Source organism: Mycobacterium sp. (assembly GCF_044342925.1).
Lineage (GTDB): Bacteria > Actinomycetota > Actinomycetes > Mycobacteriales > Mycobacteriaceae > Mycobacterium.
Genome location: NZ_JBIIOV010000003.1, coordinates 1 through 55,240, shown reverse-complemented (window position 1 = coordinate 55,240; position 55,240 = coordinate 1). Strand labels below are relative to the sequence as shown.

The 55,240-nt window shown below is 68.7% G+C and carries 54 protein-coding genes and 2 pseudogenes; 27 read left to right on the top strand and 29 right to left on the bottom strand.

What is annotated here, in order from left to right:
* Positions 1–46: 46 nt before the first annotated feature.
* Complete coding sequence (locus ADBZ6I_RS01075; RefSeq protein WP_526379990.1) at positions 47–445, bottom strand: SCO2097 family morphological protein; 399 nt, start codon at positions 443–445, stop codon at positions 47–49.
* Positions 446–722: 277 nt separating this feature from the next.
* Between ADBZ6I_RS01075 and ADBZ6I_RS01070 the strand changes: the two genes are divergently transcribed.
* Genes ADBZ6I_RS01070 through ADBZ6I_RS01055 form a run of 4 tightly spaced genes read left to right on the top strand, consistent with a single transcriptional unit; the run spans position 723 to position 4,734 of the window.
* Positions 723–1,352, top strand: a complete 630-nt coding sequence (locus ADBZ6I_RS01070) for a GNAT family N-acetyltransferase (protein ID WP_526379998.1) — start codon at positions 723–725, stop codon at positions 1,350–1,352.
* Between the two features lie 42 nt (positions 1,353–1,394).
* The gene (locus ADBZ6I_RS01065) at positions 1,395–2,096 is read left to right on the top strand and encodes an LppM family (lipo)protein (RefSeq protein WP_526379988.1); all 702 of its coding nucleotides are present in this window, start codon (positions 1,395–1,397) and stop codon (positions 2,094–2,096) included.
* A gap of 19 nt (positions 2,097–2,115) precedes the next feature.
* Complete coding sequence (gene idsA2 / locus ADBZ6I_RS01060; RefSeq protein ID WP_526379986.1) at positions 2,116–3,204, top strand: bifunctional (2E,6E)-farnesyl/geranyl diphosphate synthase; 1,089 nt, start codon at positions 2,116–2,118, stop codon at positions 3,202–3,204.
* 6 nt (positions 3,205–3,210) lie between these two features.
* Complete coding sequence (locus ADBZ6I_RS01055) at positions 3,211–4,734, top strand: alpha-(1->6)-mannopyranosyltransferase A (protein ID WP_526379984.1); 1,524 nt, start codon at positions 3,211–3,213, stop codon at positions 4,732–4,734.
* A gap of 12 nt (positions 4,735–4,746) precedes the next feature.
* On the opposite strand, the gene ADBZ6I_RS01050 is transcribed toward ADBZ6I_RS01055, so the two are convergent.
* On the bottom strand, positions 4,747–5,163 hold the full coding sequence (locus ADBZ6I_RS01050) for an Rv2175c family DNA-binding protein (protein WP_526379982.1): 417 nt from the start codon (positions 5,161–5,163) through the stop codon (positions 4,747–4,749).
* A gap of 107 nt (positions 5,164–5,270) precedes the next feature.
* On the opposite strand from ADBZ6I_RS01050, the gene ADBZ6I_RS01045 reads away from it, so the two are divergent.
* Positions 5,271–6,557 carry a protein kinase domain-containing protein gene (locus ADBZ6I_RS01045; protein ID WP_526379996.1) on the top strand — a complete coding sequence of 429 codons (1,287 nt, stop codon included), beginning with the start codon at positions 5,271–5,273 and terminating at the stop codon, positions 6,555–6,557.
* 120 nt (positions 6,558–6,677) lie between these two features.
* On the opposite strand, the gene ADBZ6I_RS01040 is transcribed toward ADBZ6I_RS01045, so the two are convergent.
* From ADBZ6I_RS01040 to ADBZ6I_RS01030, 3 genes and pseudogenes are all read right to left on the bottom strand, one after another.
* Entirely contained in the window at positions 6,678–8,075 is a 1,398-nt protein-coding gene (locus ADBZ6I_RS01040; RefSeq protein WP_526379980.1) for a class II 3-deoxy-7-phosphoheptulonate synthase, read from the bottom strand.
* A 103-nt stretch (positions 8,076–8,178) separates the two neighbouring features.
* Positions 8,179–8,661: pseudogene (locus ADBZ6I_RS01035) on the bottom strand (polyadenylate-specific 3'-exoribonuclease AS); the annotation flags it as partial.
* Between the two features lie 7 nt (positions 8,662–8,668).
* The gene (locus ADBZ6I_RS01030; protein ID WP_526379978.1) at positions 8,669–9,574 is read right to left on the bottom strand and encodes a hypothetical protein; all 906 of its coding nucleotides are present in this window, start codon (positions 9,572–9,574) and stop codon (positions 8,669–8,671) included.
* Between the two features lie 60 nt (positions 9,575–9,634).
* On the opposite strand from ADBZ6I_RS01030, the gene ADBZ6I_RS01025 reads away from it, so the two are divergent.
* On the top strand, positions 9,635–10,966 hold the full coding sequence (locus ADBZ6I_RS01025; RefSeq protein ID WP_526379976.1) for a glycosyltransferase 87 family protein: 1,332 nt from the start codon (positions 9,635–9,637) through the stop codon (positions 10,964–10,966).
* Here the strand turns inward: ADBZ6I_RS01025 and ADBZ6I_RS01020 are convergent.
* The 9 genes from ADBZ6I_RS01020 to ADBZ6I_RS00980 all read right to left on the bottom strand — a co-directional run bounded on the left by ADBZ6I_RS01020 (position 10,908) and on the right by ADBZ6I_RS00980 (position 17,912).
* Complete coding sequence (locus tag ADBZ6I_RS01020; RefSeq protein ID WP_526379974.1) at positions 10,908–11,645, bottom strand: lysophospholipid acyltransferase family protein; 738 nt, start codon at positions 11,643–11,645, stop codon at positions 10,908–10,910. The two genes, ADBZ6I_RS01025 and ADBZ6I_RS01020, sit on opposite strands and share 59 nt — an antisense overlap.
* Before the next feature lie 99 nt (positions 11,646–11,744).
* Entirely contained in the window at positions 11,745–12,164 is a 420-nt protein-coding gene (locus tag ADBZ6I_RS01015) for a hypothetical protein (protein WP_526379972.1), read from the bottom strand.
* The gene (locus ADBZ6I_RS01010; RefSeq protein WP_526379970.1) at positions 12,161–13,480 is read right to left on the bottom strand and encodes an ArsA family ATPase; all 1,320 of its coding nucleotides are present in this window, start codon (positions 13,478–13,480) and stop codon (positions 12,161–12,163) included. The genes ADBZ6I_RS01015 and ADBZ6I_RS01010 overlap by 4 nt, the downstream gene beginning before the upstream one ends.
* Entirely contained in the window at positions 13,481–13,915 is a 435-nt protein-coding gene (locus ADBZ6I_RS01005; RefSeq protein ID WP_526379968.1) for an SRPBCC family protein, read from the bottom strand.
* A 37-nt stretch (positions 13,916–13,952) separates the two neighbouring features.
* A complete protein-coding gene (locus ADBZ6I_RS01000) occupies positions 13,953–14,342 on the bottom strand; it encodes a polyketide cyclase / dehydrase and lipid transport (protein WP_526379966.1) in 390 nt (129 codons plus the stop codon).
* 46 nt (positions 14,343–14,388) lie between these two features.
* The gene (locus tag ADBZ6I_RS00995; protein ID WP_526379964.1) at positions 14,389–15,546 is read right to left on the bottom strand and encodes a glycosyltransferase family 4 protein; all 1,158 of its coding nucleotides are present in this window, start codon (positions 15,544–15,546) and stop codon (positions 14,389–14,391) included.
* A 10-nt stretch (positions 15,547–15,556) separates the two neighbouring features.
* Positions 15,557–16,321, bottom strand: coding sequence for a hypothetical protein (locus ADBZ6I_RS00990; RefSeq protein WP_526379962.1), 765 nt, complete (start codon positions 16,319–16,321; stop codon positions 15,557–15,559).
* Between the two features lie 73 nt (positions 16,322–16,394).
* Positions 16,395–17,504 (bottom strand): peptidoglycan hydrolase RipC, encoded by a 1,110-nt coding sequence (ripC, locus tag ADBZ6I_RS00985; RefSeq protein ID WP_526379960.1) that lies wholly within the window; start codon positions 17,502–17,504, stop codon positions 16,395–16,397.
* Between the two features lie 177 nt (positions 17,505–17,681).
* Positions 17,682–17,912: a hypothetical protein gene (locus tag ADBZ6I_RS00980; protein WP_526379958.1), complete on the bottom strand. Its 231-nt coding sequence runs from the start codon at positions 17,910–17,912 to the stop codon at positions 17,682–17,684.
* A 134-nt stretch (positions 17,913–18,046) separates the two neighbouring features.
* Between ADBZ6I_RS00980 and ADBZ6I_RS00975 the strand changes: the two are divergent.
* Positions 18,047–19,876: pseudogene (locus tag ADBZ6I_RS00975) on the top strand (DEDD exonuclease domain-containing protein); the annotation flags it as partial.
* On the opposite strand, the gene trpD reads toward ADBZ6I_RS00975, so the two are convergent.
* The gene (gene trpD / locus ADBZ6I_RS00970; RefSeq protein WP_526379956.1) at positions 19,814–20,896 is read right to left on the bottom strand and encodes an anthranilate phosphoribosyltransferase; all 1,083 of its coding nucleotides are present in this window, start codon (positions 20,894–20,896) and stop codon (positions 19,814–19,816) included. The pseudogene ADBZ6I_RS00975 and the gene trpD sit on opposite strands and share 63 nt — an antisense overlap.
* A 122-nt stretch (positions 20,897–21,018) precedes the next feature.
* Here trpD and ctaE point away from each other — a divergent pair, with 122 nt between their 5' ends.
* The 5 genes from ctaE (at position 21,019) to ADBZ6I_RS00945 (ending at position 25,850) form a co-directional block, all read left to right on the top strand.
* Positions 21,019–21,630: an aa3-type cytochrome oxidase subunit III gene (gene ctaE, locus ADBZ6I_RS00965; RefSeq protein ID WP_526379954.1), complete on the top strand. Its 612-nt coding sequence runs from the start codon at positions 21,019–21,021 to the stop codon at positions 21,628–21,630.
* A gap of 74 nt (positions 21,631–21,704) precedes the next feature.
* On the top strand, positions 21,705–22,508 hold the full coding sequence (qcrC, locus tag ADBZ6I_RS00960) for a cytochrome bc1 complex diheme cytochrome c subunit (RefSeq protein ID WP_526379994.1): 804 nt from the start codon (positions 21,705–21,707) through the stop codon (positions 22,506–22,508).
* A complete protein-coding gene (qcrA, locus tag ADBZ6I_RS00955; RefSeq protein ID WP_526379952.1) occupies positions 22,505–23,665 on the top strand; it encodes a cytochrome bc1 complex Rieske iron-sulfur subunit in 1,161 nt (386 codons plus the stop codon). Before qcrC ends, qcrA begins: the two co-directional genes overlap by 4 nt.
* Positions 23,662–25,338 (top strand): cytochrome bc1 complex cytochrome b subunit, encoded by a 1,677-nt coding sequence (gene qcrB / locus ADBZ6I_RS00950; protein WP_526379950.1) that lies wholly within the window; start codon positions 23,662–23,664, stop codon positions 25,336–25,338. Before qcrA ends, qcrB begins: the two co-directional genes overlap by 4 nt.
* Positions 25,339–25,607: 269 nt before the next feature.
* Positions 25,608–25,850: a hypothetical protein gene (locus ADBZ6I_RS00945; protein WP_526379948.1), complete on the top strand. Its 243-nt coding sequence runs from the start codon at positions 25,608–25,610 to the stop codon at positions 25,848–25,850.
* A gap of 66 nt (positions 25,851–25,916) precedes the next feature.
* On the opposite strand, the gene ADBZ6I_RS00940 is transcribed toward ADBZ6I_RS00945, so the two are convergent.
* The 4 genes from ADBZ6I_RS00940 to ctaC form a co-directional block, all read right to left on the bottom strand.
* Positions 25,917–26,582 carry a DUF2561 family protein gene (locus tag ADBZ6I_RS00940; RefSeq protein ID WP_526379946.1) on the bottom strand — a complete coding sequence of 222 codons (666 nt, stop codon included), beginning with the start codon at positions 26,580–26,582 and terminating at the stop codon, positions 25,917–25,919.
* Positions 26,582–27,454: an MmpS family transport accessory protein gene (locus ADBZ6I_RS00935; RefSeq protein WP_526379944.1), complete on the bottom strand. Its 873-nt coding sequence runs from the start codon at positions 27,452–27,454 to the stop codon at positions 26,582–26,584. The genes ADBZ6I_RS00940 and ADBZ6I_RS00935 overlap by 1 nt, the downstream gene beginning before the upstream one ends.
* A 141-nt stretch (positions 27,455–27,595) precedes the next feature.
* A complete protein-coding gene (ctaF, locus tag ADBZ6I_RS00930; RefSeq protein ID WP_526379942.1) occupies positions 27,596–28,021 on the bottom strand; it encodes an aa3-type cytochrome oxidase subunit IV in 426 nt (141 codons plus the stop codon).
* Between the two features lie 13 nt (positions 28,022–28,034).
* Complete coding sequence (gene ctaC / locus ADBZ6I_RS00925; RefSeq protein WP_526379940.1) at positions 28,035–29,126, bottom strand: aa3-type cytochrome oxidase subunit II; 1,092 nt, start codon at positions 29,124–29,126, stop codon at positions 28,035–28,037.
* A 188-nt stretch (positions 29,127–29,314) separates the two neighbouring features.
* On the opposite strand from ctaC, the gene asnB reads away from it, so the two are divergent.
* Positions 29,315–31,276, top strand: coding sequence for an asparagine synthase (glutamine-hydrolyzing) (asnB, locus tag ADBZ6I_RS00920; RefSeq protein WP_526379938.1), 1,962 nt, complete (start codon positions 29,315–29,317; stop codon positions 31,274–31,276).
* A gap of 402 nt (positions 31,277–31,678) precedes the next feature.
* Here asnB and ADBZ6I_RS00915 read toward each other — a convergent pair whose 3' ends face one another.
* Entirely contained in the window at positions 31,679–32,656 is a 978-nt protein-coding gene (locus ADBZ6I_RS00915; protein WP_526379936.1) for a carbohydrate kinase family protein, read from the bottom strand.
* A gap of 154 nt (positions 32,657–32,810) precedes the next feature.
* Here ADBZ6I_RS00915 and ADBZ6I_RS00910 point away from each other — a divergent pair, with 154 nt between their 5' ends.
* A complete protein-coding gene (locus tag ADBZ6I_RS00910; RefSeq protein WP_526379934.1) occupies positions 32,811–33,440 on the top strand; it encodes an Rv0361 family membrane protein in 630 nt (209 codons plus the stop codon).
* Positions 33,441–33,514: 74 nt separating this feature from the next.
* Here ADBZ6I_RS00910 and ADBZ6I_RS00905 read toward each other — a convergent pair whose 3' ends face one another.
* Positions 33,515–33,877 carry a HesB/IscA family protein gene (locus ADBZ6I_RS00905; RefSeq protein ID WP_526379932.1) on the bottom strand — a complete coding sequence of 121 codons (363 nt, stop codon included), beginning with the start codon at positions 33,875–33,877 and terminating at the stop codon, positions 33,515–33,517.
* Between the two features lie 100 nt (positions 33,878–33,977).
* Positions 33,978–35,063, bottom strand: a complete 1,086-nt coding sequence (locus tag ADBZ6I_RS00900; RefSeq protein WP_526379930.1) for a glycerate kinase — start codon at positions 35,061–35,063, stop codon at positions 33,978–33,980.
* Between the two features lie 74 nt (positions 35,064–35,137).
* Here ADBZ6I_RS00900 and ADBZ6I_RS00895 point away from each other — a divergent pair, with 74 nt between their 5' ends.
* The 6 genes from ADBZ6I_RS00895 to ADBZ6I_RS00870 are packed head-to-tail and all read left to right on the top strand — an operon-like array spanning position 35,138 to position 39,882.
* Positions 35,138–35,812 (top strand): DUF3043 domain-containing protein, encoded by a 675-nt coding sequence (locus tag ADBZ6I_RS00895; RefSeq protein WP_526379928.1) that lies wholly within the window; start codon positions 35,138–35,140, stop codon positions 35,810–35,812.
* 7 nt (positions 35,813–35,819) lie between these two features.
* A complete protein-coding gene (locus ADBZ6I_RS00890) occupies positions 35,820–36,338 on the top strand; it encodes a bifunctional adenosylcobinamide kinase/adenosylcobinamide-phosphate guanylyltransferase (protein WP_526379926.1) in 519 nt (172 codons plus the stop codon).
* Entirely contained in the window at positions 36,335–37,384 is a 1,050-nt protein-coding gene (gene cobT, locus ADBZ6I_RS00885; RefSeq protein WP_526379924.1) for a nicotinate-nucleotide--dimethylbenzimidazole phosphoribosyltransferase, read from the top strand. Before ADBZ6I_RS00890 ends, cobT begins: the two co-directional genes overlap by 4 nt.
* On the top strand, positions 37,381–38,130 hold the full coding sequence (locus ADBZ6I_RS00880) for an adenosylcobinamide-GDP ribazoletransferase (protein WP_526379922.1): 750 nt from the start codon (positions 37,381–37,383) through the stop codon (positions 38,128–38,130). Before cobT ends, ADBZ6I_RS00880 begins: the two co-directional genes overlap by 4 nt.
* A gap of 26 nt (positions 38,131–38,156) precedes the next feature.
* On the top strand, positions 38,157–38,594 hold the full coding sequence (locus tag ADBZ6I_RS00875) for a pyridoxamine 5'-phosphate oxidase family protein (protein ID WP_526379920.1): 438 nt from the start codon (positions 38,157–38,159) through the stop codon (positions 38,592–38,594).
* Positions 38,587–39,882, top strand: a complete 1,296-nt coding sequence (locus tag ADBZ6I_RS00870; RefSeq protein WP_526379918.1) for a sensor domain-containing diguanylate cyclase — start codon at positions 38,587–38,589, stop codon at positions 39,880–39,882. Before ADBZ6I_RS00875 ends, ADBZ6I_RS00870 begins: the two co-directional genes overlap by 8 nt.
* Here the strand turns inward: ADBZ6I_RS00870 and ADBZ6I_RS00865 are convergent.
* Together ADBZ6I_RS00865 and gcvT are read right to left on the bottom strand one after the other, a co-directional pair.
* Positions 39,879–40,985, bottom strand: coding sequence for a branched-chain amino acid aminotransferase (locus ADBZ6I_RS00865; protein ID WP_526379916.1), 1,107 nt, complete (start codon positions 40,983–40,985; stop codon positions 39,879–39,881). The genes ADBZ6I_RS00870 and ADBZ6I_RS00865 overlap by 4 nt on opposite strands.
* Before the next feature lie 42 nt (positions 40,986–41,027).
* Positions 41,028–42,140: a glycine cleavage system aminomethyltransferase GcvT gene (gene gcvT, locus ADBZ6I_RS00860; protein ID WP_526379914.1), complete on the bottom strand. Its 1,113-nt coding sequence runs from the start codon at positions 42,138–42,140 to the stop codon at positions 41,028–41,030.
* Positions 42,141–42,179: 39 nt separating this feature from the next.
* Here gcvT and ADBZ6I_RS00855 point away from each other — a divergent pair, with 39 nt between their 5' ends.
* Entirely contained in the window at positions 42,180–43,697 is a 1,518-nt protein-coding gene (locus tag ADBZ6I_RS00855) for a leucyl aminopeptidase (RefSeq protein WP_526379912.1), read from the top strand.
* Between the two features lie 43 nt (positions 43,698–43,740).
* On the opposite strand, the gene ADBZ6I_RS00850 is transcribed toward ADBZ6I_RS00855, so the two are convergent.
* The 3 genes from ADBZ6I_RS00850 to ADBZ6I_RS00840 are packed head-to-tail and all read right to left on the bottom strand — an operon-like array spanning position 43,741 to position 46,566.
* On the bottom strand, positions 43,741–44,421 hold the full coding sequence (locus ADBZ6I_RS00850) for an aspartate-alanine antiporter-like transporter (protein ID WP_526379910.1): 681 nt from the start codon (positions 44,419–44,421) through the stop codon (positions 43,741–43,743).
* A 26-nt stretch (positions 44,422–44,447) separates the two neighbouring features.
* The gene (locus ADBZ6I_RS00845) at positions 44,448–46,214 is read right to left on the bottom strand and encodes an SDR family oxidoreductase (protein ID WP_526379908.1); all 1,767 of its coding nucleotides are present in this window, start codon (positions 46,212–46,214) and stop codon (positions 44,448–44,450) included.
* Between the two features lie 7 nt (positions 46,215–46,221).
* Entirely contained in the window at positions 46,222–46,566 is a 345-nt protein-coding gene (locus ADBZ6I_RS00840; protein ID WP_526379992.1) for an oxidoreductase, read from the bottom strand.
* 156 nt (positions 46,567–46,722) lie between these two features.
* Between ADBZ6I_RS00840 and sucB the strand changes: the two genes are divergently transcribed.
* From sucB to ADBZ6I_RS00815, 5 genes are read left to right on the top strand one after another with little or no spacing between them, the layout of a single operon-like run.
* Positions 46,723–48,495 (top strand): 2-oxoglutarate dehydrogenase, E2 component, dihydrolipoamide succinyltransferase, encoded by a 1,773-nt coding sequence (gene sucB, locus ADBZ6I_RS00835; protein WP_526379906.1) that lies wholly within the window; start codon positions 46,723–46,725, stop codon positions 48,493–48,495.
* Complete coding sequence (locus tag ADBZ6I_RS00830; protein WP_526379904.1) at positions 48,492–49,400, top strand: TIGR01777 family oxidoreductase; 909 nt, start codon at positions 48,492–48,494, stop codon at positions 49,398–49,400. The genes sucB and ADBZ6I_RS00830 overlap by 4 nt, the downstream gene beginning before the upstream one ends.
* Before the next feature lie 13 nt (positions 49,401–49,413).
* A complete protein-coding gene (lipB, locus tag ADBZ6I_RS00825) occupies positions 49,414–50,088 on the top strand; it encodes a lipoyl(octanoyl) transferase LipB (protein ID WP_526379902.1) in 675 nt (224 codons plus the stop codon).
* Positions 50,085–51,113 (top strand): lipoyl synthase, encoded by a 1,029-nt coding sequence (gene lipA / locus ADBZ6I_RS00820; protein WP_526379900.1) that lies wholly within the window; start codon positions 50,085–50,087, stop codon positions 51,111–51,113. The genes lipB and lipA overlap by 4 nt, the downstream gene beginning before the upstream one ends.
* 5 nt (positions 51,114–51,118) lie before the next feature.
* Positions 51,119–51,871 (top strand): DUF4191 family protein, encoded by a 753-nt coding sequence (locus ADBZ6I_RS00815; protein WP_526379898.1) that lies wholly within the window; start codon positions 51,119–51,121, stop codon positions 51,869–51,871.
* Positions 51,872–51,919: 48 nt separating this feature from the next.
* Here the strand turns inward: ADBZ6I_RS00815 and ADBZ6I_RS00810 are convergent, their stop codons facing one another.
* Entirely contained in the window at positions 51,920–52,378 is a 459-nt protein-coding gene (locus tag ADBZ6I_RS00810) for an RDD family protein (protein WP_526379896.1), read from the bottom strand.
* Between the two features lie 134 nt (positions 52,379–52,512).
* On the opposite strand from ADBZ6I_RS00810, the gene glnA reads away from it, so the two are divergent.
* Entirely contained in the window at positions 52,513–53,952 is a 1,440-nt protein-coding gene (gene glnA, locus ADBZ6I_RS00805; protein WP_526379894.1) for a type I glutamate--ammonia ligase, read from the top strand.
* Positions 53,953–54,038: 86 nt separating this feature from the next.
* Here glnA and ADBZ6I_RS00800 read toward each other — a convergent pair.
* A partial coding sequence (locus tag ADBZ6I_RS00800) for a CocE/NonD family hydrolase (RefSeq protein WP_526379892.1) occupies positions 54,039–55,240 on the bottom strand: 1,202 nt, incomplete at its 5' end.

Genomic DNA, 55,240 nt, shown 5'->3' with positions numbered 1-55,240 from the left:
CGAACAGGGGCAGCCGAGTCGGCTGCCCCTATTGCCAGAGCTGGGCTTATTCGTCGAAACGGCGGCGGAAGCGGTCTTCCATCCGGTTGGTGAACGACCCACCCGACTTGCCGCGCCGCGGCTGGCGCACCGGGCCGGACCCGCCGCTTTCCCGCATGCCGTTAACCGGCGGCCCGGTGATCGCGAAGACCACCGCGGCGAACATCACCATAAAGCCGAGGACGGAGAGGACGGGAAATCCCCCCACCATGGTGGCCTTGACCGCCACCCCGGTGACCAGCATCGCCAGACCCAGCAGGAACAGTCCCGCACCCTGCAGGCGCCTGCGCGTCGATGGCGTGCGCATGTTTCCGCCCCGCACGCTGGACGCGAATTTGGGGTCCTCGGCGTAGAGAGCGCTCTCGATCTGGTCGAGCATCCTCTGCTCATGCTCGGAGAGTGGCATTCGTCCCTCCTTAGCCGACGCGGCCGGTTAGCGGGGTGTCCGCCGCGGCGAGGACCGGGCGACCTACCCAATGATACGAGGTGGGGATGCCCCATACCACCCGGTTTCAACACCGGAAATTTGGCTTGTACTTTTTGGAGTCTAACTCGCCCCCGGCGAAGCACCAGATTCGCTCGCAGCACGTAACGCGGCCGTAAGGACTGCTCCGGGCGTTCGGGGGGAACCAGCCCATAATGGCGTTGTACGGCGGTCGACGGTGACGAGGAGGCAGCAGACGTTGGCGACGTTCCTCCTCGACCTGTCGCCCAACGACATGCAGGCCCGGCTCGGCGACGCCCTGGCGGTGTACGTCGACGCGATGGGATACCCCCGCGGCACCGAGAGCCAGCGTGCGCCGATGTGGCTTGATCACACCCGCAGGGCCGGGTGGCACGCGGTGGCGGCCGTCGAGGTGGACTCCCAGCCGGACAACCAGGTGGGCTTTGACGGGGACGCCGACGCCGCTCCCGCTCCCGAGCAACTGGCCACCGCCCAGATCCGGGGCATCGCATACGGCTACCGGGGCGCGCCGGACCAGTGGTGGCAGCAGCAGGTGCAGCGCGGGCTTCGGCACTGCGGCCTGCCCTACACCGAGATCGACCGCCTGATGAGTGACTACTTCGAGCTCACCGAGCTGCACATCCATCCGGCAGCCCAGGGCCGCGGGCTAGGCGAGGCACTGGCGCGCAGGTTGCTCAACGACCGCGCTGAGTCCCGGGTGCTGCTGTCGACACCGGAGATGGCCGACCAACCCAACCGGGCCTGGCGGCTTTACCGGCGGCTCGGCTTCGCCGACATCATCCGCGACTACCGCTTCTCCGGCGACCCGCGGGCGTTCGCCATTCTCGGTCGGGCGCTGCCGTTGTAGACCCGTGCCGCTGTAGACCGGCGGTCTGGCACGATACCCATCGTGTTGTCCCTTCTCCGTGGTCGCTCCGGGCGTAGCCTGCGCGCGCTGGTGTTGCTGCTGCTGTTCGTGACACCCGTGCTGACCGGATGTCTGCGCGTACATGCCTCGATCACCGTCTCGCGTGACGACACGGTGTCGGGGCAGATCGTCGCCGCCGTCAAGCCGCGCGATGACAAGGACAAGGGCCCCCAGTTCAACGAGAACCTGGGCTTCAGCCAGAAGGTCTCGGTGTCGTCTTACCGGGCCGACGGCTACGTCGGCTCGCAGGCCCGTTTCACCGACCTCACCCTGGCTGAGTTGCCCCAACTGTCCAACCTGAGCCGAGATGCCACCGGAGTCGACATCTCGTTGCGTCGGGCCGGTGAGCTGGTGGTCCTGGAGGGTCGGGTGGACCTGACCAATGTCACCGACCCGGAGTCCGACGTGAAGTTCAGCGCCCAGTTCCCGGGCGAGGTGACGTCGACCAACGGCGACCGCATCGACACCAGCCTGGTCGAGTGGAAGCTGGAGCCCGGGGTGGTCAACACGATGAGCGCGCAGTCCCGCTTCACCGATCCCAGCACCCGCTCGTTCACCGCGGCGGCTCTCTGGCTTGGCCTGGCAGCCTGCCTGGTGGCCGGCATCATCGCCGCGCTGGCCTGGCGTGATCACGACCGCACCTCACCCCGGTACGCCGCGGCGGCGCACGACGAGGACCGGTAGAGACATCTAGTCTGTGACCGTGGATACAACAGCGCCGTCGGCCCTTGAGCTTGCCGGCGCCGTCACCGAACAGCTCCGTGGTTACCTGGCCGGCCGTCGCGCCGACGCCGCGTACATCGGTACCGACTACGACGGTCTGATCGCCGCGCTGGAGGAGTTCGTGCTGCGCGGCGGCAAACGGCTGCGGCCGGCCTTCGCCTACTGGGGCTACCGCGCTGTCACCAACGGCCCTCATGATCCGGTCGACGACGACGTGCTCACGCTGTTCGCCGCGCTGGAACTGCTGCACGCCTGCGCCCTGGTGCACGACGACGTCATCGACGGTTCGGCCACCCGTCGCGGAATGCCCACGGCGCACGTGCACTTCGCCGAACTGCACCGCGGCCGGGGGTGGCGCGGGTCCTCTGATCAGTTCGGCCAGTCGGCGGCGATCCTGCTGGGCGACCTCTCCCTGGTATGGGCCGACGACATCGTCGCGGCGGCCGAGCTGCCGGCGGATGCGCGCCGGCGGGTTCAGCGCGTCTGGTCGGACATCCGCACCGAGGTCCTGGGTGGTCAGTACCTCGACATCGTGGCCGAATCCAGCGGATCGCACTCGATCGCCACGGCGATGAACGTCAACACCTACAAGACGGCGTCCTACACGGTGTCGCGGCCGCTGCAGTTCGGTGCGGCCGCGGCTGCCGACCGCCCGGAGATCCAGACCGCGTTCCACAGCATCGGCACCGATCTGGGTATCGCCTTCCAGCTGCGCGACGACGTCCTCGGCGTCTTCGGCGACCCGGCCGTCACCGGCAAGCCGACCGGGGACGACCTGCGATCAGGCAAACGGACGGTGCTGTTGGCCGAGGCAGTCGAGCGCGCCGAGCGATCCGACCCGGCCGCCGCCGAATTGCTGCGCTCCTCGATCGGGACGGAGCTGACCGACAGCGAGGTAGGCGAGGTGTGCGCCGTCATCGAATCGGTGGGCGCCCTGGCCGCGGTGGAGGACCGGATCGGCGTCCTGACCCAACGGTCCCTGGAGGCCCTCGAACGCGCCCCCGTCAACGCTCCGGCAAAGGCCGGTCTGGCCGAACTCGCCGGATTGGCCGCCCACCGGTCGGCCTGAACGCAGATGTCCGTGCCCACCGGCGCAGCGTCGGCCTCCCCCTCCTCCGCCTCCTCCTCCTTCAGGACCGCCGCCAGCCGATTCCTTGCCTTCGCTCGCAGCGACGACAGCCGGCCCGCCTGGCTGGGCTTGCTCGGGACGGCGCTGATCGCGGTCGGCGGGCTGGGGGCGGGCAGCACCCAGCAGCACGATCCGGTGCTGGAGTCCATCCACGTGTCGTGGCTGCGGTTCGGCCACGGCCTGGTGGTCTCGTCGCTGGTGCTGTGGGCCGGGGTGCTGGTGACGCTGGCGGCCTGGACGTGGTTGGGCCGGCGGATGCTCGACGGCAGATCGACCAGCGAGTACACCATGATCGCCACCACCGCGTTCTGGATCGCACCGATGCTGATCAGTGTTCCGCTGTTCAGCCGGGACACCTATTCCTATCTGGCGCAGGGCGCCCTGCTGCGCGACGGCTTCGACCCGTACGTCGTGGGACCGATCGAGAATCCGAACTCGTTGCTGGACAACGTCAGTTCGGTGTGGACCACCACCACCGCCCCCTACGGCCCGGCGTTCATCCTGGTGGCCAAGTTCGTCACCGCGCTGGTGGGCAACAACGTCGTCGCCGGCACCATGCTGCTGCGGCTGTGCATGCTTCCGGGCCTGGCACTGCTGATCTGGGCGGCGCCCCGGGTGGCCCGCCACGTCGGCGCCAATGGTGCTGTAGCGCTGTGGATCTGCGTGCTCAACCCGTTGGTGATCATCCACCTGATGGGCGGTGTGCACAACGAGATGCTGATGGTCGGTCTGATGATGGCCGGCATCGCGTCGACCTTCGCCGGCCGCCATGTCGTCGGGGCCGCGTTGATCGCGGTGGCCGTGGCGGTGAAAGCCACTGCGATACTGGCGCTTCCGTTCATGGTGTGGGTGTGGGTCCGGCACATCGGCGGCAACCGGATGCGGGCGTTCGTCGTGGCCTCGGCTGCCTCGGCCGCCACCTTCGTCGCGGTCTTCGCCGTGCTCTCCGGCCTGGCCGGCGTCGGCTTGGGCTGGCTCACCGCACTGCAGGGATCGGTGCGGATCATCAACTGGCTCACCGTGCCCACCGCGCTGGCCAATCTCACCGACGCGATCGTCGGAATGGTCATCCCGGTCAACTTCTACGCCGTGCTCGACGTCACCCGGCTGGTCGGTGTCGGGATCATCCTGGTGTCACTTCCACTGCTGTGGTGGCGGTTCCGCCACGACGATCGGGAAGCGTTGCAGGGCATCGCCTGGGCGATGGTGGTGGTGGTGCTGTTCGTGCCGGCCGCACTCCCCTGGTACTACACCTGGCCGCTGGCGGTGATGTCGGCGCTGACCCAGTCCCGGCCGGCGATCGCTCTCATCGCCGGGTTCTCGACGTGGATCATGGTGATCTTCAAACCGGACGGCTCCCACGGCATGTACTCCTGGTTGCACGTCCTGCTGGCGACCGCGTGCGCCGCGGCTGCCTGGCGTGCGCTGAGCCGGCCGGAGGGAATCTCGGTCCGCCGGCAGCCGGTCTGACGCAAGCCAGTCTCAGTAGGCCATCGCCTGGGCGCGGCGCAGCACCTCGCGGGCCTGATGGCAGTGCAGTGCATCGACCGGGCGGGCGTTGTGCTGCGCTTCGCGGGTTCCGTCGCGGGTCAGGGTCAGCGAAGGGTCGGCGGTGAACATCCAGCGCAGGATCTCGTCGTCCTGGTAGCCGCCGTCGCGCAGTACCGCCAGCAGCCCCGACAGCCCGCGGACCACCTGGACCGCACCGGCCTCGGATTGGGAGAAGAAGGCCGTTGGGACGACCGGAATCCGGTTGCGGCGCACCGCCACCAGGTGGCCCTCCCGCAGCTGCTGGTGGACCTTGGTCACCGGTACCCGCAGCAACTCGGCCACGGTGGGGAGGTCGTACACCGGTTCGCTTGCGTCGAGAACGTCGTCACCGGCCGGAATGCTGCTCACGCCAGACATTCTAGAGAGCCGGCGCCGGCGGACACGCCGCTGCGGGCGAATCCGCGAGCCGGGTTACGCACCGGTCGCCGACTTAGGATGGGCCGGTGACGGACCCCCTGGTCGGCGCTGCCCTAGACGGCCGCTACCGGGTCGAGACCCGGATCGCCACCGGTGGAATGTCGACGGTGTACCGGGGCCTCGACCTGCGACTGGACCGGCCAGTGGCGCTGAAGGTGATGGACGCCCGCTACGCCGGCGATCAGCAGTTCCTGGCCCGTTTCCAGCGTGAGGCCCGGGCGATCGCGCGGCTCAAACATCCCGGGCTCGTCGCCATCTACGACCAGGGCAACGACGGCACCCACCCGTACCTGGTGATGGAACTGGTCGAGGGCGGGACGTTGCGGGAACTGCTGCGCGAACGGGGCCCGATGCCGCCGCACGCCGTCGCCGCGGTGCTGCGGCCCATGCTCGGCGGACTGGCCGTGGCACACCGCGCCGGCCTGGTGCACCGCGACATCAAGCCGGAGAACGTGCTGATCTCCGACGACGGCGAGGTCAAGCTGGTCGACTTCGGTCTGGTCCGGGCCATCGCCGAGGCCGGGATCACCTCCACCAGCGTGATCCTCGGGACCGCCGGCTACCTGTCCCCCGAGCAGGTCGAGGGCCGTCCCACCGGACCTCGAAGCGACGTCTACTCAGCCGGCATCATGGCTTTCGAATTGCTCACCGGCACAATCCCTTTCCGAGGTGACAACCCGCTGAGCCTGGCCCACCAGCGGCTCGACCACGACGTTCCCCCGCCCAGCACGCTCATCGACGGGGTGCCGCGGCAGTTCGACGAGTTCATCGCGCACGCCACCGCACGGGACCCGGAGTGCCGCTTCCCCGACGCCGCGGCCATGGGCGCCGCCCTGGATGGCATCGCCGAGCAACTGAGCCTGCCGGCATTCCGGGTGCCGGCGCCCCGCAGTTCCGCCCAGCACGCCGCCGCGACGGTGGTGCACGGCCGCCCAGCCGGCCCGCCGCCCCACCGGCCCGCGCCCGGCGCACCGGCGCGAACCCGGCAGTTCACCCCCGAACCGCAGCCACGGCGTCCGGGTCCGCAGTTCGACGCCGCCCCAGCCGAGTTCCGGGACGCCTACAACGATCTGGACTACGACAAACCCGACTACGACGAACCGGACTACGACAAACCGGACTACGACGAACCGGACTTTGATGACTACCGGCCTGGCACAAGGCACTTCGCCGGCATCGACGTCGAAGAGTTCGCCTGGGCACAGCAGCGAAGCCGGCGCGCCATGGTGTTCTGGGTGCTGGCCGTGCTCATTGTCACCGGCCTGGTCGCCACCGCGGCGTGGAGCGTCGGGCTCAACGTGCAGGGGCTGCTGGGCCGGGGCTAGCCCGAATCGTCTCGCTCCTCCTCCGCCTCGTTCCTCGGCGGCATCGTCGACTCGACCGTCAGCCCCAATCGTCTCGCTCCTCCTCCGCCTCGTTCCTCGGCGGCATCGTCGACTCGACCGTCAGTCGCGCAGCATCTCCGCGACCAGGAACGCCAGCTCCAGGCTCTGCTGGGTGTTCAGCCGCGGGTCGCAGGCGGTCTCGTACCGGCCGGACAGGTCGGTGTCGGAGATGTCCTGGGCGCCGCCGAGGCATTCGGTGACGTTCTCGCCGGTCAGCTCGATATGGATGCCGCCGGGGTGGGTGCCCAGCGCGCGGTGCACCTCGAAGAAGCCCTGCACCTCGTCGACGATCCGGTCGAAGTGGCGGGTCTTGTAACCGGTGGACGACTCGTGGGTGTTGCCGTGCATCGGGTCGCACTGCCAGATGACCTGATGGCCGGTGGCCTGCACCTTCTCGATGATCGGGGGCAGCACGTCGCGCACCTTGTGGTTGCCCAGCCGGCTGATCAGCGTCAGACGTCCCGGCTTGTTGTGCGGATCGAGCCGCTCGACGTACTCCACCGCCAGTTCCGGCGTCATCGTCGGCCCGATCTTGACCCCGATCGGATTGGCCACCACCTCGGCGAAGGCGATGTGGGCTCCATCGAGCTGGCGGGTGCGCTCCCCGATCCAGATGTAGTGCGCGGAGAGGTCGTAGAGCCGCGGCTCCGGGGACTGGCTGGGGAACTCGTCGGACAGCCGCAGCATGGCCCGTTCGTAGTCCAGCACCAGCGCCTCGTGGCTGGCGTAGATGTCGGCGGTGTCGAGGTTGCGGTCGTTGACGCCGCAGGCGCTCATGAAGCTCAGGCCGCGGTCGATCTCGCCGGCCAGCGCTTCGTACCGGGCACCGGCCGGGGAGGTGCGCACGAATTCGCGGTTCCAGTCGTGCACCAGGTGCAGCGAGGCCAGACCCGACGAGGTCAGCGCACGCACCAGGTTCATCGCCGCGCTGGCGTTGGCGTACGCCCGCACCAGCCGGGACGGATCGTGCTCGCGCACAGCGGCGTCCGGAGCGAAACCGTTGATCATGTCTCCGCGGTAGGACCGCAGGCCCAGAGAGTCGATGTCGGAGGACCGCGGCTTGGCGTACTGGCCGGCGATGCGGGCCACCTTCACCACCGGCAGGCTGGCACCGTAGGTCAGCACCACCGCCATCTGCAGCAGCGTGCGGATGTTGGCCCGGATGTGCGGCTCGGTGTTGTCGGCGAAGGTCTCGGCGCAGTCGCCGCCCTGCAGCAGGAATGCCTCGCCGCGGGCCACGGCCGCGAGTTGATCGGACAGCCGCTCGATCTCCGAGGCGACGGTGACCGGCGGGACGCTCTCCAGGACCGTGCGCATCGCCGCGGCCTGCCCGGGATCCCAGCTGGGCTGCTGAGCAGCCGGCTTGGCCAGTGCCGCATCCAGCCGCTCCCGCAGTTCGGTCGGCAGCGGCGGCAGCGCCGGCAGCTGGTCGATCGGTACGTCGACGGTCCAGTTCACGCGACTATCCTAACGGGCTTGCCCCGGGGCCCCGACCACCGGCGATGCGGCCTACCTGCGTCGAAGCGTCAGCGCCGGGATGGGTGCTGGGGTGGGCCTCCACATCGTGCCCGGTCATCATCAGCAGGTAGCGACGGCGGTTGTGCCGGGCGTCGACCAGTGCGTCGTGAGTGTCGGGCGGCCGCGGCGGCATCCGCGGCGACCCGTGGTCCTCCCACAACTGCCGCAATTCCCGGGTGAAACGCGGGATCTGCGGCGGCAGGCTGGTCATCGGACCCCACAGCTGACACAGCGCGACGTGGTCGTAGGCGCCCACCCAGGCCCACAGCTCGACCGGCTCGGGGCCGTCGATGCCGAAGAACTCCTCCAGGCCCTCGCGGATCGCTCGCCGCGACCGCCACAGCTTGGATGCCGGGGACGGCAGTTTGGTCAGCACGTGGGTGCGCACCCAGCGGCCCGCCGACTCGGGGTCGAACTCGGTGGACACCGCGTAGAACTCGCGGCCGTCCTCAGCGACGACGCCGATGGAGATCAGGTCGATGATGCGCCCGTTGTCGATGAACTCGGTGTCATAGAAGTACCGCACGCCGTGGCTACCCCCCTGCTGTGCCGGTCGGCGCCGGATCGGCGGGCTCCGCGGGCGGGGGTGCGGCGTGAATTTCCCGGTCCAGCTCGGCGTCGACCTCGGTATCACTGGGGAACCGCGGCTCCCCGGCGATCACGTGCTGCAACCACAGGTTGGCCTCCACGAACGGGCGGCGCAGATACCGCTCCCGCTCCAGCGAGCGATGCATCTTGCGCGGTCTGTCGTGGTAGTGCCACCGCGCCCATGGTGCGTGCGGCCGGGACAGCCGGATCGCCCCGACGAACAGCAGTGGGGTGAAGAACATGCCGAGCAGTCCGGTCCACAGCTTGCCTTTGAGCAGCACCAGCACGGCCAGGCCCAGATTCACCACGGTGAGCGCCAGCACGGTGATCCGGGCGGTCAACGAGTCGGCGTCGCGCCAGATCCCGACGTCGAACAGATTGAGCGGATTGAAACCGAGCACCAGCAGGCCGGCCACGGCGACCGCGACGAACACGGCGTCGACCGAGGTCCGGCCATCCTCGGACCAGTAGACGTCTTCCAGGTGCAGGATCAGCGCGAACTCGTCGAGGACCAGCGCGGCGCCGATACCGAAGACGATCGCGACGGCGGTGAACTGCCGCAGGGTGCCGCCGGTGGACATCGCGACCATCGTCACACCGGAGATCAGCACCAGGATGACCCCGAAGACGGCGTGGTGGATGTGGGTGCCGCCCTTGCCGGAGATGTTGCGCGGCTGCCACCACTTGTGCGGGCCGGTCCGGTCGGCCGTCGCACGGATGTACCGGGTAATCGTGCGGGTGGCGAAAAAGGTCAGGATGAACGCGATCAGGCACCACAGCAGCGGCTGGCGCCCGGGGGCTGTGAAGTGGAAGTCGACGGTGAATACGCCGAAGTAGAGGCCTGAGGGCACGGCGTAGAAACTACGCCTTCCCCGGCGTTGCAGGTACGGACCGATACGCTGGACGGCGAGATGAGCAGGTTACGGTCGCGCGACTCGGGCAGTCTGGCCGGGCGACCCCGATCCGCCCGCCTGCCTGACGCCCTCTGGCGGCTGACCCAGGTGCTGATTCTGCTCGGCGTCGTCCATGCCTGCTGGATGCTGTTCCGGCACATCCCCTACCGGATCGACGCCGACGTCTACCGGATGGGTGGGCAGACCTGGCTGCAGGGCACCCCGCTGTACGCCGAGGGCGTGCGCTTCCCCACCCAGGCCGGCATCACTCTGCCGTTCACCTACCCGCCGTTGGCCGCCGTTGCCTTCAGCCCGCTCGCCCTGGTCTCGCTGCCCGTGGCCAGCGTGGCGATTACCGTGACCACCCTGGTGTTGCTGCTGGTGTCGACCTGGATCGTGCTGACCCGCCTGCAGGTGGCGCAGTCCTGGCAAGCGGGCAACGGGCAGGAGCGCAACGAGCCGGGCTGGCTGCGCCGCTGGTGGCTAGCGGCGGGCGTGGTGGCCCTGGCGGTGTGGTGGCTGGAGCCCATCCAGGCGAATTTCTCGTTCGGTCAGGTCAACGTGATCCTGATGACCCTGGTGATCGCCGACTGTGTGCCGCGCCGGACGCCGTGGCCGCGCGGACTGCTGCTGGGCCTGGCGATAGCGCTGAAACTCACGCCTGCGGTGTTCCTGCTGTACTTCGTGCTCCGGCGGGACGGCCGCGCGGTGCTGACCGCCATCGGTTCCTTCGTCGCGGCCACGCTGCTCGGTTTCGCGCTGGCCTGGCGGGATTCGGTGGAGTACTGGACGACGACGGTGCACGACACCGAGCGGATCGGGACACCGACGCTCAACACCAATCAGAACGCCGCCGGGGCGCTGGCCCGGCTGGGCCTAGGACACAGCACTCATTTCCTGGTGTGGACGACGGTCTGTCTGGCGGTGTTGGCGCTGACGGTATGGGCCGTCCGCCGGATGCTGCCGGGCCAGGAATGCAACGAGCCGCTGGCGCTGGTGTGCGTTGCGTTGTTCGGGCTGGTGGTGTCACCGGTGTCCTGGTCACACCATTGGGTCTGGATGGTGCCGACGATTCTGGTGATGGCACTGACCGCCGTCCGTCGCCGGGACCTGTGGCTGGCTCTGGTGTGCGCGGCCGGCGTCGCGCTGATGGTGTGGCCGTTGATCACGTTGCTGCCCGAGCATCACGAGGAAGGCGCCACCTGGTGGCGCCAACTGTTCGGGATGTCCTACGTCTGGTGGGCGCTCGCGGCGATCGCCGTATGCGGTGTGCGGCTGGCGGCCCCGCCGGCTAACCCGCGGCGGTCTCCGGGATCCGCGCCGATGGCTGACCTGGTTCAGCCGGCTTAGCGCCCGGCACCCCCTTCTTGAGGGAGGCCGCGTAGACGTCGACGTACTCCTGGCCGGAGAGCTTCATCAGTTCGTACATGACCTCGTCGATCACGGCCCGTTCGATGAAGCGGTTGCCGGCCATGCCGTCGAACCGGGAGAAATCCATCGGCTTGCCGAACCGGACGGTGACGTGCCCGAAGCGCCAGAACTTCGACCCCGGCGGATTGACCACGTCGGTGCCGATCATCGCGACCGGGATCACCGGGACGCCAGTCTCCAGGGCGAGCCGGGCCAGTCCGCTCTTGCCCTTGTAAAGCCGACCGTCCGGCGAGCGGGTGCCCTCGGGGTACATGCCGAGCAGCTTTCCCTGGACCAGGATGCACTCGGCGGTGTCGAGGGCGCCCTGCGCGGCGTCGGCACTCGTGCGGTCGATCGGCACCTGGCCGGCAACGGTGTAGAACCACCGGTTGAACGCGCCCTTGATGCCGGTGCCGGTGAAGTACTCCGCCTTGGCCAGGAAGGTGATCCGGCGGCGGACCACCAGTGGCAGGAAGAAGCTGTCGGCCACCGCGAGGTGGTTACTGGCTAGGATCGCCGGGCCGGACGTCGGAACGTATTCCAGGCCTTCGACTTTCGGACGCCCCAAAAACGTCAGCAGCGGGCCCATGAAGATGTACTTGAAAAGCCAGTACCACATAGACCCTCCCTCGCGTGCTCAGCGGTTCCGACGTACCCGGCTCACTCTACCGAGCCGCTGGTGCCGGGACTACACGACAAGCGTGTTCACGGACAATCCTCAGGCGCTCGAATCGCCGTCGGTGTCCACGATGATCGGGATGTGGTGGTAGCGGCCGTTGGAGGACGGCGGCGGTGCGCCGGCGTCAGACTCGGCGGCCCCCGGCTTCGTCGAGTCAGCGGCCGACGGGTCGGCCTTCGGGTCAGCCGGCGGCTGATCCTCGGCCATCGACCGGACCACCGTCATCAGCGTCTCGCTGTGCTCGGCGAGCAGAGTCAGCAGCGGGTGCTGTTCGCCGTTGACCACCGCCACCAGCGCGCAGACCGGGCACCACACCTGTTCACAGCGGCCCGGTCCGCGCAGCGCCTCGCCGGCCATCGACGCCGCGGCTCGCACCGCCGGGTCGAGTCGCTCGAGGATGGCCTGGGCGAGGAGTCGCAACTCCGGCCCCATATCGGAGTGACCAAACGGCTGGCTCATGCGCGCTCCCCCTCGTCTGCCGCACCGGCGTCCGATGCCGGCCACACCGCCGGGTCGGGCCGGAATCTCACCGTGAGCTCGGTACCCCGCATCGCCGCGCCGGCCACGATGCACCGGCGCAACACGGCGGCCAGGCGCACGCGTCTGCGCAACCCGCCGACGCTGATGATCAGATCATCACCGGCCCGACCGAGATTCAACCGCCCCGAGTCCAGCGGGGGCAACTCCAGCCGCAACCGGTAGACCGCATCGAGGCCAGAGCCGGATTCCCGGTCGACGACGGGGCGCAGCGGCCCGGGCGGCGCCGAGCCGTCCCGGCGGCGGGCATCGTCGAGCAGCTGAGCCAACGCCTTCGGGCCGATGGGCTCACCCGGCAGATGCGGTGCCAGTAGCAGTTCGACGTCGCCGACGGCGGCACCCAATCCGTCGAGCACCGACTGCTGCTCGGCGATCCGAGCGGCGTACCAGTCGAAGGCGGGGTGCTCGGGCAGATTGCTGTACTCGAAGGAATCGTCTTGGAACAGAACCTGGTTGACGATCAATTCGTTGACCCGCACACCCATGACCGCCAGCGACCCGAGGGCACGCACGCTTTCGGCTGCCACCACCCGCTCCGGCGTGAGCACCAGATGGGCGCCCACCCGCGGCGCGGTCAGCAGCGCCGCCAGGTTCTCGACACCGGCATGGACGGCCTCCACCATGGCCACCGTGACGACGGAGCGGGGTTCACCGAGGCCAGCCGACAACCGGCGGTGCCGAGGCCAGCTGCGTTCGGCGTACAACGCGAACGACGCCGGTAGGGTCAGCATCCGCAGGGCGTCGGCGGTGGAAGCGCAGTCCACCACCACGTAGTCCCACCGCCCGGACTGGGCCAGGTCGGCCACGGCACGCAGTCCGAGCACCTCCTGAATGCCGGGAAAAGCCGAAATCTCCTCCGGCGCAACGTCATTGAGATCGGATTCCGGAAATTGCGCGGCCAGCACCGGAGCCGCCGCGCGCCAGGCGGATTCCAGCAGACTCATGGTGTCCAAGGCCAGCGCGTCGAGATGCCCGCCGCCGGTGTCGCCGCCGTGTTCCTCGGTGAGGATCCGGACCGGCTCGGGCTGGCCGGCCGGCTCCACCGGCACGCCGAAGACGTCGCCCAGGGAATGTGCCTGATCGGTCGAGACCGTCAGGACCTTCTGTCCGCCCAGTGCGGCCCGCACGGCAGTGGCGGCGGCCAGCGTCGACTTGCCCACACCGCCCTTGCCCACGAAGAAGCTGATGCGGGCCCCGTCTTGCTGGCCCGCATCGGCGGCGGCGTCACGCTGGTTCACTCAGCCCTCGACCCGCTTCTTGAGGTCCTTGAGCGCGGTTTCGGTCAACCGCCGCTCGGCCTTGCGCTTCAGCAGCCCGATCATCGGCACCGTCAGGTCGACGGCCAGCTCGTAGGTGACATCGGTTCCGGCCCCACTGGGGGTCAACGTGTACGCGCCGTCGAGGGCCCTGAGCAGTGAGCTGGACACCAGTGACCAGCGCACCGAGGTCCGGTCCTCGGGCCAGTCGTACCGCAGCACCATGGTGTCGCGCAGCACCGCGGCGTCCAGCACCAGCCGGGCCACCCGGGGGTAGCCCTCCTCGTCGGCCTCCACAACCTCTGCCTGGGTGTACTCCGACACCCACTGCGGGTAAGCGCTGATATCGGCGATGACATCCATCACCGTGCGGGGATCCGCATCGATATGGATGGTCTGCGCCGTCTTGTCAGCCACTGTTACCGCTTACCCATTGCTCGATCAGGTCCTTGTGTCACACCGTCGGGGCGACACCCACGGGGCGGTCGGCCTCGAGGACGTTCTTGACCTCGAAGGCCATCCGCTTGCCTGCGACCCGGCGCCGGTGGGCCATGCCGGGCAGGTCCATCTTTGCCAGTTCCCCGGGGGCGGCACCGGTGGGCTCGGCATGCAGGAAGTAATGCAGGATCACCCCGTCGAGCACGGGCTCCAGCCAGATCTCCATGGTTCCGGTCAGCGGTCCGGCGACGGTCCAGCGGACGCCCTTGTCGGCGCGGTCCTCGACGACATCGAGCAGCAGGTCGGGAAACCACCGCCGCCAACTGGGCCGGTCTCCTACGGCGCGGCCGACCGCAACGGCGCGGGCGGCGACGAAAGTCTCGTCGGCCACCTGAATGCTGCTCACCACCAAAGCTTCACATATTCTCCCGTCGCGTGGGGCAGCTACCGCCTCACCAGCCGAGCGGCTGGACCGGGCGCACCCGCAGCAGGTCCGACAGCCGGGCGGTGTGAGTGTCCCAGCTCCAGTCCCGGACTATCCACTCCCGACCGGCCTGGCCCATCCGGCGGGCCCGGCTGGGGTCGGCCAGCAGTCCGGCGATGACCTCGACGATCTGCTCATGGGAGCGCCCGTCGACGACGTTGCCGGTCTCGCCCTCGACGACGGTCTCCGGCGCGCCCCCGGACCGGCCGGCCACCACCGGCACCCCGCTCGCCGACGCCTCCAGGAACACGATGCCCAGGCCCTCGACGTCCAGACCAGCCCCGCGGGTCCGGCACGGCATCGCAAAGACGTCGGCCATCGCGTAGTGGGCGGCCAACTCCTCCCCGGGCACCCCGCCGGTGAACACAACGTCAGAACCGGCGGAACTGTCTTCGGCGAGCGCGTGAAGCGCTTCGGAGTGCGGCCCGCCGCCGACGATCACCAGGGCCGCCCCGGCGACCCGGCGAGCGATGTCGGCCCACGCCTTGATCAGCATGTCCTGGCCCTTGCGCGGGACCAGCCGCGAGATGCACACCACCACTGGGCGTTCACCGAGGCCGTAGCGCGCCCGCAGTTCGGCGCGGGCCGCCGGGTCAGGCCGGAAGCGCTCAGCGTCCACCCCCGGGGCCAGCGGCTCCAGGCGCGCCCGCGGCCCGAATGCCGACGCGAACCGACCGCGGGTGTAGCGGCTGACGTAGGTGACGACGTCGGCGCTCTCGCCGATGCGCCGCAGCGCCGAGCGGGCGCCGGGCAGCATGGACCAGCCCACCTCGTGGCCGTGGGTGCAGGCCAGCACCCGCTGCGCACCGGCCCCGCGGGCCCGGTCACCGAGCAGCGCCAGCGGTGCGGCGGCGCCGAACCACACCGTCTCGATGCCGTGCTCGCCGATCAGCCTGCGCATCCGGCGATCCACCCCGGGTTCGGGGAGCATGAGCGTGCCGGGATGCCGGACGATCGGGAACGGTGCCGCGCGGTCGTAGTCGTCGGCGTCCTTCCACTGCGGGGCGTAGACGGTCAGCTGATGCTCGCCGGTGGCGGCCAGCCGATTGGCGAATTGCTCCAGGTAGGACTGGATGCCGCCGCGTCGCGGCGGAAAGTCGTTGGTGACCAGCAAGATCCGTGTCATCGACGCCAGGCTAACCGGTCAGCCACGCCGCCCACCGGCTGTGCAGCTCAACGGAGTCCACGCCGAGGGCCTCCCGGACCGCCGTGCCGAGATCGGCGTGGCCGGGACCGCAGGCCCGGGTGTAGAGCCGGCGCAGGCCGTCGACTCCGTAGACGTCGGCAACGAATCGGGCGAACCACCAGGCCCGGTCGTAGCCGGTGGACCGTTGCGGTCCGGGCTGATCGAGGTCGGCATCTGTCGGCAGCGCGGTGTCGACCCCGGCCGTGCGGGGTACCGGTGCGAGCGGGCGGGCCACGAAGTCGGCGACGCCCTCGGTCAGCCAGCGGGGTGCGTCCAGCGCGGTGCCGGTACGGGCTGCGAGATGAAAAAGCTCGTGGGTCAGCACGATTCGCAGCGCGAAATCCGACATGTCCGCAGCTCCCGGAGCCAGCACGATGCGCTGCCCGGACGCCGTCCGTCCGGCGAGGTCCACCTGATCGGCGACCGCGACGGCGGCGATATCGCCCCACTGCCCCTGTGGGTCCAGGTGCGCCTCAGTGGCGAACTGGGCCTGGGTGCCGGTGGCGACGACGGTGATCTCTGGTGTCCAGTCGGTTCCCCAGAACCGTTCCACGGCGCTGACGGCATCGCCGAGGTCGGCGCGTACGCGCTCCAGGAGAACGTCGGTGCGGCTGCCGCCGAGGCTGACGGCGTGGATGGTCCGATGCTCCGCGGCGGCTTCTCGCTGCACGGACGGGCGGGCGGGTAGCGACACGATCACCACCGATGCGGCCACGATCTGCGCAACCAGGACAGCCGCCGCGAATCGGCGGACGCGGCGGACTGCGGTGTCGGTAGCGACCGACCTATCAGTAACGACGAACGTTGTAGATCGGGGCGCTGTGCACTGACTCGACACGGACCGGAATGCCGTAGGTGGAGGCGTGCACCATCAATCCGTCGCCGACGTAGATGCCCACATGCGAGGCGTCCGAATACTGCGTGACGATATCGCCGGGCTGCATCTGGTCCAACGACACCGGCTGACCACCGGCTGCCAGGGCGTAGCTTGAGCGCGGCAGCACGACGCCGGCCTGCCGGAAGGCCCACTGCACCAGACCCGAGCAGTCGAACGCGTTGGGACCGGCGGCTGCCCAGACATACGGCGACCCGATGCGGCTCAGGGCCGCCTGGACGGCGGAGGCACCCAGACCGCTGCCGCCGCCACCCCCGCCGGGTATCGGCAGCGCGGCCAGCGAGGCGACGTCACCGAGGACGGCGCTGGGGGCCGGAGCCGCCATGACCGACGGCGGCAGCGCGGCCGGCGCGGCGAGCGCGGCCTGCTGCGCGGCGGTGAGCGACGCGTAGCGCGCTTTGACCTCGGTGATCTGGACTTGCAGTTCGGACTGCTTGCTCTGCAGGTCGGCCCGCACGGCGGCCGCTTCATCGGCGGCGGCCTTGGCGTCGGCGGCGGATTTGGCCGAGGCGGCCTCGATGGTCAGGGCCTGCTGGCTGGCCTGGCTGAAGCCCCGCATCTGCTGGGCCATTTCGATGGCCATCACGCGCTGCACGGACATCTTGTCGATCAGGTTCTGCGGGGAGCCGGCGGTCAGCATCGCGTTCATGCCGTCGGTGCGGCCGCCCATGTAGACCGAGGCAGCTAATTTGTCGACGTTGCCCTGGTAGGTGGTCAACTGCGCCTTGGCGGCGTCGAGGGCGGCCAGGTCGTCGGCGTGCTTCTTGTCCGCCTCGTTATGCAGCGAGATCTTCGTGTCCAGGTCTAGCTGGGCCGAATGCATGGTCTCGGTCAGCTGCTCGGCCTGCCGGGACAGTTCGGTCAGTTTCACCAGCGCATCCTCAGCCGGATCAGCAAACGCGGCCGCACTCCAGACGGAGCTGATCGCCGTGACTCCCACGAGGGTTCCGACCAACGGCTTGCAGACAACGCATTTCGTCACGAACGAGGGGAAAAACTTCAAGACTTCGCATCCTTTGACTGCCGTCGACACCAAATCCGTCGAACTGCCTGTCCATGTGCCTTAGGTCTCGAACAGGTTACGAAACGGCAACGGCCTTTGTCCAACGTGCGCATTAAGAATTCACACAGAAATGGCGCCAGAATGTTTAAGCGAGCCCAGCACGAGGGCCGGCTCAGACTAGCTGGCCAGTCCAGGTTTGCCGTCGCGACGGATCGGCACCAGCCGCAATCGGGGCGCCAGACCGACGTCAGCAAGTACCTCCAACGCGGCGCGTTCGTCGTGCAGCAAAGTTTCGGGTACTCCAAGAAGTACGCTGACCACGCAGTCTCGGCAACCCGGACCGCGTACCGCGCACTCGTCGCAGTCGATGATCACCGGTTCATCCGGCTCCGGCGTGTGGTGTCCCATGTCGTCTCCTTCGTCGCCTGGTACGGCGCGCAGTGGTGAAGTGCACTGATCGAGGACCCTAAGACGACCCTCTGACAACATTTAGAGTTCGGTGCGCCTGGCTTGTCGGTATCGGCCCCTACCGTCTGCAGACCGTGACCGCCGCCCGCCCCGCGCTCCAGCTGAGCTTCGGTGACGTCGTCGGCGATGGGGAGGGCGGCGATCTCGACGACAACCTCTTGGCCGCCGCGGAGCGCACGCTGCGCGACACCACGTTCGTCGTCGTCGACCTGGAGACAACCGGCGGGCGGTCCAAGACGGCGCCCGACGGGTCGTTCGACGCGATCACCGAGATCGGCGCGGTCAAGGTGCGCGGCGGCGAGGTGATCGGCGAATTCGCCACCCTGGTCGACCCGCAGCGCAGCATTCCGCCGCAGATCGTGCAGCTCACCGGCATCACCACGGCCATGGTGCGCGACGCACCGACCATCTCCGCGGTCTTGCCGATGTTCCTCGAGTTCGCCCGCGGGGCCGTGCTGGTGGCACACAACGCCGGATTCGACGTGAGCTTCCTGCGCGCGGCCGCCGAACGCTGTGACATCGCCTGGCCGCGGCCGCCGGTGTTGTGCACCGTGCGACTGGCCCGCCGGGTGCTCAGTCGCGAAGAGGCTCCCAGCGTCCGGCTATCCGCTCTGGCCCGGCTGGTCAAGTCCGCCACCGAACCCACCCACCGCGCACTCGACGACGCCCGGGCCACCGTCGACGTGCTGCACGCCCTCATCGAGCGGGTGGGCAACCAGGGCGTCACCACTTACAGCGAACTGCGGTCCTACCTGCCGAACGTGACCACCGCACAGCGCGGCAAGCGGGTGCTCGCCCAGCGGTTGCCGCACCGACCGGGGGTCTACCTGTTCCGTGGGCCGACGGCCGAGGTTCTCTACGTCGGCACGGCGACCGACCTGCATCGCAGAGTCGGTCAGTACTTCACCGGCGCCGATCCGCGGGTGCGGATGAAGGAAATGGTGGCACTGGCCACCGCCGTCGACCACATCGAGTGCGCGCACGCACTGGAAGCCGGGGTGCGCGAACTGCGTCTGCTGGCCGCCCACGCCCCGCCTTACAACCGGCGCTCCCGGTTCCCGCACCGATGGTGGTGGCTGGTGCTCACCGATGAGCCGTTCCCCCGACTCTCCGTGGTCCGGGGACCGCGCAGCGAGCGGGCCGTCGGCCCGTTCCGCACCCGGGCCGCCGCGGTCGACGCCGCCGGGCTGATCGGTCGCCTGACTGGTGTGCGCAGTTGCACCGGCCGGATCGGGCGCGGCGGCGTGCATGGGCCGGGATGCCCGGATCGGGAGGTCTCCCCCTGCCCGGCGCCGCGCGGGCTCAGCGCCGTCGACTATGCACCCGCCGCCGGCCGGGCGGCCGACCTGATCGACGGTCTGGACAACACCGCGCTGGCCGAGGCGGTGCGCCGGGTCGGCGATCTGGCTGATCGCGGCCGGTACGAGAGCGCGGCGCGGTTGCGGGATTTGACAATGACCACGGTCGAGGTGCTGTGGCGGGGGCAACGGCTGCGTGCCCTGGCCGCGGTCGTGGAACTGGTGGCCGCCGCGCCCGACGGCCGTGGCGGCTGGCAGCTGGCGGTGGTGCGGCACGGCCAACTGGCCGCCGCAGGTTGTGCGCGTCGCGGCGTTCCGCCGATGCCGGTGGTGGAGGCGCTGCGCAGCGGAGCCCAGGTGGTGCTGCCGCAGCCGGCACCGCTGGGCGGCGCGCTGGTCGAGGAGACCGCACTCATCGCCCGCTGGCTGACGCAGCAGGGCGTCCGGATCGTCTGCGCCACAGACGGTTTGACGTCACCGCGGCACTCCGCGGGGCCGTGGCTGGATTGGGCCGCCAAGGCCCGTTCGGCCCAAGCCGCGGCATCAGAGCTGCTGGGTGAACCGGATCCACTGCTCCAGGAGGCGCTGCGCCGCCCCGGAATCGATCGCCTCGGCGGCGCGGCTCAGCCCGTCCTCCCAGGACGGCAGCCATTCGGCATGACTGGATAAACCGGCGTGGGCGACCATCGCCCCGGCCGCGTTGAGCACCACCGCGTCGCGCACCGCGCCGGTGGCACCGGCGAAGACGGCACGGGCCTCCTCGGCGTTGGCCTGCGCGTCACCGCCCACCAACTCCGCCACCTGGGCACGCGGAAACCCGAAGCCCAGCGGGTCGAAAGTGAGCTTGTCGACGGTGCCGGCCTGGACCCGCCAGATGGTGCTGGTTGTGGTGGTGGTGAGCTCGTCGAGTCCGTCGTCGCCGTGCACCACCAGGACACTGGCCCGCCGCGCGGCGAAGACGCCCGCCATCACCTCGGCCAGCTCGCCGAACGCACAGCCGATCAGACCGGCCCGCGGACCGGCCGGATTCGTCAGCGGCCCCAGCAGGTTGAAGACCGTTGGCACGCCGATCTCCCGGCGGGGCGGACCGGCGTATTTATAGGAAGGGTGGAAGACCGGGGCGAAGCAGAACCCGATGCCGACCTCATGCACGCAGCGGGCCACCTGATCCGGTCCCAAATCGATCCGCACACCGAGCGCCTCGAGCATGTCGGCGCCGCCGCTCTGCGACGACGCCGCCCTGTTGCCGTGCTTGACCACCGGCACTCCGGCAGCGGCCACCACCACGGCCGCCATGGTGGAGAGGTTGACGGTGTTGGACCGATCACCGCCGGTGCCGACGATGTCCACGGTGTCGGTGCCGATGACGTCGGTGGGAACGGGAAGTGCGTACCGGAGCATGGTGTCGGCCAACTCCCGCACCTCGGCCGCCGTCGGGCACTTCATCTTCATCGACACGCCGAAAGCCGCAATTTGAGCCGGCGTAGCCGTGCCCGCCATGATCTGGTCCATCGCCCAGGCGGCCTGCCCCGCAGCCAACTCTTCCCCGATCGTCAAACGGCCCAGGACCTGCGGCCATGACGAAATCGACGGCTCTTCGGGGGGCCCGTTAGACGCTGAATTCACCGCCTGATCGTCGCATGACACCCGATCCCAACCAACCTGCGCTCGGACGTCGGCAAAACTTCTTAGAACTAATTCTGGCCCTGGGTGTACCGGATCAACTACAAAGCGTCATACTGCTTCCTGTGACGAGCGCTGTAGGTACCTCAGGAACTGCGATCACGTCGCGCGTGCATTCGCTGAACCGACCGAACATGGTCAGTGTCGGCACCATCGTGTGGCTGTCCAGTGAGTTGATGTTCTTTGCTGGACTGTTCGCGATGTACTTCACCGCGCGATCCCAATCAGGCGGGAGCTGGCCGCCGCCGCCGACCGAGCTGAACCTGGTCCAGGCGGTGCCGGTGACGCTGGTGCTCATCGCCTCGTCGTTCACCTGCCAGATGGGCGTCTTCGCGGCTGAGCGCGGAGACGTCTTCGGCCTGCGCCGCTGGTACACCGTGACCTTGCTGATGGGCCTGTTCTTCGTCCTCGGTCAGGCCTACGAGTACTACCACCTGGTGCAGGAGGGGACGACGATCGCTTCCAGCGCTTACGGCAGCGTCTTCTACCTGGCGACCGGTTTCCACGGCCTGCACGTCGTCGGCGGCCTCGTCGCCTTCATCCTGCTGCTAATGCGAACCCGAATGAGCAAGTTCACCCCCGCCCAGGCGACGGCGGCGATCGTGGTGTCCTACTACTGGCACTTCGTCGACATCGTCTGGATCGCTCTGTTCGCCACTATCTACTTCATCCGTTGATGAGCGATCCGTTGATGAGCGATCTGCTTCCTCCGTCGAAGAGAAGAGGTTCCATGCTCAAGATCAGGTCGGGCATGAGCGTCAAGTCGCGTCGGCGACTTCGTCGCCGGTTCACCGGTGCGGTCCTACTGCTCTTCGGTTTGGCGTTCGCCGGCGTACTGGCGGCCACGCTGACGCCGAAGCCGCAAGTGGCTGTCGCCGACGAATCACAGTCCGCGCTGCTGCGCACCGGACAGCAGCTGTACGAGACCGCATGCATCACCTGCCACGGCGCCAACCTGCAAGGTGTCGAAGGCCGCGGCCCCAGCCTCGCCGGCGTCGGCGAGGCAGCGGTGTTCTTCCAGGTCAACACGGGCCGGATGCCCGCCATGCGCGGTGAGGCGCAGGCCGCACGCAAGCATCCGATCTTCGACCTGGCCCAGACCGACGCGCTGGGCGCCTATGTCCAGAGCATCGGCGGCGGACCGCTGGTGCCCCGCGATGCCAACGGCCAGATCGCCGAGCAGTCCCTGTACGGCGATGTCGCCCGCGGCGGTGACCTCTACCGGCTCAACTGCGCGTCGTGCCACAACTTCACCGGCCGCGGTGGGGCTCTCTCGTCGGGTAAGTACGCCCCCGGCCTGGACCCGGCCACCCCGGCACAGATCTACACGGCCATGCTGACCGGCCCGCAGAACATGCCTAAGTTCTCCGACCGCCAGCTGTCGCCGGACGAGAAGAGGGACATCATCGCTTACGTCCGCTCCGCCTCGCAGACCATGAATCCGGGCGGTTACGGTCTCGGCGGCTTCGGCCCCGTGCCGGAGGGTGCGGCAATCTTCGTCGTCGGAATGGCGGCCGCGATCGCGGTCGCGATGTGGATCGGGGCACGGTCATGAACGAGTCGAGTCATCAGCACGGCGATGACCTCGCCGGCATGTCAAACGAGGAACTGACCGCGCTGGGCGCCCGCATGGACGGCGTCGAGACGGTCTTCAAGGAAGACCGCTGGCCCGTCCCGGGTACCCGCGCCGAGAAGCGAGCCGAGCGAGGGGTCGCAGCCTGGCTGATCTTCGGCGGGCTGATGGGTCTGCTGCTGCTGGTCGTCTTCCTGTTCTGGCCCTGGGAATACAAGCCGTACGGCGTCAAGGGCAACCTGCTCTACTCCTGGGCCACGCCGATGTACGGCATCACCTTCGGGTTGTCGATCCTGGCGATCGGCATCGGCGCGGTGCTGTACCAGAAGCGGTTCATCCCCGAGGAGATCTCCATCCAGGATCGCCACGACGGACGGTCCTCCGAAGTGGAGCGCAAAGCCACCGCGGCGACCCTGATCAACGCGCTGGAGACCTCGACGATCAAGCGTCGCAAAATGATCGGCGCTGCCCTGGGCATCGGTGCCGGCGCCTTCGGCCTGGGCACCCTGGTGGCCCTCCTCGGCGGTCTGGTCAAGAACCCGTGGAAGCCGGTGGTTCCCACCGCTGACGGACTCAAGGCCGTGCTGTGGACGTCGGACTGGACGCCTCGGTTCAAGGGCGAGACCATCTTCCTGGGTCGGTCCACCGGCCGGCCGGGTGAGTCGCCGTTCACCAAGATCCGTCCCGAGGACCTTGACGCCGGCGGTATGGAGACCGTGTTCCCGTGGCGTGAAGAAGACGGCGACGGCACCACCTTCGAGTCCCACGAGCGGCTCGCCCACATCGGGATGGGTGTGCGCAACCCGGTCATGCTGATCCGCATCAAGCCGGTCGACATGTCCCGAGTGGTCAAGCGCCAGGGCCAGGAGAGCTTCAACTTCGGTGAGCTGTTCGCCTACACCAAGGTTTGCTCGCACCTGGGCTGCCCGTCGTCGCTGTACGAGCAGCAGACCTACCGCATTCTGTGCCCGTGCCACCAGTCGCAGTTCGACGCGCTGCACTTCGCACGGCCGATCTTCGGACCGGCAGCTCGCGCGTTGGCACAATTACCTATTACTATCGACCAAGACGGTTACCTCGTCGCCAATGGCGACTTCATCGAACCCGTTGGACCGGCATTCTGGGAGCGCAGATCATGAGTATCAACGTCGCTGACCACGTCAACAAAGCTGCCGACGAAGTCGACTCCCGATACCATCCGTCGGCGGCGCTGCGGCGGCAGCTGAACAAGGTCTTCCCCACGCACTGGTCGTTCCTGCTGGGTGAGGTGGCGCTGTACAGCTTCATCATCCTGCTGCTGACCGGCGTCTGGCTGACGCTGTTCTTCGACCCGTCGATGGCCGAGGTCACCTACGAGGGCGTGTATCAGCCCCTGCGGGGCATTCAGATGTCGAAGGCCTACGAGACCGCGCTGAACATTAGCTTCGAGGTCCGCGGCGGCCTGTTCGTCCGGCAGGTCCACCACTGGGCGGCGCTGCTCTTCGCGGCCTCGATCATGGTGCACATGGCCCGGGTGTTCTTCACCGGCGCTTTCCGCCGACCCCGCGAGGTCAACTGGGTGATCGGCGCGCTGCTGTTCATCCTGGCCATGTTCGAGGGCTTCTTCGGCTACTCGCTGCCGGACGACCTGCTGTCGGGCACCGGCATCCGCGCGGCACTGTCCTCGATCACCCTGGGCCTGCCGCTGGTGGGCACCTGGTTGCACTGGGCGATCTTCGGCGGCGACTTCCCCGGCAACATCATCATCCCGCGTCTCTACGCGGTGCACATCCTGATCTTCCCGGGCATCATGCTCGGCTTGATCGGTGCCCACATGGCGCTGGTGTGGTTCCAGAAGCACACCCAGTTCCCCGGCCCCGGCCGCACCGAGCAGAACGTCGTCGGCGTGCGAGTTCTGCCGGTGTTCGCGGTGAAGGGCGGCGCGTTCTTCGCGATGATCGTCGGCATCCTCGGCTTGATGGGAGGTCTGCTGCAGATCAACCCGATCTGGCAGCTGGGTCCCTACAAGCCTTCGCAGGTGTCGGCCGGTTCCCAGCCCGACTTCTACATGCTGTGGACCGACGGCCTGATCCGCCTCTTCCCGGCGTGGGAGATCTACATCGGCAACCACACCATCCCTGCCGCCGTTTGGGTGGCGGTCATCATGGGCGTCGTGTTCGCGCTGCTGATGGCCTACCCCTGGCTGGAGAAGCGGTTCACCGGTGACGACGCTCACCACAACCTGCTGCAGCGTCCGCGCGACGTGCCGGTGCGTACCGGCATCGGCGCCATGGTGATCGCCTTCTACCTGGTCATCACCTTGAGCGCCTGCAACGACATCATCGCCTACAACTTCCACATCTCGCTGAATGCGACCACGTGGATCGGGCGCATCGGAATGCTGGTGGTGCCTCCGCTGGCCTTCTTCTTCGCCTACCGGTGGGCCGTCAGCCTGCAGCGCAGCGACCGCGACGTGCTGGAGCACGGCATCGAGACGGGCATCCTCAAGCGGCTGCCGCATGGTGCCTATATCGAGTTGCACCAGCCCTTGGGTCCGGTCGACGATCACGGCCACCCGATTCCGCTGGAGTACGAGGGCACTGCCCTGCCGAAGCGGATGAACAAGTTGGGTGCGGCCGGCAGGCCTGGTCGCGGCAGCTTCCTCACCGCCGATCCGGCGTCCGAGGATGCCGCACTGAACCAGGCGGCGCATGCCTCCGAGGTGCGGGCCCTGACCGCTCTGAAGGAATACCAGGACACCGAACCCAATGGGAACGGCAATGGCAGTGGCAGTGGAAATGGCAGTGGAAATGGAAAGGGCTACTACAAGTAGCCGGTCGCAATGAAGAAGGCCCCAGCCGATCAGGCTGGGGCCTTCTTCGTTTCGGCGCACCGATCCGGATGTGCTTCTGCCCGGTGTCGATGAACCACTCCCCTCCCCCGCACGCCGGGAACGCGCACGCAACGGCGCTTTCGGATTCATAGCCCACACCCACGTCGCGGCTAAGTGCGACCTAGCCGGCGTCCATACGTTGGCAATTGTCCAACCCGGACGTCCAACCCGGACGTCCAACCCGGAACTGAGAACTGAGGAGCATCACTATGGCACTGCGCACCCTGTACGCGACCGTCGTCACCGTCGCCGGAGCGGCCCTGATCGGCGGAGCACTCGCCGTGGCCCCCTCCGGCTTCGCGGCGCCGGGCACTGACACTGCCCCGCCCTGTGTGGCGGAGGGAACCTGCGCCCTGTTGGCCCCCAAGACGACACCGCGCTATCAGGAACTCACCCCGAAGTCGTCGCCCGCGCAGTTCGCGCCTCTGACGCCGGCACAGCCAGCGCAGTAGGGCCGCAGCGCATCGATCGATGGTTGCCCGGGCAGCACGCCGCGTGCGCCCGGGCACCGCCGGTCTTTACAGGCCGGCTTCTTCTACCGTTTCGCCGAGCTGACGCTGGAAGAAAGCCAGCACCGCCGGCATCGCCACGGTGATGACGCCGGCCAGGCCGAATCCGACCCACGCTGCCGTGTCATTACCGTCGGCCAGTAGATAGGTACCGATGGACACCGCGATCAACGCAACACCTATGGCTGACAGCAGCGCGGTGGTGCCCCGCAGCCACAACCTGTCCACCATCGCGGTCAGCGCGGGCGACACCTTAGGCTGCTCCGGCAACCCCGGCGTGCGGCTCGCGTAGGGGTCTAGCCCGAAGACCCTCATCTTCTCCGTGGGCGCCTCGGTGGGGCGCACCGGCGCGACCGTATCCGTCGCTGCGGACTCGTGCCGCCCGGGTTCAGCCCGCGCGTTCCGGCGAGCCCGCAGCAGCAGCGGAATAGCGCCGAGAATGACCAGCGCCGACACGATGATGATGCTGTAGAGCACCCAGGACGACTGGCCCTCCCCGTCCGCGGGACGCCCGCTACCGAGTTTGACCAGCGCTACGGTGGCGAACACGCTGGTGGCCAGGAGGACCAGCCAGATCGCCCCACAGACACCGACCATGATGCGGTCGACCGCCTGAGGGGAACGTCCTGGGGAGTGATCGGCTACGGCCGGGTGTGCGTCTGATTCGGGATCCATCAGCAACTCGTCTGCGCCGCGTTGTTCTGATTCGATGACAGCACCGTCCCGTCGCTTGTCGTTATGGAGCAATTGAGCCTACTGACCAGGAACAGGCTGGACGCTTGCACCGATCCGACATCAGACTGGGAGATCGGCGTCACTGTCAGCGACCACGGGATGTAGACGTTGCGCTGGGTCCGTCGCCGGCCCGACGCGTCGACATACGTCACAGTGATGATGTCGCCGGGCGCCTTCGTCCCGGTCACGGTGTAGGTGACCTGCCGTGGTCCGGCCTGCGTCGTGGTGGTCGGCGGCGGTGGCGGTGGCGGTGTGGTCGTCACCGGAGGCGGCGGCGGGGGTGGTGGCTCCGGGGCCGGCGGCGGGGGCGGCGGAGGCGGGGCCTCCGAGGTGACAGTGACCGTCTCGGTCGGCGGCGGGGGCGGCGGCGGTTCCGGTGGCGGAGCCTCGGTCGGGGGCGGAGGCGGGGGCGGAGGCGGAGGCGGGGGCGTCGTGGTGGTGATCTGGTCTTGCACCGGCGGGGTGGTGACGGTGGTCGTTGTCGGGGTAGCGGTGTTCGTCGTGTCGCGGTTGGTCACCAGCAGCGAGACCGAAGCCACCAGCGCGATAGCCGCGACGATGGCGGTGATGCCGACAACCCAGGGCCACCTCGGCGGCGGCAGCTCATCGCCCGCGGCCCCCGACTGCTCGTAGGCGTCGTAGTCGTACAGTTCGATCTCGGCCGGCATGTACGGCGCGATGGTGTACTGCTCGGATTCGGGGGCGGAATAGGCGCGGGAAAATCCGGTGTCGGTCAGTTCCTCCCGGTCACCGGCCCGGTCATCGGATGGTTGACCGCCCAGTTCCCGTTCCGGCGGATTGGGCCCGCTCATCTGCTGACTATCCTCTTTCGACTGCGCATGCCCCGGGGCGAGGGCGTTCGCCTGGCGGCTGCAGCCGTGCCCACGCAAACACTACCCAACGGACCCCCATGCGCGCCGGATTGACCGCCTGGGCCATCGGCAATGAGGAGGTCAGTGCTTCTCAGGGCCGATGTAGTACTCGAAGACCAGACCGGAGACCGCGCCCAGCACGCACACGATGCCGATCGCGATCAGCCAGGGCAGCCACATGGCCGCACCCACGGCTGCGGTGGAGAAAGCCAGCGCGATCAGGATGGGCCACCAGCTGTGCGGCGAGAAGAAGCCCAGTTCCCCGGCGCCGTCGGCGATGTCCGCCTCCTCGTAGTCCTCGGGACGGGTGTCGAGGCGGCGGGCGATGAACCGGAAGAACGTGCCGATGATCAGCGACAAACCCGCCGTCATGACCAGCGCCGTGGTTCCGGCCCACTCGATGGAGCCCTTCGGCGTCTGGAAGACCGCGGTGAGACCGCCGTAGGCGACAGCGGCAAGGAAGAAAAAGCCGGTGAGGATCTCGAAAAGCCTGGCTTCGATACGCATGTCGGACGCTCTCCTACTTATTCGCCTGCGCGGCGGCCATCTGCTGCTTAGGAATCACCCGTTCGCCACGGCGGGTGTCGAACGGCTTGGTGGTGATCGCCAGTGGCGGCTGGTTGATGGCCTGCAAAGCCTCGGCGTTGCTCTTGCCGGCGGCGCGCGCCTGCAGGTAGGTCTTGAAGTCGTTGGCCGGAACCGCGCGAACCTCGAAGTTCATCATCGCGTGGTAGGTGCCGCACATCTCAGCGCACCGTCCGACGAAGGCTCCGGCCTCGGTGATCTCCGAGATCTGCCAGATGTTCTCCGAGTGGTTGGCCACGGGATTCGGGAATACGTCGCGCTTGAACAGGAACTCCGGCACCCAGAACGAGTGGATGACGTCCGCGGAGGCCTGCTGGAACTCGACGCGCTTGCCCACCGGGAGCACCAGGATCGGAATTTCGTCGCTGCTACCGAGGGTCTCGATCTTGTCGAAGTTGAGGTAGGAGCGATCCTCCGGGTTCATCCCGCGGATGGCGCCGACCTTTTCCTCGCCGTGCTTATCTGTGCCTTCGGGCTTCGACTGCACGGCGGCCTTGCGGGCGGGGTCGGCACCCTCGTAGTTGAACGAGCCGTCGGCGAAAGCCACCTTCTGATAACCGAACTTCCAGTTCCACTGGAACGCGGTGATGTCGATGACGACCTCGGGATTGGATTCCTTCTTCAGGACCTTGTCCTGGGTGAGCACCGTGAAGTAGAAGAGTACCGAGATGATCAGGAACGGGACGACCGTCAGCACCAGCTCCAGCGGCATGTTGTAGCCGAACTGGCGGGGCATCTCCTCGTCGCCCTTCTTCTTGCGGAAGGCCGCAAGGCACCAGAACATCAGCGCCCAGACGATCACGCCGATCACGAGGGCGGCGATCACCGACCACAGCCACAACTTGTGCATGGCGTGCGCCTCGGGCGTGACGCCACGGGGCCACCCGAGCGCCAGAGCGTCCTGCCAGCTGCAACCGCTGAGGGTGGCGGCCAGCCCCGCGAGGGTGACGGTCAGCGCTAATCCCCGCCAACGGCTGGACCGGGTCCCGGAGCCGGTGGTGGTATCGCCTCGCCCGCGTGGTGTCACTTGGCGCCTCCTGTGTCACAAGCTGGGCCGATGACCCTGGGCGCCCCTTTGACAGAGGTCACTCAAGGGCGCATCGCCACTCGAATACTACGCAGCGTAGACCACTGATGGGCAACAAGCCGACACACCTGCCGAATCGGTTGGATACCGGTTCGGGCGGCGGTGCCCGTTCGGGCATACTTGGCCGGATGTGCGGACTGCTTGCCCTGGTAGGACACGCGGCCGGCGCCATCACCGGCGACACCGTCGACGCGGTGGCGGGCGCGTCGCATCTGATGCGCCACCGCGGTCCGGACGAGCCGGGAACCTGGTCGGACGCCACCGGAGCCGGAGGGCCGGCGACATCGGGCACCGTTGTGCTCGGTTTCAACCGGCTGTCGATCATCGACATCGCCCACTCCCATCAGCCGCTGCGCTGGGGTCCGCCGGAGGAACCGGACCGCTATGTCCTGGTCTTCAACGGCGAGATCTACAACTACCTCGAACTACGCGAGGTGTTGAGGTCGGAATTCGGTGCGGTGTTCCACACCGACGGTGACGGCGAGGCGATCGTCGCCGCCTACCACTACTGGGGCAGCGAGGCGCTGGGCCGGCTGCGCGGCATGTTCGCCTTCGCGCTGTGGGACACCGCCCGCCGGGAGTTGTTCTGCGCCCGCGATCCGTTCGGCATCAAACCGCTGTTCATAGCGACCGGCCCGGGCGGAACCGCGGTCGGCAGCGAGAAGAAGTGTCTGCTGGACCTGGCCGGCATCCTCGGGGTGGACACCGAGATCGATACCCGTGCCCTGCAGCACTACACCGTGCTGCAGTACGTACCGGAACCGGAGACTCTGCACCGCGGGGTGCGCCGCCTGGAGTCCGGCTGCTACGCGGTGATCCGCCCCGGCCACTCCCCCGAGATCACCCGGTACTTCCGACCGCGGTTCGCCGCGGTGCCGTTCATCGAGGGCGGCGAACAGGCCCGCTACGACGAGATCACCGCGGTGCTGGAGGACTCCGTCGCCAAGCACATGCGCGCCGATGTCACCGTGGGGGCGTTCCTCTCCGGCGGCATCGACTCCACCGCCATCGCCGCGCTGGCGATCCGGCACAACCCGCGGCTGATCACCTTCACCACCGGATTCGAGCGGGAAGGGTTCTCCGAGGTGGACGTAGCCGTCGCCTCCGCGGAGGCCATCGGCGCCCGGCACGTCGCCAAAGTGGTCAGCCAGGCCGAATTCGTCGCCGCACTGCCCGAGATCGTCTGGTATCTCGACGAGCCGGTGGCCGACCCGGCGCTGGTCCCCCTGTTCTTCATCGCCCGGGAGGCGCGCAAGCACGTCAAAGTCGTGCTCTCCGGCGAAGGAGCCGATGAGCTGTTCGGCGGCTACACCATCTATCGCGAGCCGCTGTCGCTCAAACCGTTCGACTACCTGCCCAAGAGTGTTCGCAAGTCGCTCGGCAAGGCCTCTAAGCCGCTGCCGGAGGGCATGCGCGGCAAGAGCCTGCTGCACCGCGGCTCGCTGACGCTGGAGGAGCGCTACTACGGCAACGCCCGCAGCTTCTCCGACGAGCAACTGCGCGCGGTACTGCCCCGCTTCACACCGGACTGGACGCACACCGACGTCACAGCGAATGTCTACGCGGAGTCGACGGGGTGGGATCCGGTGGCCCGCATGCAGCACATCGACCTGTTCACCTGGCTGCGCGGCGACATCCTGGTCAAAGCCGACAAGATGACCATGGCCAACTCCCTGGAGTTGCGGGTGCCGTTCCTGGATCCGGAGGTCTTCGCCGTCGCATCCAGGTTGCCGTTCGACCAGAAGATCACCCGGACCACCACCAAGTACGCGCTGCGCCGGGCGTTGGAGCCGATCGTGCCCGCTCACGTGCTCAACCGGGCCAAACTGGGTTTCCCGGTGCCGATCCGGCACTGGCTGCGGTCCGGAGAACTGATGGACTGGGCCTACGGCATGATCGACGTCTCGCAGGCCGGGCAGCTGGTCGACCTGGTGGCGGTGCGGGCCATGCTCGACGAGCACAGAGCCGGCGAGAGCGACCACAGCCGGCGACTGTGGACCGTGCTGATCTTCCTGCTCTGGTACGCGATCTTCGTCGAGCACAGCATCGTGCCGCAGATCAGTGAGCCGCATTACCCCGTGCAGCTCTAGTCCGGTTTTCGTTTCCACCGTCCGGGTACCCGGCGCGAGTGAAAAGCCATGGTCGTGCATCGCCGATCGCCGTCGCGTTGGGATTGACGTTGGGATTGACGTTGGGATTGACGTTGGGATTGACGTTGGGATTGACGTTGGGATTGGCGTTGTGGCAGTTGGAGAACAACCCGCGCGCACGCAGAAGTAGCAGGACCCGCAGTAGATGTTGAACGCCGGACCGGTGGGCCTGGTGGCTCGCCGGTCGCATGGAACTGGGCCATCGACTCGGTGCGCGGGGGCGGGACGGTGTCGGCCGCGCCGACCTCAACCACACGTGGATGGATCCGGTGATCATCGCCGGACCCTGGATCGCCGCCGGGGCCGCCGCGACGGCCGGCACCCGTAGGGCCGCCCGACGGGTCAGGCGTTCAACGCGGCGGTGATCTCCTCGGCGGCCTCGGGTCCGAAGGCGCCGGTCAGACGCTCCTTGGCGGTGCGCAGGTCCCAGGTCCAGTTCTGCGTGCCGGTGGTCTCCAGGACCAGCACCGCGACCAGCGAGCCCAGCTGCGCCGAGCGTTCCAGGTCCAGACCGGCCCCGCGGCCGGTGAGGAACCCGGCCCGGAACGCGTCGCCAACACCCGTCGGGTCGACCTGCGCGGTCTCCGGGACGACGCCCACGTGGATGTTGGTGCCGTCGGCGCCGATCAGGTCGACGCCCTTGGCGCCCAGCGTGGTGACCCGCAGGCCGACCTGGGCGAGGACATCGGCCTCGGTCCAGCCGGTCTTGGACAGCATCAGGTCCCACTCGTAGTCGTTGCTGAACAGGTAGGTGGCTCCGTCGACGAGCCGACGGATCTCTTCGCCGGAGAGCCGGGCGAGCTGCTGGGAGGGGTCGGCGGCGAAGGCCAGACCCAGGCTGCGGCACTCGTCGGTGTGGGTGTACATCGCCTCGGGGTCGTTGGCGCCGACGATCACCAGCTCGGGCTTGCCGGCGGCGGCCACCAGATCAGCCAGTTTGATGTTGCGCGCCAGCGACATCGCGCCGGGGTAGAACGAGGCGATCTGCGCCATGTCCAGATCGGTGGTGCAGACGAACCGTGCGGTGTGCTGGGTGTCGGAGATCAGCACGTGCTCGCAGTTGACACGGGCCGATTCCAGCCATTCCCGGTAGTCGGTGAAATCGACACCGGCCGCGCCGACCAGCGCCGCGTCACCGCCGAGCACGCCGATCGCGTACGCCATGTTGCCCGCCACCCCGCCGCGGTGGACCACCAGGTCGTCGACCAGGAAGCTCAGCGACACCTTCTGCAGGTGCTCGGCGAGCAGCTGCTCGGAGAACCGCCCCGGAAAGCGCATCAGGTGGTCTGTGGCAATGGATCCCGTTACGGCGATGGTCACGACGACGTCCGCCCCTTCGTTGTTCGGGCAGGCCCGGCGGGTGCGCTAGCCTGCAATATCAGGAGCCGACTATATGGCCCGCGCACCGATGGGGTCGAAGTGGCTCGGCTGCGCGAGTCCACGTTGCCGACGAGTTTGGGTAGGAGAATCATCGATGGCTGGCCCGTATCCGCCGCACCAGCCGGTCGGCGCCGAGGGTCAGCCGTTCCCCGGTATGCCCGTGTATCCCTACCCCGCGGTGTATCCGGGGCCATTGCCGCCGCCGGTGGGCTATCCAGAGCCTCCGCAGCCGGCCGGCGGACGCAAACGGGCCCTGCTGTGGAGTCTGCTGGGTCTGGGGGTGGTGGCCGCTCTGATCGCCGTGGTGGCGCTCTTCGGCTCGAACCGATCCGCCGGCGGCGCGGCGGCGTTCACCGACTCGGCCGCCAAGTCCTCCATCCAGAACTACCTGACGGCACTGTCGGACGGCGATACCGAGACGGTGGCCCGCAACACGCTGTGCGGCATGTTCGACGCCATCAAGGACCGCAAGTCCGATATGGCGCTCGCCCGGCTGTCCAGCGACGCCTTCCGCAAGCAGTTCGCCCGCGCGGAGGTCACCTCGATCGACAAGATCGTGATGAATTCCTCGTATCAGGCGCAGGTGCTGTTCACCATGAAGGTGGCACCGGCGTCGACGGCCCGCAGGGCCCGCGACGAGGAACAGGGTGTGGCCCAGTTACTGCGTCAGGACAACAAGCTGCTGGTGTGCTCGTACCTGCTGCGCACCGCTGCCCAGTACTGAACGAGTGAAGGACTGAATCAGCCCCAGTACTGAACGAAGTGAAGGACTGAATCAGCCCCAGTACTGAAAACGAATCAGTTGAACGAATCGCCGCAGGCGCAGGAGCCGGTGGCGTTCGGGTTGTCGATGGTGAAACCCTGCTTCTCGATGCTGTCGACGAAGTCGATGGTGGCGCCCTGCACATACGGGGCGCTCATCCGGTCGACGGTCAGCCGGACACCACCGAAGTCGGCGTTCAGGTCGCCGTCGAGGGTCCGGTCGTCGAAGAACAGGTTGTACTTGAGGCCGGCGCAGCCACCCGGCTGCACGGCGATCCGCAGCGCCAGGTCGTCGCGGCCCTCCTGGTCCAGCAGCGCCTTGGCCTTGGCCGCCGCGGCGTCGGACATGGTCACGCCGTGGGTGGTGGTCTCGGTCGCGGTAGACGACTCGTCGGTCATTAGGTCTCCCTCGTGCGGAAAATTCGTGGGGATGGGATTGCACACAGTGTCAATTGCACACAGTGTCAACCCAGCACTGACAACGGTACCCGCCCGGCGGCTATTCCTCCGACTCCGCGGGCAGGGCCGCCGCCGTGCGCTCCACCAGTCCCGACAGTTGCGCCGCGGCGTCGTCGATGGCCCGTCGCACCGACCCGGCGTACTCGGCCACCGAGTACGCGGCGCGGATGCCGGCCGCCCCCAGCGCCTCGGGCCCCAGCGCCACCTGACCGGCGAACACCAGCACCGGCAGGCGGTGCGGGCGGGCCGCCGCGGCCAGCGACCCCACCACCTTGCCGTGCAGCGACTGCTCGTCGAGCCGCCCTTCTCCGGTCACCAGCAGTCGAGCCGACGCCATCTTGTGTTCGGCGCCGAGGTGCCGGGCGATCAGCGCCGCACCGGACTCGCGACGTCCGCCCAATGCCAGCAGCGCCGCACCCAGCCCCCCGGCCGCGCCGGCGCCGGGCAGTCCGCGGACGTCTGCCCCGCCTTCGGCTTCCAGCAGCGCGGCCCACTCCTGCAGCCGACGCTCGAGAAACTCGACGGTGGCAGCGTCGGCACCCTTCTGCGGGCCGAACACCCGCGCCGCCCCGGACGGCCCGAGCAGCGGGTGCTCGACGTCGGTAGCGGCGACCAGGCGGACTGCCGCCAGCGTGCGGCGTGCAGCAGAGAGTCCGCCGAGTGCCTCGACCATGCCCCGTCCCCCGTCGGTGCATGAACTGCCGCCCAGCCCGACGACGACCGTCCGCGCACCCGCGCCGACGGCGGCCTCGATCAGCTGGCCCACGCCCGTGCTGGTGGCGGCGATCGCGGTGTGCACGGTCGGCGGGCCGTCCAGCAGCGCCAGCCCGCAGGCCTGCGCGCTTTCGATGTACGCCGTCGCGGGGCCCGGATCGAACGCCCACTGGGCCGAGACCTGCTCGGACAGCGGCCCGCTCACCTGCGCGGGGAGTACCTGAAGGTGCGGCTGCCCCGCCGTCAGCGCCGCCACAAAACCAGGCCCGCCGTCGGACAACGGCAGCAACACCAGAGGGTCGGCAGGCCGTGCCCGCCGCCATCCCGCGGCGATCGACTGGGCGGCCTGCACGGCGGTCAGGCTGTCGCCGAAACAGTCCGGGGCTATTAGCACCCGTGATCCCCGGGCCATGCCAGCAGGCTACTGGCGGACTGTCACCTGACATGCATGCCCAACCCGCGGATGCGGGAAGTACCCTGACATGCGTGAAACTGCTGGGCCGCCGCGATAACGGCGCCGACCGCAACGACGACGAGGCCGACGGCGCCGACGAGACAGAGGTCGCTGCCGCTCCGGTCGACACGACCGGCACGACCGCGCCGAAGGGCCGGCCGACCCCCAAGCGCAGCGAGAAGGACAAACGCCGCGGCCCGGTCGCGCCCGCGCCGATGACCGCCGCCGAGGCGCGTCAGCGGCGCAAGGCAGCCCGTAAGACGATGACCAAGGAGGAGCGTCAGGCCGACCGGCTCCGGCAACGCTCGATCATCTCCGATCGCAACGCGCGGATGAAGGCCGGCGAAGAGGCCTACCTGATCGGCCGGGACAAGGGCCCGGTCCGGCGTTTGGCCCGCGACATCGTCGACGCCCGGCGCAATCTGCTGGGGCTGCTGATGCCCTGGACGTTGCTGCTCGTCTTCGGGGGGTTGATCGCCCCGAAGATCGCGCTCTACCTGAACTACGCGATGCCGGTGGTGCTGGTCGCGATGCTGGTCGACGGATTCCTGCTGTCGCGCAAGGTGAATAAGGCCGCGGACGCGAAGTTCCCCGACAACACCGAGTCACATATGAGGCTCGCCTTCTACGCGGTGCCGCGCGCCATGCAGCCCCGCCGCTGGCGGATCCCGCGGCCGCAGGTGGCCCGCGGCGCCACGGTGGTCTGAGACCGCCGTGCGCACTCTGGTTCTGGGCGGGATCCGGTCGGGCAAGTCCCGGTGGGCCGAGGCGATTCTTCCGGCTGACGCACAGGTGAACTATCTGGCCACCGGCGGGGCGGCCGACGATGGCGACCCGGCGTGGGCCCGGCGGATCGCCGAGCATCGGCAGCGCCGGCCGGCCTGCTGGCGCACGGTGGAAACCGTCGACGTCGCCGGGCATCTGCGCGCCCAAGCCGACACTCCCACCCTGGTCGACGATCTGGGCGGCTGGCTGACCGCGATGCTGGACCGCAGCGGCTGGCAGGGTCCGGTGGGCGCTGACGTCGACAACTTGGTTGCCGCCGTGGACGACTCGGCCGCCGACGTGGTGCTGGTCAGCCCGGAGGTGGGACTGACGGTGGTGCCCGCCACCGAGTCCGGCCGCCGCTTCGCCGACGAGCTCGGTGCGCTCAACCAGCGGATCGCCGCCTGCTGCCAGCGTGTGGTCCTGGTGGTCGCCGGGCAGCCACTGTGGGTGAAGGCGCCGGGATGACGGAATTCGCTGAGATCACCCCGCCGGACGGCCGCGTCGCTGCGGCGGCGCGGCGCCTCCAGGATCTGCTGACCAAGCCGCAGGGTGCACTGGGCCGCCTGGAGGATCTCTCGGTGTGGGTCGCGTCGTGCCAAGGGCTTTGTCCGCCACAGCAATTCGAGCAGGTCCGGGTCGTGGTGTTCGCCGGCGACCACGGTGTGGCCCAAGCCGGGGTGTCGGCCTACCCCGCGGAGGTCACCGGGCAGATGGTCGACAACATCGCAGGCGGTGGCGCGGCCATCAACGTGCTTGCCGACATCGCCGGAGCAGGAGTGCGCGCGGTGGACATCGCGGTGGACCGGGACGGCCCGCCGGGCCCGTACCGGGTGCGCCGATCCAGCGGCAACATCGCGGTGGAGGACGCGTTGAGCGCCGAGGAGGTGACGCGCGCGATCGAGATCGGCCGGCGGATCGCCGACGAGGAGATCGACGCCGGGGCGGATCTGCTGATCGCCGGCGACATGGGCATCGGGAACACCACCGCCGCTACCACGCTCGTCGCGGCGGTCACCGGCACCGAACCAGTCGCCGCGGTGGGCCGCGGCACCGGCATCGATGACGCGACCTGGTCGCGCAAGACCGCGGCCATTCGTGATGCGCTGTACCGTTCGCGGGCAGTGCATTCCGACCCGCTGGGGTTGCTGGCGGCCTGCGGCGGGGCGGATCTGGCCGCCATGGCCGGCTTCTGCGCCCAGGCCGCGGTGCGGCGCACCCCGCTGCTGCTCGACGGCCTGGTGGTCACCTCGGCTGCGGTGATCGCCGAGCAACTCGCGCCGGACGCTCGATTGTGGTGGCAGGCCGGACACCTCTCCCCCGAGCCGGCGCACAAGCTGGCGTTGGCGCAGCTGAAATTGGAGCCGATCGTCGACCTCGGGTTGCGGCTCGGCGAGGGCACCGGCGCGGCGGTGGCGCTGCCGATCATCCAGGCCGCGGTGGCCGCGCTGTGCTCGATGTCGACCTTCACCGACGCCGGCGTCTCCGGAAGTTCCGCCAGCGGCACGCCGTGATGGCAGGGCTGGCAAGCGCTTTCGCGTTCGCGACGGTGCTGCCGGCAGGCCGCGCCGCGACAGCGACTCCCGGCCCTCACACGGTCGCGGCGCTGCCGGTGGTCGGCGTGGCGTTGGGCTTGGCCGCGGCGGCGGCGTTGTGGGTGGGTAGCTGGGCGTTCGGGGCACACAGCCTGCTCGCCGGAATGCTCGCCGTGGCCCTTCTGCTGGCGTTGACCCGGGGCATGCACATCGACGGGCTCGCCGACACCGCCGACGGTCTGGGCTGCTACGGCCCGCCGCAGCGCGCCCTGGCGGTGATGCACGACGGCTCCACCGGCCCCTTCGGGGTGGCAGTCGTCGTCGTGGTGATACTGACCCAGGCCGCCGCCTTCGCGGCGCTGCCGGCCGGGCTCACCGGAACAGTGGCCGCGGTGACCGCGGTCATGTCTGGCCGGGTGGCCACGGTGCTGGCCAGCCGCCGGGGCGTCCCGGCTGCCGCTGGAAGCAGCCTGGGCGCCACGGTCGCCGGCAGTCAGTCGCCGTCGGTGGTGGCCGCGTGGGTGACGGCAGCGGCCGGTCTGGCGGTCTTCGCCACCGACCGGCCGTGGCAGGGACCGGCCACGGTGGTCGCGGCGATGCTGTTGGCAGCAGTGCTGATCCGGCATTGCGTGCGCCGCTTCGGCGGAGTGACCGGCGATGTGATGGGCGCGGCGGTGGAAGTGGCGACGACCGTGAGCCTGCTGGGACTAGCGTTGAGATCCTGACAGCGCGAACCGACGGGGAGGGGCAGATGCTGGGAGTCCTGGACGCCGGGCAGATCGAGGATCTGCTGCACGGCGAGGTGATCGCCCGGATCGGATGCATCGACCAGGGGCGGGTCTATGTCGTCCCGGTCAGCTATGCCTATGACGGCACCCACCTCTGGGGCCACGGGATGGACGGGGCGAAACTACGCGCCATGCGTGCAGATCCGCGGGTGTGCGTCGAGGTCGAACACGTCGATGATCTGTCCAACTGGCGTAGCGTGATCGCCTGGGGCACATTCGAGGAATGCCACGGCGACGACTGGAACACCGGCATGGCCCTGCTGGTGGAGCGCATCATGCCGCTGCTGAAATTCCCGCCGCATCAGCCGCCCCCGGATCCGTCCGGCCCCAAGCACGGCACGGTTTATCGAATATTGTTGGAGCACAAGACCGGCCGTTTCGAGGATGTCAGCGGTGACTGATCCCGACCTGGCCGGTAAGGTGCCCGACCCACGGTGGTTTGAACGGATCGCCGATCACAGCGGATTGGTCTTGTTCGTTCTACGGGTGCAGCCGGACCTGGGGTACGAGTACATCTCCAATGCCATCGAAGCCAAGCTTGGTGTGACGCCGGCCGCGGCGCTCGCCGACGCCGAGGCGGTGCACAGCCGGGTAGCTCCGGAGTTCCTGCCGGTGCTGGCCGAGGCGTTGACCACCGAACCCGGGCAGCAGACCTCTGTGGAGCTGAAGTGGTTCCACCGCAACGGAACCCCGCTCTACACCCGGTGCTGGATGCAGAGCCGCCGTCGCCCGGACGGCTCGGTCATCATGGAGGGCACCGTCGCCGAGATCACCGAGTTGCGCGACGTCGAGAAGGAACTGCGGCAGTCCGAGGAGCGCTACCGGCTGCTGGCCGAGAACGCCTGGGAGGTCATCTGGACGATGGCGCTCGACGGCAGCATCACCTACGTCAGCTCCGCGGTGGAACGGGTCCGCGGTATCACCCCGGAGCAGGCCATGCACCAGAGCCTGGAGGAGATTCACCCCCCGGACTCGGCGGCCAAGGTCGCCGGGTACTTCAGCGACCTGTTCACCGCGATCGCGAACGGATCCTTGCCGCCTACCTACCGCGACGAGCATGAGTACTACCGCAGCGACGGCTCGATCATGATCGGCGAATTGCAGGTGATCCCGTATGTGGATGCCGAGGGCAAGGTGGTGGAGATCCTCGGTGTCACCCGGGATATCAGCGAGCGCAAGATGTTCGAGGCCGAGCTGACCCGGCTTGCCGTCACCGACCCGCTGACCGGCCTGTGGAACCGCCGGCACGCCACCGAGCTGTTGTCCGCGGACTTCGCGCAGGCTCAGCGCCACCGGCAGCGGCTGACCCTGCTGATGCTCGACGTCGATCACTTCAAATCGATCAACGACACCCACGGCCACCAGACCGGCGACCGCGTGCTCGTCGAGATGGCTCAGCGGCTGCGCGATCAGGTCCGCGGCACTGACCTGCTGGGGCGTTGGGGCGGTGAGGAATTCATCGTGCTCCTGCGCTACTGCGGTCTGCAGGACGCGGTGGCGGCGGCCGAGAAACTGCGCCAGCGGATCGCCGACACCCCGTTCGAGAATCAGCTCGCGGTCAGTGTCAGCATCGGTGCGGCCGAACTGCGGCCCGACGAGGACTTGGCGTCCTGGATCGCCCGGGCCGACGCCGCGCTCTACGAAGCCAAGCGGGCGGGGCGCAACACCGTGGTGACCGGGTCGGATTAGGCCAGCCGGCTCATCCAATCGTGCTTGTCGGCGAACGTGCCGCGCTGGATGCCGGTGAGGGTGTCCCGCAGCGCCATGGTGACCTCGCCGGGTTCGCCGTCGCCGACGGTGAATTCGCCCTCCCCGTACTTCACCTGCGCGACGGGGGTGATCACCGCGGCGGTGCCGCAGGCGAAGACCTCGGTGATCTCGCCGGTGGCCACCCCCTTGCGCCACTCCTCGACGTCGATCTTGCGTTCCTCGACGGCATACCCGGCATCAGAAGCCAACTGCAGCAACGAATCCCGGGTAATTCCGGGCAGCAAGGAGCCGCTGAGCTCCGGGGTGACCAGGCGGGCCGATCCGCCGCTGCCGAAGACGAAGAACAGGTTCATCCCGCCCATCTCCTCGATGTAGCGGCGTTCGATGGCGTCCAGCCACACCACCTGGTCGCAGCCATGCTCGGCGGCCTCGGCCTGGGCCAGCAGTGACGCCGCGTAGTTTCCGCCGAACTTGGCCGCCCCGGTGCCGCCCGGGCTGGCGCGGACGTACTCGGTGGACAGCCACACGCTCACCGGCTTGATCCCGCCCTTGAAGTACGCCCCGGCCGGGGAGGCGATCACCAGGTAGCGGTACTCCGCCGAGGGGCGCACCCCCAGGCCCGGCTCGGTGGCGATGATGAACGGCCGCAGGTACAGCGACTGCTCACCGCCCGCCGCGGGCACCCACTGGTGATCCACGGCGATCAGCTGGCGCAGCGATTCCAGGAACACCTCGTCGGGCAGCTCCGGGATGGCGAGCCGGCGCGCCGACGCCCGCAATCGGGCGGCGTTGGCCTCCGGGCGGAACGAGACGATCGAGCCGTCGGCCCACCGGTAGGCCTTGAGCCCCTCGAAGACCTCCTGGGCGTAGTGCAGCACGATTGCCGACGGATCCAGTTCGATGGGGCCGTAGGGAACCACCTGCGCGTCGTGCCAGCCACGGTCGTGGGAGTAGAGGATCGACACCATGTGGTCGGTGAAGTACCGGCCGAAGCCGGGGTCGGCCAGTACCGCGGCCCGCCGCTCATCACTCGCCGGGTGGTCACTGCGATGCACCGTGAACAGAAGCGTGGCCTGGGACATGTCCGCGATTCTACTAACCGGCCGCGATGCGCTGACCGGGACTCAACGGGTCTTGACGTCGACGAACGGCGGCTTGACCACCTCGCAGTCCAGCAGCCGGCCGCGGACGTCGACGCTGACCACGGCACCGTCGGCCACCTCGGCGTCGGTGTCGATCAGTGCCAACGCAATGCCCGCGCCCAGCGTCGGGGAGAACGTGCCCGATGTGGTGACCCCGATCGGCGCGGCGTCGCGCAGCACCACCATGTCGGCGCGCGGCACCCCGCGGCCGGTCGCCCGCAGTCCGCGCAGCAGCCGGCGGGGGCCGGCCTGCTTCTCGGCCAGCAGCGCGTCGCGCCCGAAGAACGCCTCCTTGGACCACCCGACCGCCCAGCCGGTACGGGCCTGCAGCGGCGAGATGTCAGGTGAGAGTTCGTGACCATGCAGCGGGTAGCCCATCTCGGTGCGCAGCGTGTCGCGCGCCCCGAGCCCGGCGAGCTGGCCGTCCCTGCTCTCGACCTCCGCCGCCAGCGCGTCGAACACCACCGGGGCCCAGTCCCACGGCGGCAGCAACTCGTAGCCATGCTCGCCGGTGTAGCCGGTGCGGCACACCCGGACCGGCACCCCGGCGTACTCGGCGTCGGCGTAGCCCATGTAGTCCATGTCGTACGGCAGGCCCAGCGCGGCCAGCACCTCGGATGACCGCGGCCCCTGCACCGCCAGCACGGCGAAGGAACGGTGCTGGTCAGTGACCGCAATATTCTCCGGCGCAGCATCTTTCAGTGCGGCGACCACCGCCGCGGTATTGGCGGCGTTGGGCACCAGGAAAATTTCGTCGTCGTCGACGTAGTAGGCGATCAGGTCGTCGATCACCCCGCCCTCAGGCGTGCAGCACAGCGTGTACTGCGCCTTGCCGGGCCCGATCCGGCGCAGGTCGTTGGTCAGCGCGGCGTTGACGAACTCCGCGGCTCCGGGCCCGGCCACCAGCGCCTTGCCCAGGTGGCTGACGTCGAACAAGCCGACCGCCTCGCGGGTGGCGGTGTGCTCGCCAACGGTTCCGGCGTAGGACACCGGCATCAACCAGCCGCCGAATGGGGAGAAGGTGGCCCCGCGGTCGCGGTGCCGGGTTTCCAGCGGGCCGTGCAGCACTGCGTCGTCGGTCGCGTCATCGGTCACAGCGACCAACCTTAAACGCCACCCGATTAGGGTGTCGCTGTGAGCACTCAACCCGGTTACAGCGCCCCCACCGTCACCGTCGCCTCGTCGCTGCCCGAAGAGGTCTTGGGTTCGTCGGTTCTGCTCGTTCCGATCGTCAGCGGCGCCGACGAGGACGGCGCTCCGACCGTCGTCGGCGGCCCGTTCCTGGACGTCGAGGCGGTCGGCGAGATCGAGGTCGCGCTGCGGGCACTGGGAGCCAAAGCCGGCCCCGAGCAGCTGACCCGGCTGCATGTGCCGTCGCTTCCGGTCGGCAGCGTGCTGGCGGTCGGTCTGGGCGCGGCACGCGACGAGTGGCCCGCCGAGGTGATCCGACGGGCATCCGGCGCGGCCGCGCGGTCGCTGGCCGGGGTGAACGCGGTGATCACCACGCTCGCCGAGTTGCATCTGGGCGCCGCGGTGGAGGGCCTGATCCTCGGGGCCTATCAGATGCACGAGTACCGCAGCGCCAAGACCGCGCCCAAGGAGCCGGGGCTGTCCACGATCACCGCGCTGAGCACGGCCAACGGAGCCAAGGCGCACGCCGCCCGCGCCCTGGCGATCGCCGCGGCGGTGGCCACCGCACGTGATCTGGTCAACACCCCGCCCAGCCATCTACATCCCGACGAATTCGCCCGCCGGGCAGAGATTTTGGGCACCGGCGCAGGGTTGAAAGTCGAGGTGCTCGACGAGAAGGCGCTGGCCAAGGGCGGCTACGGCGGCATCATCGGCGTGGGTCAGGGCTCGGCCAACCCGCCGCGCCTGGTGCGGCTGACCTACAAAGGCGGCAAAGGCAAGAATGCCCCGAAAGTGGCGCTGGTCGGCAAGGGCATCACCTTCGACACCGGTGGCATCTCCATCAAGCCGGCGGCCCAGATGCACCACATGACTTCCGACATGGCCGGCGCCGCCGCGGTGGTCGCCACCATGGTGCTCGTCGCCGACCAGAAACTGCCGATCGACGTCATCGCCACCGTCCCGATGGCCGAGAACATGCCGTCGGCCACCGCGCAGCGGCCCGGCGACGTGCTGACCCAGTACGGCGGAACCACTGTGGAGGTACTCAACACCGACGCCGAGGGCCGGCTGATCCTGGCTGACGCGATCGTCCGCGCCTGCGAGGACGAACCCGACTACCTGATCGAGACCTCGACGCTGACCGGCGCCCAACTCGTCGCGCTCGGCGCCCGCATCCCCGGGGTGATGGGCAGCGACGAGTTCCGCGACCGGGTGGCCACCCTGTCCCAGCGGGAGGGCGAAAACGGTTGGCCCATGCCGCTTCCCGACGAGTTGAAGGACGATCTGAAGTCGACGGTGGCCGACCTGGCCAACATCAGCGGGCAGCGGTTCGCCGGGATGCTGGTGGCCGGGGTGTTCCTGCGGGAGTTCGTCGCCGAGGGTGTGCAGTGGGCGCACATCGACATCGCCGGGCCGGCCTACAACACCAGCGCGCCGTGGGGCTACACCCCCAAGGGCGGGACGGGTGTTCCGGTGCGGACGCTGTTCGCGGTTCTGGAAGATATCGCCGGATGCGGGTGAGCGGCGAATCCGGCCCGCGCCGCGAACGGGTGAGCGGCCCGCATCAGGTGAAGAACACCACCATCAGCTGAGCCAGGAACACCTTGGCGATCATCGACACCGGGAACAGCACCGCGTAGCCCACGGCCACCCGCTGATCGGGCATTTTCGACATGGCGTAGGCGTACGGCGCCGGATTCAGCTGCGATCCGGTGAGCCCGCCCAGCGCCCGGGCGGTGCCGTACTTCAGCACGTAGCGCAGGCCGATCACGCAGACCAGCACGTGCGCGGCCGCGATGGTGAAGCCCAGCGCCACCAGTTGCAGGCCTTCGGTCTGCAGCGCCTTGACCAGTCCGGGTCCGGCGCCGCTGCCGACCGCCGCCAGGAAGACCAGCAGCGCAAACTGATTCAGCGTGTTGTTGACGTTGCCGGGCAGTGTCCACACCACCGGGCCGGTGCGGCCGATGGCACCCAGAATCACTCCCATGACCAACGGCGCGGTGGCGGTGCCCAGCACCAGCGCTCCGCCACCGGGCAACGGGATCGTCAGGAACGCCAAGGCCATACCGAGCATGAGACCCAGGCCCAGGCCGATGGCGTTGATGTCTCCGGCGACACGCTCGGAATCGCCGAGTTCCTTGGCGATTTCGGCCAAGCGTTCCCGGGGGGCGGTCACCCGGAGCCGGTCACCGGCACACAGCACGAGATCCGGGGTGGCGATGATGTCGACGTCGCCGCGGCGCACCCGGCGACGGGGCCTTAGACGGGGCCTTAGACGACCTTGCCGCGTGCGGTGCTGCGCAGCACCTGCGGCAGCACCCGGGAGGTGCCGTACAGCAGGTAGGCCTCCGGCGTGACGGGCCGGACGGCCTTGTTCGCGCGCACCGCGGCCACGATGGCGGCGGCCACTTTCTCCGGGCCGTAGCTGCGCACGTCGAACATCCGCTCCAGCTGGGCGCGCCGGGTCGGCACCACCGCGTCGCGGCCGTCGGAGGCATGGAAACCGGTCGCCGAGACGATGTTGGTGTTGACCAACCCGGGGCAGATCGTCGTCAGTCCCACTCCGGCGGCGTCGAGTTCGGCGCGCAGGCAGTCGGAGAACATGTACACCGCCGCCTTGGAGGTGCAGTAGGCGCTCAGCGAGCTCAACGGGGCGTAGGACGCCATCGACGCCACGTTCACGATGTGGCCGCCGGTTCCCCGGTCGACGAGCCGGCGCGCGAAGGACCGGCAGCCGTTGACCACTCCGCCGAGGTTGACGTCGAGCACCCGGTCGAACTGCTCGGCCGGGGTGTCCAGGAACGCGCCGGCTACGCCGATGCCGGCGTTGTTGACGACGACGTCGGGCACGCCGTGTTCGGCACTGATCTGCTCGGCGAAGCGCTCGACCGCCTCGGCGTCGGCAACGTCGACCAGGTACGGGTAGGCGACGCCGCCGTGACCGGCGATCTGTGCGGCGGTCTGCTGCACGCCAGCCTCGTCGATGTCGCTGACCACCACCTCCGCACCCTCGGCCGCGAAAGCCAGCGCAGTCGCCCGGCCGATGCCGCTGCCCGCGCCGGTGACCGCAACCAGCATGTCGCCGAACGGTTTTCGGGGGCGACCCACCTGCGCCCGCAGCAGGGCCCGGCCGGCCGGCGCACCGTCGAGGTGGCGGATCAGTTCGTCGACCGCCGCTGCGATCACCTGCGGGTGCGACATCGGCGACCAGTGCCCGGCAGGGATGTCGCGCCGCCACAGCCGATCCACCCAGCGCGGGGCGTCGTCGTAGACGTAGGGGCGCACGAACTTGTCCAGCGTGTTGACCACCAGCTGAACCGGGACCGCCACCGACCGGTCCTGCAGCGGGCCGGTCACGGCGCGAGGGAAATTGGCGCGGTAGATCCGCAGCCCGTTGGTGGCGTCGGCGACCAGCGTGCCGCCCTGATGGACGCGCGGCCGCGGGATGCCCGCGGCGATCAGGTACCGGTTCATCCACCGGGCCAGGAACGCCCGCATCGCCAATGGCGTCAGCACCGGGATCGCGAAGGCGATCATGTAGCTGAAGTGCGCCGCCTGGGCGAACGCCCGGGCGAAGCGGCGCGGCCGGTACGGGCGGGCCAGCCCTTCGCGCAGGTAGCGGCTGAGCTGCCCGGGGTCGGGACCGGAGACCGAGGTGTAGGACGCCACCCGCTCGCCCGCCTGGGGTCGGGTGACGTACTCCCACACCGTCGCCGCACCCCAGTCGTGCCCGACGACGTGGACCTTCTCCCCCGGGCACCACGCGGTGACGACGGCGTCGAAGTCGTCGGCGAGGGTGGCTACCCGATACGCCGAGACATCGCCGGGCACCTCCGACGCGCCGGCACCGCGGTTGTCGTATCGGATGATCCGGTAGTCGTCGGCCAGTAACTCCACCACGCCGTCCCACAGCACGTGCGAATCCGGCCAGCCGTGCACCAGCACGACGGTCGGTCCATCGGGGTTGCCTTCCTCATAGACCGCCAGGCGGGTTCCGTCGTGGGACTGGAGGTAGCTGGGCGGCATCCGCGTCGGCATCGGAGAATTATGGCCCGTCGAGTTCGGCGCGCAGTTCGCGGCGGCGCTCGATGCGTCGGCGGGCGTCGAAGTCACGCATCCGCTGTGGATAGCCGACCTTCTGCACGTCATAGATCGGGATGCCGAGCCGCTCCCCGACTCGCCGGGCGCCGGCCGGTCCGCCGACCTGTCGCCGGGTCCATTCCCCGTCGGCGGCCACCAGCACGACGGTCATCGGGGTGACGGGCGTCTGCGGCTCGACGAAGGCCTCGATGCCGGTGCGGGCGGCCGCCCACTGGCGCAGATACCGGAGATCGGGGCCTGCACCCGAGCTGTCTCGCCGAGACTTTCTGATCCTGTCGAAGAGGCCCACGCCCGCGATCTCCTCTCGCACTCACCGCGTCCTTCGATGGTGCCAGAGAAAAATGAGCTTCGCGCTTACGCGCCGATGCCGGTCCTTCAGTGACAGGATTGTGTCGCACCACGCCGTGGTAAGCCAGAGGTCGATCGACGACAGGAGTCAACACACATGGCCGTCTCCGTCCAGATGCCCGCACTCGGCGAGAGCGTCACCGAGGGCACCGTTACCCGCTGGCTCAAGCAAGAGGGTGACACCGTCGAGGTGGACGAGCCGCTGCTGGAGGTGTCCACCGACAAGGTTGACACCGAGATCCCCGCACCCGCGTCGGGTGTGCTCACCAAGATCGTCGCCCACGAGGACGACACCGTGGCTGTCGGCGGCGAGTTGGCCGTCATCGCCGATGCCGGTGAGGCACCGGCCGCCGCATCGGCGCCCGCCCCCGCGCCCGCCCCCGCGCCCACCCCCGCGCCCGCCCCCGCGCCCGCCGAAGAACCCATGCCCGCCGAGGAGCCGGCCGCCCAAGCCGCGCCGGCACCGGAGACCACCGAGGCCCCACCGGCGCCCGCCCCGTCCGCTCCAGCCGCCCCGTCCGGCGATGCGACATCGGTGCTGATGCCCGAACTCGGCGAATCGGTCACCGAGGGAACCGTGACCCGCTGGCTGAAGAAAGTCGGCGACACCGTCGCCGTGGACGAGCCGCTCGTCGAGGTCTCCACCGACAAGGTCGACACCGAGATCCCCTCGCCCGCGTCGGGAACCCTGATCAGCATCACCGCCGAGGAGGACGCGACGGTCAAGGTCGGCGGCGAGCTGGCCAAGATCGGTGCCGCCGGCTCCGCCCCGGCCCCCGCCCAGCCCGCAGCCCAGCCCGCAGCCCAGCCCGCACCCGAGCCGGAACCCAAGCCCAAGCCGGAACCCAAGCCCGAGCCCGCGCCGGCACCACCGACGCCGAAGGCAGAGCAGCCCCCGGCACCCGCACCGGCGCCGGCGAGCGCACCGGCCGGCGGCGACGACGCACCGTATGTGACGCCGCTGGTGCGAAAGCTGGCCGCGGAGAACGGCGTCGACCTGTCGACCGTCAAGGGCACCGGCGTCGGCGGACGCATCCGCAAGCAGGACGTGCTGGCCGCCGGCCAGCCGAAGGAGGCCGCGAAGGCTGCGGCCGCGCCGGCGCCCGCCGCGAAGGCCGCCGCTCCGGTGGCCTCACCCCTGGCCCACCTGCGTGGCACCACGCAGAAGGCCAACCGGATCCGGCAGATCACCGCCCGCAAGACCCGGGAGTCGCTGCAGCAGACCGCCCAGCTCACCCAGACGCACGAGGTCGATATGACCAAGATCGTGGCGCTGCGGGCGCGGGCCAAGAAGGAGTTCGCCGAGCGCGAGGGCGTCAACCTCACCTACCTGCCGTTCATCGCCCGGGCCGTCATCGACGCGCTCAAGGCGCACCCGAACATCAACGCCAGCTACAACGAGGAGACCGCCGAGGTCACCTACTACGACGCCGAGCACCTGGGCTTCGCGGTGGACACCGAGCAGGGCCTGCTCTCCCCCGTCGTGCACAACGCCGGCGATCTGTCGTTGGCCGGGCTCGCCCGGGCGATCAACGACATCGCCGCCCGCGCGCGCTCCGGCAACCTCAAGCCCGATGAGCTCTCCGGCGGCACCTTCACCATCACCAACATCGGCAGCCAGGGCGCGTTGTTCGACACCCCGATCCTGGTTCCACCGCAGGCGGCCATGCTGGGCACCGGTGCAATCGTCAAGCGGCCCAGGGTGATTGCCGACGATTTCGGCAACGAGTCGATCGGCGTGCGGTCCATCTGCTACCTGCCGATGACCTATGACCACCGTCTCGTCGACGGTGCCGACGCCGGCCGGTTCCTCACCACGGTGCGGAAACGGCTGGAGGAAGCCGCGTTCGAAGCCGAACTCGGACTTTGAGCACCGAGACGCTCACCGTCGCCGTCGCCGGCTCCTCCGGGCTGGTCGGTTCCGCTCTCATCGCGGCGCTGCGGTCGGCTGATCATCGGGCGCTGCGCATCGTGCGGCGTAAGCCGGGACGCGACGAGGTGCAGTGGAACCCCGACAGCGGCGAGTTCGACTCGTCCGCGCTCGAGGGCGTCGACGCGGTGGTCAATCTGTGCGGCGCCGGGATCGGCGACAAACGCTGGTCGGGCGCTTACAAGCAAGTGCTGCGCGACAGCCGTATCGACCCCACCGAGGTGATCTCCACGGCGGTGGCGGAGGCCGGGGTGCCGGTGCTGATCAATGCCAGCGCAGTGGGGTACTACGGCGATACCGGGTCGCGGGTGACCGACGAATCATCCTCTGCAGGAACGGGTTTCCTGGCGCAACTGTGCGTGGACTGGGAAGCCGCCACGGCACCGGCCGTCGACGCCGGGGTCCGTGTCGTGCTGGCCCGCACCGGTCTGGTGCTCTCACCCACCGGCGGTCTGCTCAGCAAGCTGAAGCCGCTGTTCGCCATGGGACTCGGCGGCCGGCTGGCCGGTGGCCGGCAGTACATGCCCTGGATCAGCCTGGAGGACGAGATCCGGGCGATGCTCTTCGCCATCCGCACACCGATGTCCGGCCCGGTGAATTTCACCGGCCCGGCCCCGGTGACCAACGCCGAGTTCACCGCGGCGCTGGGCCGGGCGCTGCACCGCCCCGCGCCCTGGCCGGTTCCCGGTTTCGCGCTGAAGACCCTCGTCGGGGAGTTCGCCGAGGAGGGACTGCTCGGTGGGCAGCGCGCCATCCCGGCGGCCTTGGAGCGGGCCGGTTTCCGGTTCCACCACAACACCGTCGGCGAAGCCCTCGACTACGCGACCGGGTCGACCCGCGGGTAGTACCGTCGGACAGGTGCGGCAATCGATCCGCTCCAGCGAAGATCCGGTACAGGTCCGGCACATCGACGTGCTCGACTACCAGGCTGCCTGGCAGTTGCAGCGGGAACTCGCCGATGCTCGGGTCGCCGGCGGACCGGACACCCTGCTGCTGCTGGAGCATCCGGCCGTCTACACCGCCGGTAAGCGAACCGAGCCCCACGAACGCCCGATGGACGGCACCCCGGTCGTCGACACCGACCGCGGCGGAAAGATCACCTGGCACGGGCCCGGTCAGCTGGTCGGCTATCCGATCATCGGTCTGGGCGAGCACCTCGATGTCCTCAATTACGTTCGGCGCCTTGAACAATCGCTGATCAGCGTGTGCGCGGATTTGGGACTGGACGCGGGCCGGGTGGATGGCCGCTCCGGGGTATGGCTGCCCGCCGAGGACGGCCGGCCCGACCGCAAGATCGGCGCGATCGGCATCCGGGTCGCGCGCGGCACCACCCTGCACGGCTTCGCACTGAACTGCGATTGCGACCTGGGGGCGTTCACTCGCATCGTGCCGTGCGGGATCGCCGACGCCGGAGTGACCTCGCTGACCGCCGAGCTCGGCCGGCGGGTCGGCGTCGACGATGTGCGCGAGCGAGTGGCCGAGGCGGTCTGCGACGCACTCGACGGCCGGCTGCCCGTAACATCGCAGCCATGAGCGTCGAGCCGGAGTCCACTGTCGCCGGCGCTCGGCCCGATGTCGCCGGCGCTCGGCCCGATGTCGCCGGCCCAGCGGCTCCGGCGGCTCCGGCGGCTCCAGGTAATCGCAAATTGCTGCGGCTCGAGGTGCGCAACGCCGAGACGCCCATCGAACGTAAGCCGCCGTGGATCAAGACCCGGGCCCGGATGGGACCGGAGTACACCGCGCTCAAAGGGCTCGTCCGCCGCGAGGGCCTGCACACCGTCTGCGAAGAAGCGGGTTGCCCCAACATCTTCGAATGCTGGGAGGACCGCGAGGCCACCTTCCTCATCGGCGGCGAGCAGTGCACCCGGCGTTGCGACTTCTGCCAGATCGACACCGGCAAGCCCGCCGAACTCGACCGCGACGAGCCCCGCCGGGTCGCCGAGAGCGTGGCGACCATGGGCCTGAAGTACGCCACCGTCACCGGCGTGGCCCGCGACGATCTGCCCGACGGCGGTGCCTGGCTGTACGCCGAGACGGTGCGCGCCATCAAGGCGCTCAATCCGTCCACCGGCGTGGAGTTGCTCGCCCCTGACTTCAACGGGGACGCCGGCCTGCTGCGTGTGGTGTTCGAGTCCCGGCCGGAGGTGTTCGCCCACAACCTGGAGACGGTGCCGCGGATCTTCAAGCGCATCCGGCCGGCCTTTCGCTATCAGCGCAGCCTGGACGTGCTGACCGCCGCGCGCGACTTCGGCCTGGTGACCAAGAGCAATCTCATTCTCGGCATGGGCGAGACCATCGACGAGGTGCACACCGCGCTGGCCGACCTGCATGACGCCGGCTGCGACATCGTCACCATCACCCAGTATCTGCGGCCCTCGCCCCGGCACCACCCGGTGGAGCGCTGGGTGCGACCCGAGGAGTTCGTCGACCTGGCGGCCTACGCCGAGGGCCTCGGCTTCGCCGGGGTGCTGGCCGGTCCGCTGGTGCGATCGTCCTACCGGGCCGGCCGTCTGTACGAAAAGGCCGCCACGGCACAGCGCCGCGCTACGTATCCTTGACAACTATGGCGAAAACCCGCACCCCCGCCGAACTGAAGGCAGCCAAGGCCGAGGCAAAGGCCACCCGCAAAGCCGCGTCCAAGCAACGCCGGGCTCAGCTGTGGCAGGCCTTTCAGATGCAGCGCAAAGAGGACACCCGGCTGCTGCCGTACATGGTCGGCGCGTTCCTGCTCGTCGTCGCGATCTCGGTGGCCGTCGGTCTGTGGATCGGCGGCTTCACCGCCGTCCTGTTCATCGTGTTCGGCATCGTGCTCGGCATCCTGGTCGCGTTCATCATCTTCGGCCGGCGGACACAGAAGAACGTCTACCGCAAAGCCGAGGGGCAGGCCGGCGCGGCCGCCTGGGCGCTGGAGAACATGCGCGGCCAGTGGCGAGTCAAGTCCGCCGTGGCGGCCACCGGTCACCTCGACGCGGTGCACCGGGTGATCGGCCGGCCCGGTGTGATCTTCGTCGGCGAGGGATCGGCGGCGCGGGTCAAGCCGTTGCTGGCGCAGGAGAAGAAGCGCACGGCGCGACTGATCGGCGACATCCCGATCTACGACGTCGTGATCGGCAACGCCGACGGCGAGGTGCCGCTGTCCAAGCTGGAGCGCCACCTCTCCAAGCTGCCGGCGAACATCAGCGTCAAGCAGATGGATGCCCTGGAATCCAAGCTGGCCGCGCTGGGCAGCCGTCTCGGCCCGGCGGCGATGCCCAAGGGTCCGCTGCCGCCGCAGGCGAAGATGCGCGGGGTTCAGCGCGCCGCCCGCCGGCGCTGATCCTCAAGGTGGTTCCTCACTCAAGGTGGTTCCTCACTCAACGAGGCGTCAGCGCCGCAGCACCGCTGTCCCCGTCACCCGGTCGTGGATGCCGCGGCCCTCGACGTCGGTGAACAGCGCGGGAATGACCAGCGCGATCAGCAGGCCGCGTGCGGCCGCCCGGCCGGTGCCGACGTGCAGGCGGTTGTCGACTGAGGCCACCCGCAGGCCCAGAAGGTACTGGCCGGGGGTGAACCCGAACAGCCGCACCGCCGCCACACCCAGCACGAACCAGACGATCAGCACGGCGGTGGCCAGAACGGCGCTGCCGTACAGGCCAACGGCCACACCGAGGCCCGCCAGCCCGTAGGCGATGAGCCAGTCCACCAGCAGCGCCGCCGACCGGCGTCCGGCCCGGGCCAGTGAGCCCGAGCCTTGCGCGGGCAGACCCAGCCGCTCGCCGGGGTAACCGTCGGTAGAGCCCAGGGATTGGGGTCCGGATAGCCAGGACCCGATCTCGCGTGCCATGTCCCCAGGATAGGGGTTATCCCGATGCGTAACGTCCGCGAAACAATTGCTTGACGACCGCGAAATATCGGCTCCCTACCGTCAGCCCGGGTTATTGAACGTCTGTGCCTGTAACAGCAGATAAGGAGCACGAAGTGGCGAAACAAACGTCAGACGACGACATCTTCAAGCTGATCAAGGACGAGAAGGTCGAGTACGTCGACATCCGGTTCTGCGACCTGCCCGGTGTGGTCCAGCACTTTTCCATCCCGGCCTCGGCATTCGACGAGAGCGTGTTCGAGGACGGCCTGGCCTTCGACGGCTCGTCGGTACGCGGATTCCAGTCCATCCACGAGTCCGACATGATGCTGCTGCCCGACGCGCAGACCGCGGTGATCGATCCGTTCCGGGCCGCCAAGACTCTGAATCTCAACTTCTTCGTGCATGACCCGTTCACCCGTGAGCCGTACTCGCGCGACCCGCGCAACGTGGCCCGCAAGGCGGAGAACTACCTGGCCAGCACCGGTATCGCCGACACCTGCTTCTTCGGCGCCGAGGCCGAGTTCTACATCTTCGACTCGATCACCTACGACTCGAAGATGAACGGCACCTTCTACGAAATCGACTCCGAGTCAGGGTGCTGGAACACCGGCGAGCCGTTCGAGGCTGACGGCAGCCCCAACCTCGGCTACAAGGTGCGCCCCAAGGGCGGCTACTTCCCCGTCGCGCCGTACGACCACTACGTCGACCTGCGCGACCAGATGTCGACCAACCTGATCAACGCCGGCTTCACCCTGGAGCGCGGTCACCACGAGGTCGGCACCGCCGGCCAGGCGGAGATCAACTACAAGTTCAACACGCTGCTGCACGCCGCCGACGATGTCCAGTTGTTCAAATACATCATCAAGAACACCGCGTGGCAGAACGGCAAGACGGTCACCTTCATGCCCAAGCCGCTGTTCGGCGACAACGGCTCGGGCATGCACGCGCACCAGTCGCTGTGGAAGGACGGCAAGCCGCTGTTCCACGACGAATCCGGCTATGCGGGCCTGTCGGACATCGCGCGCCACTACATCGGCGGCATCCTGCACCACGCTCCGTCGCTGCTGGCGTTCACCAACCCCACGGTGAACTCCTACAAGCGGCTGGTGCCGGGTTACGAAGCTCCGATCAACCTGGTGTACAGCCAGCGCAACCGCTCGGCGTGCGTGCGCATCCCGATCACCGGCAACAACCCCAAGGCCAAGCGCCTGGAGTTCCGGTGCCCGGACAGCTCCGGCAACCCGTACCTTGCGTTCGCGGCGATGATGATGGCCGGCATCGACGGCATCAAGAAGAAGATCGAGCCGCTGGCCCCGATCGACAAGGACCTCTACGAGCTTCCGCCGGACGAGGCCGCCAACATCCCGCAGGCGCCCACGTCGCTGGCGGCGGTCATCGACCGGTTGGAGTCCGACCACGACTACCTCACCGAAGGTGGGGTGTTCACCTCGGACCTGATCGAGACCTGGATCTCCTACAAGCGCGAGAACGAGATCCTGCCGATTCAGATCCGTCCGCACCCGTACGAGTTCGCGCTGTACTACGACGTGTAAGTTCCTGCGTCGCACGGCAACGGGCCCATTCGCTCCGGCGGGTGGGTCCGTCGCCGTCTTTGAGGATGGCGCTTTTCGGCACCGCTTCAGTTCACGACAGGCAGGCTCACATCGATCTCGGAGATGTCGATGAATCCCACCGAGGCATTCGCGAAAAGGGTTGCGGAACTGGTGATCTGCAGGGTGAGGTTGTCGGTGTCCGGGTCGGTGACGGTGTAGACGATGTCGTTGAGGTCGATGCTGACAGTGCGTTCGCGTCCGTCCAGGATGACCGGCACCGGAGTGACGATGTTGCCCAGCACCAGTCCGGTGGCGTTGTCGACGACTTGGGCGAACACAGCCCGAGCGGTACCCAGCCCGGAGTAGCGGAAGCTCACACTGGGTGCACCGACCACCCGCGCGCCGGCGCTCAACACGCTCTTGGGAATGTCGAGGCTGATCGCGTTGGTGGCTTTGGTGGCATTGGCCAGCGAGTCGGGAAACGGCACTCCCTCGGGACCCGGGCCGGATCCCCCGATGAGCCCGGCGATGAGCAGCGGTCCCCCGGCGGCGTCGTCGACCACCGTGGTGCGGGTGGCGAAACCGTCCTGGAACGGCAGCAGATCCGCTGCGTGATAGCCGCCATGCTGGTCGAACCACTGGAAGTCCGGAATCGCCGCGGCGGCGTCGTCCTGCTTCTTGACGTAGCCGGCCAGCCACGCCAGTGCACTGTCGCGCACCAGGGTGCGCTGGTCGGGATTGATCGGGGTGACGCACGATCCGTGGCCACCGCAGAACCAGATCACCTTGGCCGGGGTGCCGAACGGATTCGCCAGGATGGTCTCGGCATTGTCCAGCGACTGCCGCAGCGGGAACAGCACGTCGACGATTCCCTGGCTCAGCAGGGCCGGCGCCGTGAGCTCGTTGAGCAGCGAGGTCGGGCCGCTGCTGGCCAGCACGGCCTGCGCGCTCGGGCTGATCCAGCCGAACAGGTCCCCGGTCAGAACGCTGGTGTAGATCTGGTCGTTGATCCGGGCGCCGGTGACGACCAGCGACAGCAGCAGTGCGTTGGCGGAGACGGTCTTGAACGTTTCCGACGGATAGATCGACTCGGTCAGCGAGTTCCAGGCGATGTAGGGGGTGATCGCGTCGATGCGCGGATCGGTGGCGGCCGTGGTCAGCTGGATGCCCCCGCCGTAGGAGCCGCCCGACATGCCCACCCGCGGGTCGTTCGGCTGGTCCAGCTCGGTGGGGGTCGCAGACGCGATCCAGGACACCAGGGCCGAGACGTCCCGGCCCTCGTAGAACG

Bases quoted from the DNA above. Each gene is read 5' to 3' on its own strand.
- ADBZ6I_RS01075 (WP_526379990.1), bottom strand. From the start codon at position 445: ATGCCACTCTCCGAGCATGAGCAGAGGATGCTCGACCAGATCGAGAGC.
- ADBZ6I_RS01055 (WP_526379984.1), top strand. From the start codon at position 3,211: ATGTCCGTGCCCACCGGCGCAGCGTCGGCCTCCCCCTCCTCCGCCTCC.
- ADBZ6I_RS01025 (WP_526379976.1), top strand. From the start codon at position 9,635: ATGAGCAGGTTACGGTCGCGCGACTCGGGCAGTCTGGCCGGGCGACCC.
- ADBZ6I_RS01020 (WP_526379974.1), bottom strand. From the start codon at position 11,645: ATGTGGTACTGGCTTTTCAAGTACATCTTCATGGGCCCGCTGCTGACG.
- ADBZ6I_RS01015 (WP_526379972.1), bottom strand. From the start codon at position 12,164: ATGAGCCAGCCGTTTGGTCACTCCGATATGGGGCCGGAGTTGCGACTC.
- ADBZ6I_RS00995 (WP_526379964.1), bottom strand. From the start codon at position 15,546: ATGACACGGATCTTGCTGGTCACCAACGACTTTCCGCCGCGACGCGGC.
- ADBZ6I_RS00980 (WP_526379958.1), bottom strand. From the start codon at position 17,912: ATGGGACACCACACGCCGGAGCCGGATGAACCGGTGATCATCGACTGC.
- qcrC (WP_526379994.1), top strand. From the start codon at position 21,705: ATGAGCGTCAAGTCGCGTCGGCGACTTCGTCGCCGGTTCACCGGTGCG.
- qcrA (WP_526379952.1), top strand. From the start codon at position 22,505: ATGAACGAGTCGAGTCATCAGCACGGCGATGACCTCGCCGGCATGTCA.
- qcrB (WP_526379950.1), top strand. From the start codon at position 23,662: ATGAGTATCAACGTCGCTGACCACGTCAACAAAGCTGCCGACGAAGTC.
- ADBZ6I_RS00945 (WP_526379948.1), top strand. From the start codon at position 25,608: ATGGCACTGCGCACCCTGTACGCGACCGTCGTCACCGTCGCCGGAGCG.
- ADBZ6I_RS00940 (WP_526379946.1), bottom strand. From the start codon at position 26,582: ATGGATCCCGAATCAGACGCACACCCGGCCGTAGCCGATCACTCCCCA.
- ADBZ6I_RS00935 (WP_526379944.1), bottom strand. From the start codon at position 27,454: ATGAGCGGGCCCAATCCGCCGGAACGGGAACTGGGCGGTCAACCATCC.
- ctaF (WP_526379942.1), bottom strand. From the start codon at position 28,021: ATGCGTATCGAAGCCAGGCTTTTCGAGATCCTCACCGGCTTTTTCTTC.
- asnB (WP_526379938.1), top strand. From the start codon at position 29,315: ATGTGCGGACTGCTTGCCCTGGTAGGACACGCGGCCGGCGCCATCACC.
- ADBZ6I_RS00910 (WP_526379934.1), top strand. From the start codon at position 32,811: ATGGCTGGCCCGTATCCGCCGCACCAGCCGGTCGGCGCCGAGGGTCAG.
- ADBZ6I_RS00905 (WP_526379932.1), bottom strand. From the start codon at position 33,877: ATGACCGACGAGTCGTCTACCGCGACCGAGACCACCACCCACGGCGTG.
- ADBZ6I_RS00900 (WP_526379930.1), bottom strand. From the start codon at position 35,063: ATGGCCCGGGGATCACGGGTGCTAATAGCCCCGGACTGTTTCGGCGAC.
- cobT (WP_526379924.1), top strand. From the start codon at position 36,335: ATGACGGAATTCGCTGAGATCACCCCGCCGGACGGCCGCGTCGCTGCG.
- ADBZ6I_RS00875 (WP_526379920.1), top strand. From the start codon at position 38,157: ATGCTGGGAGTCCTGGACGCCGGGCAGATCGAGGATCTGCTGCACGGC.
- ADBZ6I_RS00865 (WP_526379916.1), bottom strand. From the start codon at position 40,985: ATGTCCCAGGCCACGCTTCTGTTCACGGTGCATCGCAGTGACCACCCG.
- ADBZ6I_RS00845 (WP_526379908.1), bottom strand. From the start codon at position 46,214: ATGCCGACGCGGATGCCGCCCAGCTACCTCCAGTCCCACGACGGAACC.
- sucB (WP_526379906.1), top strand. From the start codon at position 46,723: ATGGCCGTCTCCGTCCAGATGCCCGCACTCGGCGAGAGCGTCACCGAG.
- lipA (WP_526379900.1), top strand. From the start codon at position 50,085: ATGAGCGTCGAGCCGGAGTCCACTGTCGCCGGCGCTCGGCCCGATGTC.
- ADBZ6I_RS00815 (WP_526379898.1), top strand. From the start codon at position 51,119: ATGGCGAAAACCCGCACCCCCGCCGAACTGAAGGCAGCCAAGGCCGAG.
- ADBZ6I_RS00810 (WP_526379896.1), bottom strand. From the start codon at position 52,378: ATGGCACGCGAGATCGGGTCCTGGCTATCCGGACCCCAATCCCTGGGC.